Source organism: Rhizobium sp. R711, from assembly GCF_002211365.1.
Lineage (GTDB): Bacteria > Pseudomonadota > Alphaproteobacteria > Rhizobiales > Rhizobiaceae > Rhizobium.
This window is the reverse complement of record NZ_LOKZ01000013.1, coordinates 1-55,159: the sequence shown is the minus strand read 5'-3', so window position 1 is coordinate 55,159 and position 55,159 is coordinate 1. Positions and strand designations below refer to the sequence as shown.

Below are 55,159 nucleotides of genomic sequence, written 5' to 3'. Positions count from 1 at the left end.
CCGACAAGGACCGCACCGACCTTGCAGCGGTTCTCGAAACCGATGACGTTGACTGGGTTGCGCTGTCCTTCGTGCAGCGCCCGGAAGATCTGGCCGAGGTGCGCAAGATCGCGCGCGGTCGCGTCGGCATCATGTCGAAGATCGAGAAGCCGCAGGCGATCGAGCGCATCGAGGAAATCATCGAGCTGTCCGACGCACTCATGGTTGCCCGTGGTGACCTCGGCGTCGAAATGCCGCTCGAATCCGTGCCGGGCATCCAGAAGCAGCTGATCCGTGCCTGCCGCCGTTCGGGCAAGCCGGTTGTCGTTGCAACGCAGATGCTGGAATCGATGATCACCGCGCCGGTTCCGACGCGCGCCGAAGTCTCCGACGTCGCAACCGCTGTCTTTGAAGGCGCCGACGCCGTCATGCTGTCGGCTGAATCCGCATCCGGCGACTACCCGATTGAAGCCGTCGCGACGATGGCTTCCATCGCCAGCGCCATCGAGCGCGAGCCGCACTATCCTGGCATCATCTACGCGCAGCGCGCGCAGCCGGAAGCAACCGGCGCCGACGCGATCTCGCTTGCTGCTCGCCAGATCGCCGAAACGCTGCGCCTCTCGGCTATCGTCTGTTACACGTCGTCGGGCACGACCGGTCTCCGCGCCTCGCGCGAGCGTCCGCAGGTGCCGATCCTGGCGCTGTCGCCTGTCATCCAGACGGCTCGCCGCCTTGCCATCGTCTGGGGCCTGCACTGCGTTGTCACGCATGATGCGACCGACCTCGACGACATGGTCAACCGTGCTTGCCGCATCGTTGCCGACGAAGGCTTCGGCAAGCCTGGCGACCGCATCATCATCTCGGCCGGTGTGCCGCTCGGCACACCGGGTGCCACCAACATGCTGCGCATCGCCTATATCGGCTCCGACGGCCAGAGCGGCGTCTGAGGCGCACTAGCCACCATTCACAGAGCCCGCTGCCTTAACAGGCTGCGGGCTTTTTGCTGTCGTGAACCATGGGCGTCTTGCGGCTGGCGAGCGCACATGCAAGGGTCGACTTCCATGTTCGGGAGGGCATCATGCACATTGTTACACTTCTCGCATTCGTGGCCGTATCCTTTGTCGCGATTGCGACGCCCGGGCCGACGGTGCTTCTGGCGATGACCAACGGCTCGCGCTACGGCGTTCGCCGGGCGATCCCGGGCATGATCGGCGCGGTGCTGTCCGACTTCGTGCTCCTCGGTGCCGTGGCGATCGGTCTCGGCGCGCTCCTCGCGGCGTCGGAATTCTGGTTCTCGATGCTGAAATATGTGGGCGCTGCCTATCTCGCCTTTCTCGGGATCATGATGCTGCGCACGAAGGGCGGCTTCAATGCGGCGCTGAAACCGGAAAACGAGATGACCGGCGGAACCGCATTTTCGATCGGCCTCAAGAGTTTCATGGTCGCCGTCACCAACCCCAAGGGTTACCTGTTCTTCTCGGCCTTTCTGCCGCAGTTCATCAATCCGGCGCTGCCGCAGGCGACGCAGTATGCGGTGCTGGCGGTGGTCTTTGCGTCGCTCGATTTTCTGATCATGCTCGGCTATGCGGTCTTCGGTTCGCAGGCCGTCCGCCTGCTGAAGGCGGCGGGCGCGGTCTGGCTGGAGCGCGCCTGCGGCGGGGCGATGCTGGCGCTGGCGGGGTCGCTTGCGCTCTACCGACGGGCAACGACCTGACGCTCTAGGGCAGGGATACGTGCCCGACACGATAGATCTGACCGGCTCCCGCGATTAGCGGTGCGGAGCGATGCAGGCTGAAGCGTAGTGCCGTCCAGTTCGTCGGCTCGAAGGCCGAGACCGAGGCGACGACGTCAGCCTGTCGTGCTTCCCGTTGCGCTCGTCTGATTTCCTCGTCTCTGATCTCTGCAAGCGAGGAGTAGGGCTCGATGGTGATTGTCTCCTCCGTGGCGAAGCCCGCTTCTGCTGGCGAAGGCGCGGTTTCCGCGTGCCAGACAATCCAGGTCTTCACTTGCGGCCAGCCGAAGGATTGCGTCAGTCCTTCGAAGCCGGGGCTGGTGAGGAAGTCGCTGGCACGCTCCGGCTGCTGCCAGAAATAGAAGGGCGCATAGAGGTTTTCGCGGGATCCGTACTCACCCTTGCGGGCGCTGAGATAGGCCTTGAAGCCGAGACCGGAAAATCCGTCGAGCATCGGTCCCTTGTCGCGGATCCGCCGGTCGATGATCGACATGTCGTAATCGGCCGGCAGGGTAAAGCTGTACTGCATCGCCATCATGAGAGAATCTCCACCGGCTCCAGCCAGTCGACGATGCGGCCGGTCTCGGTTGCCTGGATACTGATGTAGCTGAAGGGGCTGTCGTCCGTCGCGCCATGCCAGTGTTTTTCGCCGGCGGCGAACCAGACGGCATCTCCGGCGCGCAATTCCTCCACCGCGCCGCCCTCGCGTTGCGCCAGACCCTTGCCCGATAGAACATAGAGCAATTGCCCGAGCGGATGCGTGTGCCAGCGCGTGATCGTACCGGGATCGAGGCTCGCCCGCATCGCGGTGTTCTCGCCATCGGCAGCGCCTTCCAGCAGCATCTCGACCCAGAAGGGCGTAGTGGCAATATCGACGGGCGAGCGGACGGCATTGCCCGGACGCTGGACCGTCATTCGTTCAGGGTTGCCTATCATGCGGCGCTCCCGAAGGCGCGGGCTTCCCAGCCGGGTTCGCTCATCTGCGCCTTTCCATCGCCGAACGACCATTCATCCGGTGACGTGGTGGTGACGACGATCATGATGTCTTCCGGCCGGATGCCCGGCGATAGCAGGAGAAGTTCGGCGGCTCGCTTGAAGAAGGCCTGTCGGGTTTCGGTCGAGCGAGGCTTCCCGGCGGTGATGGCGAAAAGCACGAAGTCGTCGGAACGCGGCCCCGCGAGATAGGTCGGGTCGAAGATCAGTTCGCCCGGTTCATGCTGGTGGATGACCTGGAAACGGTCGGCAGGCGGCACATTGAATGTCTCGACCATGGCACGATGGATGCTGTCCGAAACGGCGCGAAGATACTCCGGCGACTTGCCGCGCAGCAGAGAGATACGAACAAAAGGCATGACGGCCTCCTCTGAGTGAATTCTTGACAGGAGGAGCATCGCACGCCACGATAATGCAGAAAATCAGAATTAAATGAACTAATGATCCGTAAAAGCAGGACAATGGTGATGCGACGGACGATCTTCGATCTCGATGTGCTCAGGACCTTCGCGACCGGAATGGAGCTCGGCAATTTCGCGCGGGCGGCCGACCGGCTCGGCCGTTCGACCTCGGCCGTCAGCGCTCAGTTGAAGAAGCTGGAGGAGCAGGCCGGCACGCTGATCTTCCGCAAGGCGGGACGCGGTCTTGCGCTCACCGATGCCGGCGAGACGATGCTGGCTTACGCGCGCCGGCTGCTCGAGCTCAACGACGAGGCGGCCGCAGCCGTGCAGAGCATCGAGCTCGAGGGTTGGGTCAGGCTCGGATTGCAGGAGGATTTCGGCGAAACCCTGTTGCCCGACGTGCTCGGCCGCTTTGCGCGTGCGCATCCGAAGGTCCGCATCGAGGCGCGGGTGGTGCGCAATGTCGAGCTGATCGAGCGCGTCACCTCAGGCAAGCTTGACCTGGCGCTGGCATGGAGCGATGGCACGCTGACGCCGCATTGCGAGAAGATCGCCGGAGTGCCGATGCGCTGGATCGGGCCGGCGGAAGGGGCGGTCGACTGGCGGCTCGGCAGCGAGCCGGTGCCGCTTGCCTCACTCGAGGCTCCGTGCCTGTTGCGAACGGCGGCGACCCAGGCGCTCGATACCGCAGGCATTCCCTGGCGGCTTGCCTTCGTCAGCCCGAGCCTCGGCGGATTGTGGGCGGCGACGGCTGCCGGCCTCGGTATCAGCATCCGCACACCGATTGGCCTGCCGCGGAAGGTGAAGCCGCTTGTCGCGAACGACGCCGGCCTGCCTGACCTTCCCTCGCTCGGCCTCGTCCTGCATCGCGCCGAAGCAGAGCCCGGACCGGCGACGGCGCTGCTTGCGTCCATCATGCTGCAATCGGTCCGGGAGGCTATCACCGACACCGTACCATCGGCCGTCCAGCCGGTTGCGAAAGCCTATGCCTGATATTCGCGCTGGGCGTTTCGGCGGATCGCCTGCGGCGGCTGGCCGAAGGCACGAAGGAAGGCGCGGCGCATCCTCTCGCGATCGGCGAAGCCTGTTTCGGCGGCAACGACGTCGATCGGATGCCGGCCCTGTTCCATCATCAGGCGAGCCGCCTCGAGGCGCAGATTCTCCACTGCCTTGGCCGGTGATTGCCCAGTCTCGGCGCGAAACGTCCGGCTGAACTGGCGGGGGCTGAGCGCGGCTGCCTCTGCCAGCTCTTCGACGGACAACGTGTTCTTCAGGTTGCCGCGCGCATGCGCCAAAGCCTTCTGAATGCGGTCCGATTTCGGCTCCAGCTCCAGCAGGGCGGAGAACTGCGACTGGCCGCCGGCGCGGCGATGATAGACGACAAGCTTGCGGGCGACGGCGCGGGCGATATCGGCGCCGTGATCCTTCTCGACCATGGCAAGCGCCAGATCGACCCCGGCCGTCATCCCCGCCGAGCTCCAGACGGATCCGTCTATGATGAAGATGCGATCCTCCTCGATCCTGACCCTGGGATAGCGCGATTGCAGCTCGCGGGCGAGGAGCCAATGTGTCGTGGCGCGACGGCCGTCGAGGACACCCGCGTCGGCAAGCAGAAAGGCGCCGGTGCAGATGGATGCGACGCGGCGGGAGGCGGCAAGCGCGTTGCGGATGAATTCGCCTTCTCCTGGGGTCGGCAGCTTGATGCCGACGGCGCCCGACACCAGCAGCGTATCGAAAGCGGGCTCGTCGAACCGCGTCGTCTCCATCGTGACGCCGAAGGAACCTCGCACTGGTCCGCCGGTCTCGGAGAGATAGGCGATGTCGTAGACCTGCTCGCCGAGTTCGAGATTGGTGAACTCGAAGGCGGAGATGGCGGCGAGGCTCATCATCTGAAAGCCGGGAAAGAGCAGGACGGCTATGCGCTGCATGGCACAGAACTCCGTTTGTCCTAAAAGGTGGTTTATATGACATTCAAGACATTTGCAATCGGGCGTAAGACTCTCAGCAAGCCGACAGCAGGCGCTGTTGCCCAACACGGAGAACGACAATGACCGAACAGCACAAAGGAACCGCACTCGTTACCGGCGCGTCGTCGGGGATCGGTGCCATCTATGCTCACCGGCTCGCAAAGCGCGGCTATGATCTCATTCTGGTCGCCCGCAATGCAAAGCGGCTTTCGGAGCTTGCGTCCAAGCTGACCCGGGAAACGGGCAGGACGATTGAAACCATTCCGGCCGATCTCGGCAAGAGGGCCGATCTGGCGCGCGTCGAGACGGCGCTGAAGAGCGATCGCAGCATCACGCTTCTGGTCAACAATGCGGGCGTCGGCGGCACCGCGCCGCTGCTTGCCTCCGATGTCGACAAGATGCAGGCGATAGTCGATCTCAACGTGACGGCGTTAATGCGGCTGACCTATGCCGCCGTGCCCGGCTTTGTTGCCCGTGGTGGCGGCGCGATCATCAACATCGCGTCGATCGTGGCGATCGCGCCCGAGGTGCTGAACGGCGTCTATGGGGCGAGCAAGGCTTTCGTTCTTGCGTTCAGCCAATCGCTGAAGCACGAACTGGCGGACAAGAACATCCGCATCCAGGCGGTGCTGCCGGGAGCGACCGCGACCGAATTCTGGAGCATAGCCGGCACGCCGGTCGAGCATCTGCCGACCGAAATCGTCATGCAGGCGGAAGACATGGTGGACGCCGCCCTTGCCGGCTTTGACCAGGGCGAATTCGCAACGATCCCGGCTCTCGAGGATGCCGGATTGCTCAAGGCCTACGAGGATGCTCGCCAGGCGCTGACGCCGAACCTGTCGCGCTCGGCATCAGCGGCGCGCTACAAAGCCGCCTAAGTGAGGGTGAGGCAGCCCTGGCCTGCCTCTATCCGTGCCGGGCCAGTGCCTCGGCGAAAATATCGGCGTCGACGTTGCCTCCCGAGGTAACGACGACGACGTTGTCGTCTTCCAGCTCATCGCCATGGAAGAGCGCTGCGGCCAGTGCCACCGCGCCGCCGGGTTCGACGACAATCTTCAGCCGGACAAAGGCGAGCGCCATCGCGCGAAGCGCCTCTTCGTCCGTCACGACAATGCCGGCGCCCGAGAGACGCTGCAGGATCGGGAAGGTGATGTTGCCGGGCTGCGGCGTGATGATGGCATCGCAGATGGAGCCGGTCATCGTCGCGTTGCGCTCGATCTTGCCGGATGCCAGCGACCGCGTGAAATCGTCGAATCCATCCGGCTCGCAGGGGCGCACGCGGAATGCCGGCGCGCTGGCTTCGAGGGCAAGCGCAATCCCCGATGACAGGCCGCCGCCGCCGCAGGGCACCAGCACCTCTGCTGACTTGACGCCTTCCTCTTCTGCCTGCTCAGCAATCTCGAGACCCGTCGTGCCCTGGCCGGCGATCACCTGCGGCTCGTCGAAAGGCTTGATCAGGGTCAGCCCACGGGCCGACGAAAGCTCGGCGCCGATGGCATCGCGGTCCTGCGTGGCACGGTCGTAGAGCACGACTTCCGCGCCGAGCGCCCGCGTATTGGCGATCTTCAGCTTCGGCGCGTCCGACGGCATGATGATGACGGAAGGTACGCCATGCAGCTTTGCGGCAAGCGCCACGCCTTGAGCGTGATTGCCTGACGAGAAAGCAATGACGCCGCGGCTGCGAACAGTGGGATCAAGCGCGGAAACGGCAGACCAGCCGCCACGGAATTTGAAGGAGCCGGTGTGCTGCAGGCACTCGGCCTTCACGAATACCCGTCGGCCGGCAATTTCGTCGATGAACGGAGAGGAAAGAAGCGGCGTGCGGCGCGCATGTCCGCGCAGGCGGGCGCGGGCGGCAACGATCATTTCAATGCTGGCCATGGAGACTCTTTCGAATGATGGTACACCCCCTGCATAGGGCCACACGTGATGCTTGTGAACGACGACTTTGTCACCGTGACACGAAAAGCGTTGGCCGCATATCACCGGCCTCGGGTTTGTGACGACTGCGCCGCCGAAACTCAGTCGGGTTGGTGCCTGCAACGCGCAGGAACTCGCGATTGAAGTTCGATTTGCTGATGAAGCCGCAATCGAACATCAGCCGTGTGATGGGCTCTTCCGTTGTCACCAGCGCCTCGCAGGCGGCTCGGATACGAAAGTCGTTCACATATTGCGAGACGCTGACGCCGTGGACACGGTTGACCGCCATCGAGACGCGCCGGGCCGGCAGGTTCATCTTGCGGGCAATTCGGCCGAGATTGAGGTCCGGATCACGGTAGAGTTGTCGTGACTGCATTAGGCTTTCCAACGCACGAGCGATGGCATCGTCTTCGTGGCTCGGAGGGGGTGGCGTGGTGACTTCCGATGGCTGTGCTGCGAGCGACTGGCTGCCGCTCGCAATCGACGCTGCCGTGCCGAGGATCAGAAGCGTAATGACATTGCCGACGGCGACGATTGCCCCGGCATGGATGCCACCGCTCTGTTCGAGGTCGAGGCTGATCGCGATATCGGCCGCCGACGAGGCGATCAGCGCCAGTCCGGTGATAACGAGGGAGCGACAGGACAGAAGCGCGCCATCGAGACGCGAGGAGACGAGTGCATCCGGCCCGTTGCGAGCGAGCCAGAGCAGAGCCGCGCCATAGGCGAGGAAGGTCGCGGTCACGAACGGACCAACCGGGTCGCGCCAGAAGACCAGAAGCGCGACGATCACGACGCTTGGCAGGATATGCGGCCAGAAGTGCAGGAGCGATGTCTGGCGTTCCGCGGCGAGGTTGCGAAAGCTGATCCAGGCGAGCGCCGCGATCATGCAGGCGACGACGGGCTGGACCGGCAGGATGTCGATCACGTCATAGCCCCAGCGGATCCCGATGATGATCGACTGCAATGTGTAGGCGCCGATCAGGAGGAGGAATGGACGCTTTTCCTGTTCTGCCCAATCGTTCTGCCTGACCATCCGCACGAGCAGGATGACGAGAAGGAGAGCAACGACGAAAGGAAGCGGAACGAAGATCATGATGGTTGGGCTCGGTGAGACGCGTTCAATAACTGCATGACTATGGCCTTGATCGCAATCGCGGGCGACCCGGATCACGATCGAGGTCTCAAGATCGGTTCCCGGTCTTCACCTTGCACGCAATCGCCAGCTGCCGGCAGGCGCGTCCAAGGAGAAACCGATGACATTGATCCTCTTCATCCCCGCATTCATTCTGGCGCTCGCCTCCGCGTTCGCCGAACCGCGCATGGTGGGAGAGACACTCGATATTTCAGCGGTCCGATCCGTTGTCATCAGCGGCGAGGCAAGTGAGGTCAGGCTAACCGCTGATGACGCAGGACCCTACAGAGCGAATACCAGCGCGCGGCGCCACGGCTGGTTCTCAAGCTTCTATTCGAGTTGGTTCTTCAATGGCTGCCGCGATCGAAGCGCGATGCGCATCGAGGGAACGGTCCTGAAGATCGAGGTGATGCAGACGGCGTGGTCGGATCTTTCCGATTGTACGGCGGAGATTTCGGCGAACGTCGCGCCTGATACCACCGTGCGCATCGACCAGCAGGCGCTGAAGGCGGAACTGGATGGAGACTTCGCCAATGTTGCGATCGCCAGCAAGGCGGCCGATATCACCTTTGACGGCCACGCCGCCGGGGTCGATATCCTTGGCACGGCGGTGCGCGCGCATCTGCGCTACGACACCATCCGGCAGGATGAGACACTCAGCATCACCGCGCAGTCGCTGCAGGCGGATCTCACCTTCGGAAGCGGTGTGCCGCTGGACTATTCGGTGATCGCCAAGGCATCCTATGTCGACAGCCTGGAACCGAGCGTACCCGGCGCCCGGCCGCGCGTGAGCATCAAGGGCGATTATGTCCACGCCCGTATTCGCTGATCAGTAGCCGCCGGCGGATCCCTCGGTGGAGCGGCTGTCCATCGCGCCGTAGTAGCGCGCGCCGCCGCCCTTCTGGATATCGGCGAGGCTCTTCCCGCCAACAAGAATACCAGCGGCCTGTCCCCATTGCGGCGGGCCGCTGCTGCCATCGTCGAGCGCATGGCCCATGCCGATCAATGCTCGGATGGTATCGGGCGACAACGTATAGGGTTCGAAATAGATCTTGTCCGGCTGCCATTGGTGGTGAATGCGCGGCGCATTGACCGCTTGGCTAATGTCCATGCCGAAATCGATGACGTTGAGGATCGCCTCAAGGGTGATGGTGATGATGCGTGAGCCGCCGGGACTGCCAATGACCATGAACGGCTTGCCGTCCTTGGTGACGATCGTCGGGCTCATCGAGGAGAGCGGCGTCTTCTTCGGCGCGATCGCATTGGCCTCGCCCTGCACGAGGCCATAAAGGTTCGGAACGCCGGGCTTCGAGGTGAAGTCGTCCATCTCGTTGTTGAGCAGGATCCCCGTGCCGGGGGCGACGACGCCGGCGCCGAAGCTGCCGTTCAGCGTGTAGGTGACGGCGACGGCATTTCCGTCGTCGTCGATGATCGAGTAATGCGTGGTTTCGACACTTTCCTTGGCGCCGAGGGGCTTCAGATTGGCTGAGGTGCCTGATTTGTAGGGATCGATCTTGGCGCGGATTCCCTTGGCGTAGCCCTTGTCGAGCAAAGTCGAAACGGGATTGTCGACGAAGTCAGGGTCGCCGAGGGCGGCGTTGCGGTCGACGTAGGCGTAACGCATCGCCTCGACCATCAGGTGCACGGTCTCTGCTGAGCCGTAACCGAGGAAGGACAGCGGATAGTCTTCCAGCACGTTGAGGATTTCGCAGATGATGACGCCGCCCGAGGAGGGGGGAGGCGAGGAGATGATGTCGTAGCCGCGGTAGCTGCATTCGATCGGCTTCAGTTCACGTACCGCGTATTGTTCGAAATCTTCCTTGGCGAGGATGCCGCCCTTTGCCTGACTTGCCTTGACGATCGCGTCGGCCGGTATGCCCTTGTAGAATGCGTCGGGTCCCTTGTCGGCGATACTGGAAAGAACGCCAGCAAGGTCGGGTTGTGCGAGCTTCTCGCCCACTGCGAAAGGCTTGCCCTCCGCCTTTAGAAAGATCTTTGCCGCCGCCTCGTCCTTGGCGAGTCGCTTGGCGCTGCCGCCGATGCTGGCGACATCGCCCTGTTCCAGCGTGAAGCCTTCCGTGGCATAGCGGATGGCCGGAGCCAGCAGGTCCTGCCGCGACTTCGTGCCGTATTTCTCGCGCGCCATCTCGAAGCCCATCACGGATCCGGGCACACCGACGGCGAGATAGCCGTCGAGGCTGGCGCGAGGGACGATGTCGCCCTTGGCGTCGAGATACATGGTTTTCGTGGCAGCGAGCGGCGCACGCTCGCGGAAATCGAGAAATGTCGTCCTGCCGTCCTTCAAGCGGATGGTCATGAAGCCGCCACCACCGATGTTACCGGCCGTCGGATAGACGACGGCGAGCGCGTAGCCAACCGCGACCGCTGCATCGACGGCATTGCCGCCTTTCTTCAGTACCTCGACGCCGACATCGGTCGCCAGATGCTGGGCTGTCACGACCATGCCGTGCTCGGCTTCAACCGGCGTGGGCGAGGCGGCGAACGCATGCGGCGCAAGCGAGAGCGACAGCGCTGCGGCAACCGCAAATATTCTGATGTGGGGGTGATCCATGACTTCCCTCAAAGCATGACGGTCCGATGGATATGGGACGCAGTGAGCTCCAGACAATGCACGGTCGTCCGCTACAGCCCGTTTGGTCGCTGAAAGGTTAGTTTCCCGTTACAATCGGAGGCGCCAGGTCTCCGAAGGACGCTGCAATGTCTATCGGTTGAGTGGGTTGTTCGTGCATCAGGCGGCGTTCGGCCTGGTGCCTGGCGGCCTGAAGATCGCGGGCAGCGCCACCGACCTTCTCCATGGCGGCAATGGCGACATCGGTGGCCACATAGTCCGGCTTGTGGCCCAGGCCGCGGATTTTCACCAGTTCGGAACCGACGATATCGCGGGCCAATCCCTGTGAATGGATGTGTTCCCAAACGATGCTGTCGCTGTCACCGGTAATGATGATGGTCGGTGCTGTAATCCTGGAATATTGCGGAGAATGGGCCTTGAGGTAGGCCAGTAGGCGCGTGCAATCGACGGCGTTGTTGTAGAAGGCACGCGGGCGCAGCACCAGGGTGGGGCCCGTCTTCGCGATGTAATCATCCGGGCGCGGATTCGGCCGGAAAACATTCAATGTCGCCTGCTCCAAGCGTCGCAGGCCGAGTGGCACGACGACCGCGTGATTGAACAGCCAGCCAAGGACTGGCATCGCAGCGAGGTGATAATACCAGTCAATGCCGCCTGGCCAGGGGTGCGTCGCGGGAGCGAGAAAGAGCAGGCCTTCAGTCTTATCAGGGTGGCGCACGCCGAAGGCGGCTGCGATCGCGCCGCCGAAGGAATGTCCGACGATAATGGCTCGTTTGATGCCACGCTTTTCCATCAGTTTTGCGATCGCATCCGCCTGTCCCGAAGGCAGGGCATTCTCCGGACCGCCACGCTCCGAATAGCCGTGGCCAGGGCGGTCGACGAAGAGCATCTCGGCACGGCCTTGCAGCGGCTGCAGGAAGGCGCCGACCTGATCAAGCAGGTTGCCGCTTGCACCATGGATGAAGACCAGAGGCGGCAGATCGGCGGTCTCTGGACACGCGATGTGAAGGGCGTTCAGCCGATAGCCGCCGATATCCGTCAACTCACCGATGTTCGGGCATGTCGCCTCGAATCGACGTCCCTTGTAGGAGGAGTAGCCGATCGCGGCGGCGATGGGGGCAAGGAGAGCGGAGGCTACGGCAAGCATGGCTATATCTGTTGACTCACGTGACCAACACGTAAGATTGGGTCTCGCGGTTCACCGTCAAGATCAGGTGCGGCTGCCAGCCAGCTTTTCGGAGAGCGTGTTCATCTGCTCCTGGGCGCTACGATTGGCCGGGTAGATCTCGAGGAAACGTTCCCAGGCTTTCAGGGCCAGCTGGTCGTTGCCCGTCTCGGTGAGGATGGCGGCCATGCCGGAAAGCGCGCCGAAATGGCGTGGCTCAATGTCGAGTACATGCTCGATGTCGGACATCGACTTGCGATAGTTGTCATTGGCGTAGTTGAGCGTTGCCCGGCGGTTCCAGCTTTCGGCGTAGTCAGGCTTGAGGGCGATCGCCTGATCTAGGAAGTCAAGGGCAGCAGCGGTGCGCTTCTCCTCGATCGCCTTGTCGGCCCATTGCATCAGGAGGTTGACGGTCGCGCTGCCGGAGTCGTTCCACTGGGCGCGAATCTCGTTGGCGATACCGCTCGCTTTGTCCGGATCGCGTTCGCGCTTCAGCTGCGCATAGAGCTGATCCAGGTGTTGCTTGGGTGAGAGGTTTGCGTCCGGTTGCTCGACAATGACGTCCTTATCCGCGGCCGTGGCGGGGAAAGCAGGAGCGAGCAGAAAGAGGGACAGCGGCAGCGCCGCACAGGTCATAACAAAAAAGCGCATGGCGGACATGTTAGCCCGCCACCGCTGAAGATCAAAGCAATTTGATTCGATTGCCGAAGCAATCCCCGGACAGGCACGAGCACAAAATAACCGTCCAGGCGCGCTATATCAGCCCTGGCGAGCCTTGAAGCGCGGGTTCAGCTTGTTGATGATGTAGATGCGGCCCTTGCGGCGAACCAGGCGGTTGTCACGGTGACGAGCCTTGAGCGACTTGAGCGAATTCTTGATCTTCATTGTTTTGATCCGCGATGTTTGAGGGGGGAATTCACATTCGCCCGTATCTATTACATTCAAAAGCGCGCTCGGGGCGCGCTCTTCAGGTTGGGCGTGCAGATAACCCGGCGACTTGCCTGTGTCAACCACGTGACGGTGTTTTTCCCATGGCCGGAGCGGCTTTTATCCGGGAAAAACCGGCAATTTCGTGGTCAACGTCGTGACGTGTCCCATCTTCCGGCCGGGACGAGATTCCGTCTTGCCATAGAGATGAACCAGCGTGTCCGCTCGCCGCAGCCAGTCCGGGAGCGCCAGGATATCGTCGCCAATCAGGTTCTGCATCACGCAGTTCGAATGGCGGTCGGCATTGCCGAGTGGCAGGCCGGCAACAGCGCGGGTATGCTGCTCGAACTGCGAGATCACGCAGGCGGCCTCGGTCCAGTGGCCGGAGTTGTGGACACGCGGCGCCATTTCATTGGCGATCAGGCTGCCGTCGGCGAGTACGAAGAATTCGATGCCGATGACGCCGACATAGCCAAGCGCAGCCAATATCTTCTCGGCGCTTTCACGCGCCCCCGCTGCCGTCTCCGCTGAAATCGAGGCAGGTACAGTCGACGTGTGCAAGATGCCGTCGCGGTGAACGTTTTCAGCAGGGTCGTAACAGACGACAGTGCCGTCCGTTGCGCGCGCTGCAATGATGGAGATCTCGCGCTCAAAGGGCACGAAGCTCTCGAGAATCAGGGGGACCTCACCGAGCGCTGCAAAGGCGCCATCCGGCTTGTCGGCACTGGAGCGAAACACTCGTTGTCCTTTGCCATCATAGCCGAGGCGGCGAGTCTTCAGGACGCCGCGGCCGCCGAAATCCTGCAATGCTGCCTCGAGGTCGGCCTGGTTGTCGACGGCATGGAAGCGGGCCGTCGGAACGCCGCATCCATTGATAAAGCGCTTTTCGACAAGCCGATCCTGCGCAGCCTCGAGTGCCTTCGGTGGCGGATAGACGGGTACATGGCTCGCAAGCGCCTCGGCGGCTGTGACCGGGACGTTTTCGAACTCATAGGTGACGATGTCGCAGATATTCGCGAGCTCTGCGAGCGCGGCCGGATCGTCGTATGCCGCCACGATCTGCTGGTTGGCGACCTGCGCGGCCGGACAGTCGGCCTGCGGTTCCAAGATGACGGCTCGGAAGTTCAGCCGTGCAGCGGCCATGGCAAGCATGCGGCCAAGCTGGCCGCCGCCGATGATGCCGATTGTTGTTACAGTCATAGGTCGTCCATCGGATATTCGGCAACGGCTGCGCTCTGGCGCTCACGCCAGTCGTCAAGCCGCTCGGCAATATCCTCGTCCGACAATGCCAGGACTGCAGCTGCCAGAAGGGCGGCGTTGATCGCGCCGGCCTTGCCGATGGCAAGTGTGCCGACCGGAATGCCGCCCGGCATCTGGACGATGGAAAGAAGACTATCCTGACCTGACAGTGCCTTGGATTGAACCGGGACGCCAAACACCGGAAGCGGCGTCATCGCGGCGGCCATGCCTGGCAGGTGGGCCGCGCCACCGGCGCCGGCAATGATCACCTTGAAACCTTCATCGCGGGCGGTCTTGGCGAAGTTTACGAGGCGATCCGGCGTGCGATGGGCCGATATGATGCGCGCGTCATAGGGAATCTCGAGCGCCTCCAGCGTGTCGGCGGCGTTCTTCATGGTCTCCCAATCGGATTGGCTTCCCATGATGATGGCAACGGGTGGTCTGTCTGTCATCGTCACGGCATTCCCTTTAGGCGATGATATCAGGGATGATCTGGTCTTCGAGCTTTGTCAGCTTGTCCTTGATGACCAGTTTCTTCTTTTTCATGCGCTGGATGCGCAATGCGTCACATCCGGTGGCAATCATGGCGTTGATGGCGGCATCGTAATCCTCGTGCTCCTGGCGCAGTCTCGCGACCATGAGCCTGATTTCCGCCTGTTCCTGATCGGCCATATGCATTCCCCATAACCGTCTTCGGACATCGTCCGTTCTGCCGATGATTTCCGCAAGCTCCTATCACCAATTGGAGGTAACGGCTAGCGGCTGTTCGTCATGATTTTGCCATGTGTTCTCCTTGTTTTCACCTTCGACAAGGCTTCAAAAATATGTCACAGTTGGAGGGTTGACGCCTTGGATCTCCGGCGGTGTTGGCCGGGGAGAGGTAAGAGGAAGGAAGGGTCAAATGACTGTTCAAGCTCATCTTGAGTCACTCGAAAAAAAGCATGTTGCTCTTGAGGAGGAGTTGCATTCTCTTATGATATCCCCCTCCCGAAACGATAATGAAGTCGCTGAGTGCAAACGCAGAAAATTGCGGATCAAGGACGAGATTGAGCGCCTAAAATCATCCTTCCATTGAGTGGGATGCAATAAATCAACGAACGCGGCCCTAGGCGAGGAGGGCGAAACCCAATTTCACCAAAAGCTTAGACCAGTTCGTGCTCGACAGGCGATTATGGCGCCGGTTCCGACGGAAAGTCGCGAGCCGGCGTCTTTCATTTGAGCGGTCGGGCTAAGCCCAGAACTGATCGAGCCAAAGATTGAGTCTGTCGAAGCCGCGATTGTTGACCGCGTAGATGCGCCGCGTGCCCTCTGCGGTGACGGAAACCAGGTTGCAATCCAGCAGCGCCTTGAGGTGCTGGGAAACGGCGGGGCGGCTGATGGGGAGGCCCTCGGCAAGCTCGTTCACGGTCTTCGGCGCGCGTCGAAGTTCCTCCAGCAGGAAGCGCCGGTGAGGATCGGCTATCGCGGCGAAGGGATCCGTGTTCGACATGGCGAAAAGCTACGTCAAACGGCGCAATCGGGCAAGGAAATTGTGCGGCGCAACGAAACCCAAAATTGTCAGAAACCCAAGCCCTCCTTCGCGATCAACACGGCGGCAATGAGCGCCATGCCGTACATGAAAGGATAGAAGATCGCGGGCTTCATGCGGCGCACGCACCAGGCGCCGGCAATTGTCGCAAGCGGCGCAAAAGGCAGCAGCGTGGCCGAGGTGGCGAGGTTTTGCGTGTCGAGCTGGCCAAGCGCGAAGTAGGGTATGAGCTTGACGGCATTGAGGATCGCGAAGAAGCGGACGCTGGTGCCGGTATATTCTCGCGGCGGCATCTGCAGCGGCAAAGCATAAATCTGGAAAGGTGCTCCGCCGGCATGCGCGACGAAGCTACCATAGCCGGACAGGCTTCCCCAAATTGTCGCAAGCAGTGGCCGCTGGCCTTGAGGCGGCGTGTGCTTTCCGGCTGCGGGGCCGAAGTTGTTCCAGAAGTAGCGAAGGCAAAAGAGGATGGTGACGACGCCGATGACGACGCGAAGCACATTTCCCGGAACCAGCGCCGAGGTCGCCCAACCGAGCGCGATGCCGAACAGAGCGCCCGGCAGTACGATCTTCAGCGTTGTCCAGTCGCCGTGCTTCCGCCAGATCACGAGCGAGATCATGTCCATGAAGATGAGGATCGGCAGCAGGATCGCGGCCGCCTGAACGGGCGAGACGACGAGAGCGAGAAAGGGCAGCCCGATCAGCGACAGCGCATCGCCCATGCCGCCTTTCGCAAGTCCGACCAGGATGACGGCCGGAACGGCGGCGTAATAAAATGACAGGTCCATCGGCATGCTTTTGAAAATCCTCCCCTTGCCAGCCCCGTCTAACGGAATTACTCACACAGGACGAGTGCAGATCGGCCCTGAAACGGCCTGTTCCGCTGTAAATGGAAAGAGTTCATGACCGAACCGGAAAACCGCTGCCGCCTAGTTTTGATTGCTCCCGACCTTGCCGATGCCGATGAGCAGGCAAAGGTCGTCGGCGATGCCTTGAAGGGCGGTGACGTCGCCTCTGTGATCGTGCCGCAATACGGCCTCAACGATGGCGAGTTTCAAAAGCACGCCGAGAAGCTGGTTCCGATTATTCAGGACTCGGGAGCAGCCGCACTGCTTGCGGGCGACAGTCGCGTCGTTGGGCGCACGAAGGCGGACGGCTTGCATCTGACCGGTCCGGCCAGTGAAATCTCCGACGCTATCGACAAATATGCCGACAAGCTGATCGTCGGTGGCGGCAATGCCGCCGACCGGCACCATGCGCTGGAGATCGGCGAGGAGCGACCGGACTATATCTTCTTCGGCAAGCTCGATGGTGACATCAAGCCGGAAGCACATCCCAAGAACCTGGCGCTCGGGGAATGGTGGGCTTCGATGATCGAGATTCCCTGTATCGTCATGGGCGGTACAGATCCGGCTTCCGCGCTGGCGGTGGCAGAGACTGGCGCGGAGTTCGTCGCGCTGCGGCTTGCGGTTTTCACGGACGCCGGCCGTGCGCCATCCGTCGTCGCCGAGGTCAATGCGCTCTTGGACGAAAAAGCGCCACGGTTTGAGGATTGATATCGCGCTCATGCCGATGCTGTCCTGTACTTTGCGCCTCTCAACTGCCTTTGCCGTCACCGTTCTGGTCGGGCTGACGCATGGCGTTTCTGCCCAGGTGGTCGATAACGTCGTGACACGACCGCTCGCGAGCGCCCCGGAGACGCTGAAAACAGGACGGCCGCAGGCAGATGGCACGGGACCGTCGACGGGCGTCGGGGTCTTCGACCGTATGGGGGCGAAACTGCCGGATCTGCCGCCGGAAAAGGACTACAAGGGGCCGGTCGACGAAGCCTACGGCGCCTATCAGCGCGGCTACTATCTGACCGCGATGGAAAAGGCTCTGCCCCGTGCGCAGCTTGGTGATCCGGCCGCGCAGACGCTGATGGGCGAACTCCTGGCGGACGGGCTGGGCGTCAAGCGCGATATGAAGAACGCCGCCTTCTGGTACAGCAAGGGCGCCGAAGGTGGTGATGCCGCGGCGATGTTCAAATATTCGCTGATGCTGATCGAGGGACGGTCTGTCACGCGCGACAAGGCCAAGGCCGACGAATACATGCACAAGGCGGCTGAGGCTGGAAATCCCTCGGCGCAGTTCAACTGGGGTCAGATCCTGACGGCTGACAATCCGGGCGACAAGGGATTGAAGCTCGCCTTGCCTTACTATGAGAAGGCTGCCGAACAGGGCATCGCCGACGCACAGTATGCGGTGGCGGAAATTTATGCCTCGCTGCCTGACCTGCCGGAGGAAAAGAAGCAGTTGGCGCGCGAATGGATGGCACGCGCTGCGCATGCCGGCTACGACACGGCTCAGGTCGATCTTGGTATCTGGCTCGTCAACGGCCAGAATGGGCCGCGCGATTTCGTCAAGGGTTTCCAGTGGTTGCGGCTCGCCGCCAATCGTGGAAACGTGGTTGCGCAAAACAAGCTCGCACACCTCTACATCAACGCGCTCGGAACCAAGCCAGATCCTGTTGAGGCTGCGAAGTGGTATGTGCTGTCGCGTCGGGCCGGCCTACCTGACCCGGAGCTCGAAGACTTCTATCTCGGCATCGAGGAAGACCAGCAAAAGGCGGGGATCGAGGCGGCCAACAAGTTCCGCCGGCTCCAGTGATTTAGGAGAGTGCGTCGGCGAAGAGATCTTCGTCGTCTCGACGACCGTGTCGCGCCATCGTCCGTCCTGATCATCCAGCGGAGGTTTTGAAGATCCGGCGGCGCAAGCGGCCGGCCTCGTTCTTTGGCGAGATAGCCGCCGTCGATCAATTCCAGACCAATCTGTCCAGAATAATTTCGCCTGCATTTTTCCGGGCAGCCAGTGGTTCTGCTGTCTCCCCTTGAAATTTTCCCGATTTTGTGGTCTTGAGGCCGCCAATCTTATCGAGCGCTGCCTTCTCTGGCGATCAGGGACCTACTTTGCCCTGACAGCGCGTACCGTATTATCGCTCAAGGAAAAGTGCTCACATGGCTCGTTCAGCTCTCCTCAATGTCATGGTTCAGGCCGCCATCAAGGCAGGCAAGTCGCTGGGGCGTGATTTCGGGGAAGTGCAGAACCTGCAGGTTTCGGTGAAGGGCCCCGGCGACTTCGTTTCCAATGCCGACCGCAAGGCCGAAAAGATCGTCAAGGACGAGCTCCTGAAGGCTCGTCCGACGTATGGCTTCCTCGGCGAGGAGAGCGAAGAAATCAAGGGCACGGACGGCGCGCATCGCTGGATCGTCGACCCGCTCGATGGCACAACCAACTTCCTGCATGGCATTCCGATGTTTGCGGTCTCGATCGCGCTCGAGCGCAACAACGAGATCGTCGCCGGTGTCGTCTTCAACCCGGCCACGGATGAACTTTACACCGCGGAACGTGGCGGTGGTGCCTTCCTGAACGACCGCCGTCTGCGTGTTGGTGCGCGCCGGGTGCTTTCGGACTCCGTCGTTGCCTGTGGCGTTCCGCACCTCGGCCGCGGCAATCACGGCAAGTTCCTCGTCGAGCTTCGGCACGTTATGGGTGAAGTTGCCGGCATCCGCCGCATGGGCGCTGCTTCGCTTGACCTCGCCTATGTGGCCGCCGGTCGGTTCGATGGATACTGGGAAACCGGGCTGTCTGCGTGGGATATAGCGGCCGGCATCCTCCTGATCCGCGAAGCCGGCGGCTATGTCTCCGATTGGGATGGCGGTTCGTCCGTTCTCGAGACCGGTTCGGTTGTTGCGGGCAACGAATATATCCAGAAGGCATTGCTTGAGGTTGCCAAGCGTCCCGTCCCAACGCGGTAAATCGCTGTTGTAAAGACACGGTTTTCGTTTCCGCATACTTCAATTCGGCACAATGTTGCTCTAGTCTCCGGATGAAATGAATCCGGAGGCTGCGGAACCTATGGAAAATGTGAATGTGGCGGAGTTCGGCTCGACCGAAAAAACCACGGGCAACTACAGCTATAAACTTTCCAGTCCGATGCCGTTCCTTTGGACGATGGTGCTGTTTCTGATCATCGTCGGGTTCATTGCCGCCATTCTTTTCCGGCAGACACAAACTGCCTTCATGCATAATCCGGGCCTTAACGGTTTGATCCTTGGCGTGCTGGCCGTTGGTATCATCCTCGTGTTCAGCCATGTGCTGTCGCTGCGGCCGGAAGTGCGGTGGTTCAATTCCTTCCGCGCCGCGGGTAGCGCCGACAAGGTTGGCCGCAATCCCAGGTTGCTTGCCCCGATGCGGACGCTGATCGGCAGCCGCAGTGCCACGGCAGGAATTTCGACCGCGGCGTTTCGCTCCATTCTCGACTCGATTGCCAACCGCCTCGATGAATCGCGCGACGTCTCACGCTATCTCATCGGCCTTCTCGTCTTTCTCGGTCTGCTCGGCACTTTCTGGGGCCTTATCGGCACGATCGGCTCGATCAGTTCGGTGATCCAGTCGCTCGATGCGGGATCAAATGGTTCGACGGATGTTCTAGGTGCGCTGAAGGAAGGGCTTTCGACGCCGCTTTCGGGCATGGGCCAGGCCTTCTCGTCGTCGCTGCTCGGTCTGTCCGGCTCGCTCATTCTCGGCTTCCTTGACCTGCAGGCGGGCCGCGCCCAGAATCGGTTCTACATGGAGCTGGAAAACTGGCTTTCGTCGGTGACCGACGTAGGCTCCGATATTGCCATGCCTTCGATCAGCGCAAACTCGGCGGTCTCGCCGGATGACGTTCGGGCGCTCTCGGAATACATGCGGCGGATCTCTGAAGAGGGCAGCGGCGGCACCCAGAGATCGGTCGCGGCGATGGCGAACCTTGCCGAAGGTATTCAGGGTCTGGTCAAGAATATGCGCAACGAGCAGCAGATGCTGCGCGACTGGATCGAGGCGCAACAGGACGAAACGAAGGCAATGCGCCGCACGCTCGATCGTCTTGCTGAACGGATCGGTTCGCAGGAAAAACACAGCCCAAGTGAACGCTCTCAGCGCATGCCGCAAACCGAAAAGACCGAGAAGTAAGCCATGGCTCTCGCCCGCAATCGTCGCCCCCAACGCGCGGTGGACTACTGGCCAGGTTTCGTCGATGCACTGTCGACGCTGCTGATCTCGATCATGTTCGTGCTGACCGTCTTCGTCGTCGGCCAATATATTCTCAGCCGCGAAATCTCCGGCCGGGACGAGGTGCTGAACCGCCTGAACAGCCAGATCAACGAATTGACGCAGTTGCTGGCGCTCGAGAAGGGAAGCAAGCAGGACCTCGAGGATAGTGTTGCCAATCTTCAGGCATCCCTGGCGTCGGCTGAAGGCGAGAGATCACGGCTGAAGGCGTTGCTTGATGCCGGTTCCGGCGGCCAGAGTGCCGCGCAGGCCCGTATCGGCAGCCTTACGAAGGAACTGGACGAGCAAAAGCAGATGAGCGACCGGGCGATGAGCCAGGTCGAACTGCTGAACCAGCAAATTGCCGCGTTGCGCAGTCAGATTGCTGCCGTCGAAGCCGCGCTGCAGGCGTCCGAGCAAAAGGACCAAACCTCGCAGACCAAGATCGCCGATCTTGGCCGTCGCCTCAACGTCGCCCTGGCGCAACGTGTGCAGGAGCTCAACCGCTACCGGTCCGACTTCTTCGGGCGGTTGCGCGAAATCCTGTCGGATCGCGAGAATATCAGGATCGTCGGCGACCGCTTCGTCTTCCAGTCGGAAGTGCTGTTTCCGTCAGGCAGCGCGGATCTCAATCCGGACGGGCAGGTCGAGATGGCAAAGCTTGCGACGGCGCTCCTCGATGTTGCCAAGGAAATTCCACCCGAGATCAACTGGGTTCTGCGCGTCGACGGGCATACGGATAACGTGCCGCTCGCTGGCACTGGACGGTATGTCGATAACTGGCAGCTATCGTCCGCGCGTGCGATCTCGGTCGTCAAATTCCTGATCTCCCGCGGCGTGCCGGCCGACCGTCTCGTCGCCGCTGGCTTCGGCGAGTTCCAGCCGATCGCGCCAGGTGACACGCCGGAGGCGCGCGCCACCAACCGTCGTATCGAACTGAAGCTGACAGAGAAGTAGGTCTACGCAGCGCGCATCCGAAGGTCCGTGAGGCGCCGCATTAGGAAGCTGCGCACGGCAGGGCTGTCGCTCAATCCGATCGCCGATAGATAGGCCGTCTCTGCTGCCGGATAGTCCGCAACCTCCGTCAGCAGATGTGCGCGAACGGCCCAGTATGGCTGGTAGGCTCTGACCTCCTTTGCATCCATAGCGTCGAGGCAGTTCAGCCCGGCTTTTGGGCCTTTCGCGCGGCCGAGGACGGCAGCACGGCCGACGCGGGCGCCGATCGTTGGCTGCATCATCAGCAGCGCGTCATAGAAGGTCACGAGAGCATCCCAGTCCGTCAGGCCCGTCAGCCGGCGGGCGGCATGAACGGATTGAATGGCCGCCATGCATTGGAACGGACCGAAGCGGTCGGCGGCGCCGGCCTTGCGGAGCAGCGCGTCGGCGTCGGCAAGCATGATCGCATTCCAGCGATCCGTCGACTGCTTGTCGAGCGCGATGTAGTCACCCTCGGCATTGCGCCGCGCGGCGCGTCGGCCCTCGCAATAGAGCATCAAGGCAAGCAGTCCGATCACCTCCGGTTCGTCAGGAAGCATCGAAAGCAGCGCACGGCAGAGCCAGACGGCTTCATTGGAAAGCGCACTACGACCGCCATCGGCTCCATCGAGATCATCCCAGCCAAGCCCGTAGGCGGCATAGATTGCGGAGAGAACGGCCGACAGGCGCTCGGGCAGCGAACGTCGATCGGGTATCGCAAATCCAATGCCGCTATCGCGAATGTTCGCCTTGGCCCTGACCAACCTCTGCCCCATTGCCGCAGGAGAAACCACGAAGGCCTGGGCGATTGCTTTTGCGTCAATGCCCAGGACAACCTGCAGCATCAACGGCGTGTGGATGCTCTTGTCGATTTGCGGATGGGTGCAGACGAAAAGCATCTTCAGACGCTCATCGGGAAATGTCTCGGCCGCCGCCTCGTTCATCCTCGCCTCGGCCTCCTCGAAGGCCAGGGCGATGGTGGGGCGCGCATTCTCGCGAACGGATCGGTGGCGTACGCCCTGCATCAGATTGCGTCGCGCGGCGACCAACAGCCAGGCCTCCGGGCTGTCCGGAATGCCGCGCTCCGGCCAGACCCGCAGGGCATCGACGAGCGCCTGCGACAGCGCATCTTCGGCAGCGGGTAGGTCCCGAGAGCGAGCCGTCAGGAAGGCGACTCAGCTTGCCATATGATTGACGCGCCACCCGTTCGGCGGCGCGCTCGGCCTCGACGGTCATGTCCGCCTCACATCTGGAGGCGAGGGCGCACCTCGACTGAACCCTCGGCGGAAACGGGAACCCGGGTCGCCCATTCGAGCGCCGTGTCGAAATCCGGCACGTCGATCAGGTAGAAGCCGCCCAACTGCTCCTTGCCTTCGGGGTAGGGACCATCCTGCACGTCGTGGTCCTCGCCCTTGCGTCGCACCACCGTGCCGGTCTCGGGTGCGGTCAGCCCGGCGCCGCCGGTCATGATACCGGCCTGAATCAGAGCCTGCGTGTAGGCAATCCAGCCGTCGCGATAGGTGGGATCGGCGCGGCGGGCGAAATCCCGTGACGACTCGCGAATGATAAGCGCGTACTGCATGAGGCATTCTCCTCTGTGGTTGCGTTGACCGGCGTGCAGGCATCTAAGAACCAAAAGCAAAAAGCTGCAACGCTCGGGGATCGGCGGTAGACCGTTCCGATAAGATGAGACGCGACACCAGTTCATTTCGACATTCGGCCAAAAAAATATCACGGAGGAAAATGTGGCGTTGTCGCTGAGCGGAGCTCCGCGTAGGTTCGTGGAGATTTGGGGGGAATGCTTTGATTGAATGCGATGTGCTGGTCATCGGCGCAGGACTTGCTGGGCTCGTGGCAACAGCAGAGGCGGCGGATCGCGGGCGGAAGGTCTGCATCGTCGAGCAGGAAGGCGAGCAAAGCCTCGGTGGGCAGGCATTCTGGTCGCTGGGCGGACTGTTCTTCGTAGACAGCCCGGAACAGCGGCTGATGGGCATCCGCGACAACCTTGGCCTGGCGCGGCAGGACTGGATGGGGTCTGCCTCATTCGACCGGCCGGAAGACTACTGGCCGCGTCGCTGGGCAGAGGCGTATCTGGAGTTTGCCGCCGGCGAAAAGCGCTCGTGGCTTCATCAGCAGGGTATGCGCTGGTTCCCGGTGGTCGGCTGGGCCGAGCGGGGAGGCGGCCTAGCGCATGGCCACGGAAATTCCGTGCCACGCTTCCACGTGACGTGGGGAACCGGGCCGGCTGTGCTTGCACCATTTGTTCGTCGCGTGCGTGAAGCGGAAGCGAGGGGCCTTGTGACGCTGCTGTTCCGGCATCAGGTGGATGACCTTCTAATCCAAGACGGGGTCGTCTGCGGCGCTCGTGGCACCATCCTCCAGGCGGACTCCTCGGTTCGCGGTCGAGAGACGAACCGCGTTTTCTCGGCGCTCTTCGAAATAAGAGCCGACGCGACGGTCGTGACGTCAGGGGGCATCGGTGGCAATCACGACGCGGTGCGGCGGAGATGGCCGATCGACCGGCTGGGACGACCGCCGACTGATATGGTCGCTGGTGTGCCTGCCCATGTCGATGGTCGAATGATCGAGATCGCCGAACGCGCAGGTGGTCGCGAGATCAATTCGGATCGGATGTGGCACTATACGGAGGGGCTGAAGAACTGGGACCCGATCTGGCGCAATCACGGCATACGTATCCTGCCGGGTCCATCTTCCTTCTGGTGCGATGCTTGGGGTAACCGCTTTGCAGCGCCTACCATGCCCGGCTTCGATACGCTGGCGACGCTGAAAGCCATCTGCGCGACTGGGCACGACTACAGCTGGTTCATTCTGACCAAGGCAATCATCAAGAAGGAATTTGCCCTTTCCGGTTCCGAGCAGAATCCGGACATCACGGGCAAGGATATCCGCCTGCTTCTCAGGCGTTTGGGCAAGGAGCCGCCAGGGCCGGTCCAGGCGTTCATGGATAAGGGCGAGGATTTCATCGTTCGTGACACGCTGGAAGCGCTTGTCGACGGCATGAACGGATTGATGGGCGAAAGGCGCGTGGATGCAAGCCGCCTCAGGGCGCAGATCGAGGCGCGTGACAGGGAGATCGGCAATGCCTTTGCGAAGGACGCCCAGATCATCGCCCTTCGCGGTGCTCGGCGCTACCTCGGGGATCGGCTGATGCGGACGGCCAAGCCGCATGCACTGCTTGACCCTAGGGCTGGACCATTGATTGCCGTACGGCTGCACATCCTGACACGCAAGTCGCTGGGTGGTCTGGAGACGGATCTATCCGCACGCGCGATCGGCCACAGTGGGGATCCGGTGCCCGGCCTCTATGCCGCGGGTGAAGTGACCGGCTTTGGCGGCGGCGGCATGCATGGCTACAATGCGCTCGAGGGAACCTTCCTCGGCGGCTGCATCTTTTCCGGCAGGGTTGCCGGGCGGGCAGTGTAAAGGCGGCGCCTTTGGCGCCGCCTGATTTGATCAGGCCTCAGCCTTCGTCGTGTCAACGACTTCTGCGCCGGGAGAATTCCTCTTGATGGATTCAATGGCGCTCAGCGCCGATGCCTTGGCCTTATAGCCTTCGGAGCCGAACATGGATTCGCCGTTCGGCGCCTTGAAACGGAAACGGAACTCGCCAGCCTTGTCCTTGTAAACTTCGAATTTATACATCGGTTTTTTCTCCCGGAATCAGGATGTTGTCCAATCTGCAGACGCAGCCTAGAACAAAAAACGCAACTATTCCATCGGGATATTTGCGCGCTTTGCAACCGGCGCGACTGATGGATCTCGCGGAGGAATGCGCCCCCACCCACGGCTGCTACGGCTTGAAGATCGAGAAGACCGACGAGAACTTGTTGATCAGGTAGGGTGCGACAAGCACGAGGCCGGAATAAAAGAAGTTGGCAGCCTTCGTCATGTCCGGGATCTCGTTAACGCTGGCAAAGCGATAGAGGCAGGCAAGGCCGAAGCCGACATAGAGCATCAGTATCGCAACGGTTCCGACAAGGGCGATAAAGCGGCTCGAACTCGCCTTCATCATGGTGATGGTGAGGGGGGCTTGCCCTGCTGCGAGGAGGTTGCCGGCAGCGTCGATGGGGTTGCCGGTTGCATCGGTCTTGGTCAACTCGACCTCTTCCGGCAACGCGTCGGTCAGCGACCAGTCCTGTGCTTCCTGGAGTGAGCGATAGCACAACAGCATCGATATGACGACGGCCACGGCGACGAGTACGATCAGCATGTCTGCAAAATTTATCAAGTCCACCAGCGCCTCCCTCGCAGCGCGGCGACATCGAATGCGCCCATAAACCGAGTGTAATCTTTGCGTGTACTATGTCAATATACACGCAAAGATTATACGTCGATGCAACCGTCGCAAGCTGATCGCTGAGAAGGGAGGTGTAATTCGACGATCACTTCACGGCGGCGAGAAAGTCGCCAGCGCCGGTTTCGAACTGCAGTTTGGCGAGCTTGGCGTAAATGCCACCATCTCGAATGAGGGTCTGATGCGTTCCCTCTTCGACGACACGGCCCTGATCCATAACAAGAATCCGGTCCGCCTTCAGCACGGTGGCGAGGCGGTGGGCGATGACCAGCGTCGTGCGCCCTGTCATGAGCCCATCGAGCGCCTTCTGCACAAGAGTCTCGCTTTCGGCGTCCAATGCCGAGGTCGCCTCATCGAGCAGCAGGACCGGTGCATCCTTCAGGATGGCACGGGCGATGGCGATGCGCTGGCGTTGACCACCGGAGAGCGTGATGCCACGCTCACCGACCTCGGTGTCGTATCCCTTATCCAAACGAGCAATGAATTCGTCGGCCTGCGCGGCCATCGCGGCAGCACGAACCTCTTCGCGGGTGGCTTCGGGGCGACCGAAGGCGATGTTGTCGTGGATGGAAGCCGCAAAGATCGTGACATCCTGCGGCACGATCGCGAGACGCTTGCGCAATCCGTCGGGGTCGGTGCTGCGGGCATCGACGCCATCGATCTTCACCGAGCCTTGCTGCGGATCGTAGAAGCGGAGAAGCAGCGAGAAGACCGTGCTCTTGCCGGCGCCGGAGGGACCGACGATCGCGACGGTCTCCCCGGGAGCGACGCCGAAGCTTAGGCCGTGCAGCGCGGATCTTTCGGGGCGCGAGGGGTAGGCAAAATGCACGTCTGAAAACTGGACACGACCTTGCGCTGGAGCGGGCAGGGCAACCGGTGCTGTGGGCACCGAGATCGGGGAGACTTCGTCGAGCAGTTCTGTTAGCCGGTCGGCCGCACCCGCGGCCTGCGAAAGCTCGCCCCAAACCTCGGAGAGCGCGCCGAGCGAGCCGGCGGCGATGACGGCGTAGAGAAGGAACTGGCCGAGCGTGCCCGGCGAAAGCGTGCCGGCGAGGACGTTGTGGGCGCCGACCCAGAGAACCGCGACGACGCTGCCGAAGATAAGGGTGATGGCGATTCCCGTCAGCAGGGCGCGCGAGCGAATTGCCGCTCGGGCAGCGTCATAGGCGGCTTCGACGGCCGTCCCGTAGCGCGAGGCAGCGGCGTCCTCGCCGCCAAAGGCCTGGACGGTGCGGCTGGCGGCAATCGTCTCGTTGGCGAAGGCGGAGGCGTCCGCAAGCGTATCCTGGGCGGAGCGCGAGCGCTTTCGGACCGAGCGGCCGAAGCCGACAAGCGGAAAGACGATCAAGGGAATCGCGCCGATCACCAGGCTGGACAGCTTTGGCGACGTGACGATCATCATTCCCATCGCGCCGAGACAGAGAATGAGGTTGCGCAAGGCGACGGAGGCGGTCGCGCCGACAGCCGACTTGATCTGCGTGGTATCCGCCGTCAGGCGGGAGACGATCTCACCGGACTGGTTGACGTCGAAGAAGGAAGGCGACAGCCGCGTGACGTGACTGAAGACATCGCGGCGAAGATCGGAAACCACGCGTTCGCCGAGAGTGATGACGAAGTAATAGCGAAGAGCGCTCGCGACGGCGAGCACGATCGCCATGATCATCAGCATCAGAAAATAGCTATTGATGAAACTGCCGTCGGCCTGCGTGAAGCCATGGTCAATCATGCGACGGACGGCGAGCGGCAGGGCAAGCGAGGTAACAGCGGCCAGTGCCAGGGACGCGAGGGCACCCGCGACCATGCCGCGATAGCGCGCGACGTAGGGCGTCAGCCGGCCAAGCGGCTTCAGCGATCGCGACTTCTTTTCCCCTGCTTGCCCTGCGTATGCCAATTCGTCTCCGATCGCCTTCGACACCGCTCATCCGCGGCTGATGGTACTTGTTATCCTGCCGGCCTTCATGTATAGGCAGCCCATCCTAATGGGAAGCCGTAGCCTTTGCGTCTGCGGCTTCATTTATTCAATCGGTCCTCTTGTCGCAACGAATATGCGTCAAATTGGACGTTGCATGGCAGGAAGATTGTTATGAAGGCAGATATCCATCCCGACTATCACACGATCAAGGTAGTCATGACCGACGGCACCGAATACGAAACCCGCTCGACCTGGGGTTCTGAAGGCGCAGTCATGAACCTTGAAATCGACTCCAAGTCGCATCCGGCATGGACTGGTGGCAACCAGCAGCTCATGGACCGTGGCGGTCGCGTTTCCAAGTTCAACAAGCGTTTCGGCGGCCTCGGCCTCTAATCGCTGTCGCTTGGCAGAGTTAAAAAGCCCCGCTTCGGCGGGGTTTTTTTTGAGCTGATTGAACAACGAAAAACCGGCTGCGCGGGTGCAGCCGGTTTCGTGAATTCAGATTGCGCCGTTTCAGTTGTTGCCGAAGGCCGTCTGCAGCAGGCTGAGCTGCGCCTGTACGCTGTTCTGATTATCAGGAACGATCGGGGCTTCCGCCGGACGATAGATTTCGCGGTCGAGTAGGGCGACGCGGTTCTGCAGGCGCAAGGAGCGCTCGATCAGGTCGCGGAAGGATTCCGGCAGATCGCCCCAGCCGGGCGCGTTGCGATCGACGTTGAAGCCGTCGAGGCGAACTTTGTTTTTCTCCGCCAGAACCTGATCACGCGACATCTCGCCGTTGTTGACAGCGCGCTGCAGCAGAAGCCAGGAGGCCATCTGCATCAGGCGGGTGGTCAGGCGCATGGACTCGGCCGCATAGAGAACCGATGCCATGCGCGGCAGAACCTTGGAGGCAGCACGGCCCTGGCCATCGAGGTAGGCAGCGGTTTCTTCAACCAGCGACATGCCTTCCGAATATAGTGTCTTGAACTGCGAGGATGCGGCAGCGCGACCTGCAAAACTGATTGTGTTCAATCCGAGCTCTGACATTTAAATAGTCCCTGTTGCACGCATCTACTTATGGTCAGGTAACGCCAGCCAAAGGGAAAAAGTTTCTTCGGCCGGTCTTTATGCTTTTAAGATGGTAGCTTTAGCGGAATTGCGCAAGGCGTTTCTTAAGAAAGGGTTAACTTCCACAGTTTCATGGAAATGATCCCCAGCGCAATAAAAAAGAAGAGCCGCAAAAGCGGCTCTCAAGGTAAAACAGGGAGAAAAATCAGACCAATTCACCGCATGGAAAACTGTCTGAGATCCAGAGAAGATCTGGATGAGTACAGTAATACCTTATAAAGCTTAATGGCCGCTTAAATCTGTCTCGAATTAACGCTCTTCGGCAGCTTGTTTTCTGCAATAGCCAGCCGACGAATTACGAGCGAAAGAGGCTTTCCGCCGCTGATCTTGTCGATGTCTTGCTGGCGGCCTCTGCCTCAAGTCTTGCGATTTCTGCCTTGAGTAGATCCACGCGCGCCCGCAGCTCGTCGACCGATAGGGTGGAGAGGTCGGCGCCGATCTCGTGGGCAACCTTTTTCTGCGGCCGGTCGTCGTCGATGAAGCTCATTTCAATCCTCCCGTTTCTGCCTCAGCTATATTTTAGGGCAGGATCGCCGGTTTCGGGAGTCTTGCCGGGTCCGGGGTTGGCAAGCGACATGCTTTCGGGGGTGAGCGTTTGCGAGGTCGCCGTCGGAATCGTCGTAAAGGCGTCTCGGTCTTCGACCGGAACCGCGGCGCGCATACGGCTGCGAATGATGGCGTAGGCGGTGATCAGCATGTGGGCGACCGCCGTCACAAGGAAAAGGGCGTGCGGGTTGATCATCGACATCACGGGGCCGCCGATGGTTGGGCCAATGATAGTGCCGATGCCATACAGCAGCAGCAGTCCGCCGGAGACCTTCACGAAATCCTCGGCCGAGGCATAGTCGTTGGCATGGGCAACAGCGATCGGATAGAGCGTATTGGCAACGGCGCCGTAGAGCACGACGAGGCCGATGATGAAAACCGGCGACGACGGATGCAGGACCGCGAGCAGCAGGCCCGCGAAAGCAGCGATAGCTGACATCGCCGCCAGCACGTAGCGCCGGTCGATGCGGTCGGAAAGCCGCCCTGCTGGCAGCTGCATCAGGGCGCCCGCGAAGATGGTGGCACTCATCATGATGGCGATGCTGGTATCGGAGAGGCCGGAGCCCGCGCCGAAGACAGCGCCCAGCGTTCCATAGGCGCCGTTGGCGATGCCGACGAGGAGAATGCCAAGGCAGGAGACCGGAGAATTGCGGTAGAGTGCCGGCAGATCGAGCTTCACGGCCTTCAGCGGCTGCGGCGAAGCTGCGGTCGAGAGCGTCGTCGGCAGCATCGCGATGCAGTAGAAGATGCCGCAGATCATGAACAGGACAGGCGTGCGCACATCCTCGAGAGGGATCATCATCTGGCCCGCCACGACGCCGAAGAGGGTGATGGCAATATAGAGCGAGAAGATCGCGCCGCGGCTCTCGTTCGTGGCGCGCTCGTTCAGCCAGCTCTCGATGATCATCGAGGTGCCGGCGGTAGCAAAGCCGGTGACGGCGCGCAAGAGTACCCACCACACCGGGTGAATGATGATGCCGCTGACAAGCGCGATGATCGCGATAATCGCAATGAAGCCAGAGAAGGCGCGGACGTGGCCGACGCGGCGCACCAGTTTCGGGGCGACGAGGCAGCCGATGACGAAGCCGGCGGCCCAGGATGTGCCGAGCAGGCCGAGGGTCGTTGTCGCGTAGCCTTCCAGGTTGCCGCGCACCGGAAGCAGGATACCCTGCAACCCGTTACCCATGAAGAGAAAGAGCGTCCCGAAGAGAAGCGAGGCGACGGACAGCAGATTTCTTTTCATATAGCAAAACTCTATGCGTTGAACGTCAAAGGACATGGCAACACACAGTGTCGCCCAGCCTCGAGATGATTGATTGTGCCCCCAAATGCCTTTACGGCATGAATAAATGCAGTCGTGACGTGAAAAAATGTCCGTCCTGTGACATTCAGAAGAGATGGAAAAATAAAGACATGACCAAGCTGATCGCTCTGCTGCTCATCCTGGCGATGGCGATTCAGCTGATCAAGCCGCTCGGCGTTCCCGGGCTGCGTCGGCGCATGGATTTCTGGAAGATCGCGCTGATCGCCTTTGCGATCTGGGCGGTGGCCCTGATCGGCCGCGATCTGTTCGTCTAGTACGAGATTTCGCCGCGCATGACCGGCGCGCAGCCGCCCGAGATCGTCACGTCGGTAACAGTGCCGTCCTTCTTGACAACGTCGATACGGATGATGCTGCGGCGCCCCATCTCGACGCCTTGCTCGATCCTCAGTGAGACGTTCAAGTTTGCCTCAGGCTCCAGCGACACGAGGTACGCGCCGAGTGCTGCCGAGGCACTGCCAGTTGCCGGATCTTCCGGCACGTTGTCGAGCGGCGCAAACATCCGTGCGCGGATCACCCATGGCTCTTCCTGGGAGCGGACATAGACGAACAGCGAGAAGTCATGATTGCCTTCGGCGGTCGGGCCGGCGGCATCCTGAAAATAGGCGAGGTTCGGACGAACGCGGCCGAGGGCGGCAAGGTCCGCAAGTTCGGCAAAGACGAAGCTCAGACCTACCGATGCAACAACAGGTCGATGCTTGGCTACACGGATGTCCCCTGGCTCGATCGCGACGCAACGGGCAACGGTCTGCTCGGGTATCGTGTTGCCAATGGTGAGCGGCTTTGGCGCGCGAATGGATGCCGACAGAACGTCATCGCCGTCACGCTTCAAATTGACTTCGACAAGGCCTGCCCTCTCCTCGAAGCGCAGGCTATCGCTAACCGGCCGCCCGAAGACCTGACCCTGTCGGCCGAGCACATAGGCCGTGCCGACGTTCGGATGTCCGGCGAATGGCACTTCCATGGTGGGCGTGAAGATGCGGACACGGGCAGTGTTTGCCGGGTCTTCCGGCGGTAGTACGAAGGTAATCTCCGAATAGCCGAACTCTGCGGCGATGTTCTGCATGTCGGCATCGGTCAATCCGCGCGCATCCGTCATCACGGCCAGCGGGTTGCCTTCGAAGCGGGTGGTGGTGAAGACATCGACGGTCGTGAAGGCTACGGTTTTCATGACGGCTCCGAGAGGGCGTGTGTCATGATCTCTACTGGCGATCCGCTGGCTGCTGAAGCCTGAAACTTGTCGCGGTTACAATGCAAAAACCGGCCGCCTAGGACGACCGGTTTCTTCTGTCTCATCGGTCGAGAAGAGGCTTACGCCGCCTTCTCGAGATCCTTCTTCCAGCTTCCCTTGGCGGCGAGGCTGTTCATCTCGGCGCGATGGGCAAAGGCGCGTTGGCCAGCGGCGATGTTCTCGGGCTTGCCGCCCCAGGCCTTCAGGGCCGTATCCTGCAGGGCGCGGCCGTAAGAGAAGGTGACAGCCCAAGGCAGGTCGTAACCCGAGTTGATCGCGGAAAGATGCGCAGTTGCTTCTTCGGTGGACTGGCCGCCGGAGAGGAAGGCGATGCCCGGAACAGCCGACGGAACGGTGCGCTTCAGCACCTCGACGGTGCGCTCGGCGACTTCAGCCACGGAAGCCTTGCGAGCATTCTTGCCGTCGATAACCATGTTCGGCTTCAGGATCATGCCTTCCAGGCTGACGCGGGCATCGGCCAGTTCTTCGAAGACGGTGCGCAGCGTCCATTCGGTGACTTCGGCGCAACGATCGATGTTGTGGTCGCCCGGCTTGCCGTCCATCAGGCATTCCGGCTCAACGATCGGTACGATGTTAGCCTGCTGGCAGAGCGCGGCATAGCGGGCAAGCGCGTGCGCATTGGCCTTCATGGAGCCCCAGGTCGGAAGCGTGGAGGAGATTGCGATCACGCCGCGCCACTTGGCAAAGCGGGCGCCGGCTTCATAATACTTCGCCAGGCGGTCTGCGAGACCGTCGAGGCCTTCGGTGATGGTTTCGCCGGGATAGGCAGCCATCGGCTTCGCGCCGATATCCACCTTGATGCCCGGGATGCTGTCGGCAGCGCGAATGATGTCCACGAAGGGCGTGCCGTCTGCCGCCTTCTGATGAAGGGTCTCTTCGTAGAGGATGACGCCGGAAATATACTGACGCATCGCGTCGTCCGTGCGGAACAGCATTTCGCGGTAGTCGCGGCGGCTCGTTTCCGTCGATTCGAGTCCGATCGTATCGAACCGCTTACCGATCGTGGCTGTCGATTCATCCGCTGCAAGCAGCCCGCGGCCACCAGCTACCATACGCACGGCAATGTCTTCCAAACGTTCGCTCATATCGTTCTCTCCACAGCAAAAAAATCGTCAACCAGTAGATATAGGTCGCGGATAACAGAAGTTTATGGGCGGGAAAACGGCAGCAAAATTGTTTGAAACGTTTGAATTTCTTTTAATCGTTTGAAAGTCTGGGCTTTTGCATTCGCTGCGAGCAAAAGACCGCGGCACTTTCGCACCGCGGTCTATCTACATGTAAAATTTGTTGAATTCGGTTGGCCGAATTATTTGGCCTTGCTGAGCACAGCGACGCCGGGAAGGACTTTACCCTCCATCCACTCCAGGAAAGCGCCGCCGGCCGTTGAGACATAGCTGAAATCATCCGCAACCCCGGCATGGTTCAGCGCCGCGACCGTGTCGCCACCACCGGCAACAGAGGTGAGCTTGCCGGCCTTGGTGCGCTCGGCCGCAAATTTCGCGGCCGCGACCGTTGCCTTGTCGAACGGTTCGATCTCAAAAGCGCCAAGCGGCCCGTTCCAGACCAGCGTATTGGCGCGCTCGATCCAGGCCTTGATCGCCTCGACCGATTTCGGGCCGACGTCCAGCACCATCGCGTCGCTGGGGATCGCATCGATTGCGACCGTTTCATTAGCGGCGTTCGCCTTGAATTCGCGGGCGACAACGCCGTCTTCCGGGAGAATGATGGCGCAGCCGGCGGTGGCTGCTTCGATCATGATCTGCTTTGCGGTGTCAGCAAGATCGTGCTCACAGAGCGACTTGCCAACATTGGTGCCGCGCGCGGCGATGAAGGTGTTGGCCATCCCGCCGCCGATTACCAGCGCATCGACCTTCTTCACGAGGTTCATCAGAAGATCGATCTTGGTCGAAACCTTGGCGCCGCCGACGATGGCGACGACAGGCCGGGCCGGGTTGCCAAGGCCGCTCTCCAGTGCCTCAAGCTCGGCCTGCATTGTGCGGCCGGCGTGGGCGGGAAGATGGTGAGCGAGACCTTCCGTCGAAGCGTGTGCGCGGTGAGCAGCGGAGAAGGCGTCGTTGACATAGATGTCACCGTTGGCGGCCAGCGCCTTGACGAAATCCGGGTCGTTCTTCTCTTCGCCCTTGTGGAAACGGGTGTTTTCCAGGAGCAGGATGTCGCCGTTCTTCATCGCCCCAACTGCGGCGGCAGCTGCGGCGCCGATGCAGTCGCCAGCGGTCGCCACGGGATGGTCCAGCACCTCCTCGACGGACGGAGCGATCAGCGACAGCGAAAGGTCCGGCGACGGGCCGTCCTTGGGGCGGCCGAAATGCGCCAGCAGGATCACCTTGGCACCATTCTTGGAGAGCTCCAGGATCGTCGGGGCAACACGCTCGATGCGCGTGGTGTCGGTTACTTTGCCGTCTTTGACCGGAACATTGAGGTCAACGCGAACGAGAACGCGCTTGCCGGCAACATTGTTGAGGTCGTCGAGGGTCTTGAAGGAAGGCATGGAAAAATCCGTTCGTTATTGCCCAAAAGATGCGGCGACCATAGCAAGGATGATCGCAGACGCAAGGCAGTCATTGCGGGTTTTGATCGGCCTTGGCCGAGGCCGCGGCGGCGGCTGCTTCCCGGTTCCTGCGGCCTTTGATGCGGTCGCGGATGCGGTCGATGATATCGTGCAGATTGAGGAAGATCGGCAGCGCGGTGGCGGGCTCGACTGCCTCTAGCGACATGCCGACCGAGGTGATGTGGTCCTGATCATCGAGGTCGCGGACGATGAGAATGATCGAGCCTAGACGTACTCGGTCCGCATAGTCCGCCTTGCCACCCAGGCGATGCTTCATCAGTTCCGCGATCGTCAGTCCTTTCTCGGATTCGTTCAGCAGGCCGGGGCCATAGGCGGCATCAAGGTCGGCAGCAGGTCGGGCCGGCGAGAGCGCGAATGCGCCGAAGAAATCCGCGTCGTCCTCCTCCACCGGCGCGCGGCTGGCAAAGAGCTTGTCGAGCAGCCGCGAATAGGAGGGAACGACGAAGAGATAGACAAGATCGTTTTCGCGCAATCGGCCGGCGTATTGATAACGCATCGACTTGCCGTCACGGATGACGAGCGACGGCGTTGCCCAGCGTGGGATGCGTTCGCCGCGCAGCACCGGGCTATCCTTGATCACGCGGTAGGAGAGAAGCTCATGGTTTGCCGCGCCAGGCAGATCAACTTCGACCTTGTCGACCGCGCCCATACGCGGCGGGATGATGAGCCCGAGTTTCTTGGCGACCGGCTTGATCGTCCACCCCTGTACGAGCAGCGAGACGAGCACGATGATGAAGGCGCAGTTGAAATAGATCTGGCCATTCTCCAGGCCGCCGAGAATGGGCATGATGGCGAGCAGGATCGAAACTGCGCCGCGCAAGCCGACCCAGGCAACAAAGCCGATCTCCTGCTGCGTATAGTCGAAGGGGAGCAGCGATAGCCATATGGCGAGGGGGCGCGCAATGAAGATCAGGAACAGGGCGAGCAGAACGGCGGGAATGGCGATTGCCGGAAATTGCGACGGCGTCGCAAGGAGCCCGAGCACCAGGAACATGATGATCTGGGCGAGCCAGGTCATGCCATCCTGGAAGCGCTTGATGGAGGCATAGCCCTGCAGCTTGCGATTACCCGCGTAAATTCCCGCGACATAGACGGCGAGGAACCCGCTGCCGCCGACTGCTCCAGTCGCGGAGAAGACTAGCAACGCCAGCGCCAGCACGAAGATCGGAGTGAGGCCGCGATCGGTTTCCAGTTGGCTGACGATCAGCGAGATCATCATGCCGCCGAGTAGGCCGAGGATGACACCGAGGCCCATCTGCTGCACGAACATGGCGAGCATGCCGATGTTGATGCCGTGGTAGCGTTCGCCGCTGGCGAGAATCTCGACGAGAGCGATGGTCAGGAAGATCGCCATCGGGTCGTTGGTTCCGGATTCCACTTCCAGCGTCGAGCGGACCTTGTCGCGGATATTGATGCCGCCAATGCGCAGCAGGAAGAAGACGGCGGCGGCGTCGGTCGAGGCGACGATGGAGCCGAGCAGCAGGCCTTCCAACCACGTGAAGTTCAGGAGCCACATGGCAGCGACGCCAACGAGCGACGCCGTCATGAGGACGCCGACAGAGGCGAGCGTCAGCGAGGGCACCGCGGCAAGCTTGAAGGCTTGCACCGGCGTTCCGAAGCCTGAGTCGAACAGGATGACCGCAAGCGCAATCGAGCCGAGGATATAGGCGAGGTAGTTGTTGGTGAACTCGATCCCGAGACCGTCAGTCCCCGCTAGCAGGCCGATCGCCAAAAAAAGCAGGAGCAGGGGGGCGCCGAAGCGGAAGGCGAGCAGGCTGGAGAATGCGGCGAGAAGCACGAGCGTCGTCGACACCAGCACGACGATGTAGAACGCTTCCATGCCTGTCCCCTTACCCGCAATTCAATGCAGACCGCCCCCGGTCCCGCAGCCCATTCCAGATCGCCCTTTCGTGGTCACTCAAGCCAGCTATGAGTAAACGGCAAAACAAGCAGGATGGGTAGGCCTTGCGGTCCAACCCGTGCTGTTTTGCGGCTTCATGCTGCTGTTTTGGCGTGCCGGATGGCAAAGCCGGATGAGCGCTCACGAAGAGCATGAATCGAGTGTATGAGCAAATCGGGCGATAGCAGGGCAGAAGCCGCGCTCTTGCGCTTTTCCTCTCGTTCAATGAATGCCGCGTGGGACAGGGCAACGCCCCCAGGCTTCCGCTCTCTCTCAGGCGTCGTCGTCCTCATCATCCTCGCCATCGGCGAGGTCAGAAATCGGGACCAGAAAGACAACAAACTCATCGTCGATCGTGCGTTCTGGATCGTCGTCGAATTCGTAGGCGTGCTCGACTTCACTCGCCTCTTCGGCGGTCGCCTTGCGCAGCGTGAGCGCCGTGACCCCATTCCAAACCGGCTTGCCCTGCGATTGCAGGACCGTCAGGTCCTCGCGGAAATCCTCGGCCTCGAAGAAATTCTTGGCGTCGTCGGCATTCTCGGAGCGGAAACTTGCGATCGCCTGGCCGCCGATTTCGATCGTAAAGTAGTCCATCAAAATTCTCTTTCGCTTCTGTGCCGTCTTAGCTTCGATCGACAGTACGGCGATCGGCGGCGCAGCGCCAGTCCCTATCCTTCCCCGGGAACGGACTATCGAGGGCCCATGATGCGGGTGGAGGCCATCAGCGGCTGCCCCTCGGCGATCTGCTTCGAACTGCGCCCGCCAACGACGCTCAAGCTCAAAACGCTCGCAATCATAAGGAAAACGATGATCGTCATGAGAATTTTCATGGGTGAATCCGCCAGCCATTCATCCGGCATTCTCTGTTGGCTTTGACGCTAGTCAGTTCGACGCCAAAAGAAAAGCGGCCCGGTTGCCCGAGCCGCTTTCCACGATCTATGTCGCGACGCTCTTAGATGAGCTTTGCGAAAGCAACGGCCGTGTCGGACATGCGGCTGGAGAAGCCCCACTCGTTGTCGTACCAGGACAGGACGCGCACGAAGTTGCCTTCCATGACCTTCGTCTGGTCGGTCGCGAAGATCGAGGAGTGGCTGTCATGGTTGAAGTCGCGGGAAACGAGCGGCTCGTCGGTGTAGCCGAGGATGCCCTTGAGCTTGCCGTTTGCAGCAGCCTTGATCGCTTCGTTGATCTCGCCGACGGTCGTGGCCTTCTTGGCAACGAACTTGAAATCGACCACCGAGACGTTCGGGGTCGGCACGCGGATCGACGTACCGTCGAGCTTGCCCTTCAGATGCGGCAGAACGAGGCCAACAGCCTTGGCAGCGCCCGTGGAGGTCGGGATCATGGAGAGGGCTGCGGCGCGGGCGCGGTACAGATCCTTGTGCATGGTGTCGAGCGTCGGCTGGTCACCCGTGTAGGAGTGAATGGTGGTCATGAAGCCGTGGTCGATGCCGACGGCGTCATCGAGAACCTTCACGACCGGCACGAGGCAGTTCGTCGTGCAGGACGCGTTGGAGATGACCAGGTGCTCCTTGGTGAGCTGGTCGTGGTTGACGCCGAAAACGACGGTCAGGTCGGCACCGTCGGCAGGAGCCGAAACGATAACGCGCTTTGCGCCGGCCGTCAGGTGTGCGGCAGCCTTTTCGCGAGCGGTGAAGATGCCGGTGCACTCCATCGCGATGTCGACGCCGAGTTCCTTGTGCGGCAGCGTTGCCGGGTCCTTGATCGCGGTCACCTTGATCGGCTTGCCGCCAGCAACCGTGATGGTGTCGCCTTCAACCTTCACTTCGGCCGGGAACTTGCCGTGGATGGAATCGTAGCGCAGCAGGTGGGCGTTGGTCTCGACCGGACCGAGGTCGTTGATCGCAACGACTTCGATGTCGGTGCGGCCGGATTCGACGATGGCGCGGAGAACGTTACGGCCGATGCGGCCGAAGCCGTTGATGGCAACCTTTACAGTCATGTGCATTCACTCCCTAGAGATGGGGCTTGCGGATTGAATTGGAGAGCGCCTGGGCGCTCCCTCTATAGCGCCGCACGTCATATGACGCGCAAAGACGCTATAGCATTTAGAAACTGCGCATAATCCTTTCTTCAAATCGGAACCGATTTGAAGGGCTATGCGCGGAGTTTTGCTTCTGCGGCAGCGACCACGGCGTCCGCGGTGATGCCAAAATGCTTGAAGACTTCCTTCGCCGGACCGGACGCGCCGAACCCCTTCATGCCAACGAAAGTGCCTTCAGGCCCGATGAAGGCATCCCAGCCTTCGCGGACAGCGGCTTCCACGGCGATCTTCACCGGTGAGTTGCCGATGACTTCCTTGCGGTAGGCGTCCGGCTGCTCGAAGAACAGCTCGGTGCAGGGAACGGATACAACGCGAACGCTGACGCCCTTGGCTTCCAGTGTTGCGCGGGCGGCAACGGCAAGCTCAACTTCCGAGCCCGACGCGAAGATCGTCGCCTTCGCGTCGGCATTGCCGGCGAGCGTGTACGCGCCCTGTTCGCAGAGGTTCCTCTCGCTGTACTCGGTGCGCACCGTCGTCAGGTTCTGGCGGGTGAGCGCGAGGGCGGAAGGGCGGTTTTTGGTCTTGGCGGCAATCTGCCAGCACTCAGCGGTTTCCGTGGCGTCGGCCGGACGGAAGACCTGCAGGTTCGGAACGGCGCGCAGGCCAGCGATCTGCTCGACCGGCTGGTGCGTCGGGCCGTCTTCGCCGACGCCGATCGAGTCATGCGTCAGAACGTGCACCACACGGATACCCATGAGGGCTGCCAGACGGATCGGCGGGCGGCAATAATCCGAGAAGATCAGGAAGCCGCCGCCATAAGGAATAAGACCGCCATGCAGCGCGATGCCGTTCATGGCCGAAGCCATGCCATGCTCGCGGATCCCCCAGTGCATGTAGCGGCCGGCGAAATCCGTCGGCGTGATGGAATGCATCTGGCTGGTCTTGGTGTTGTTCGACGGCGTCAGGTCGGCCGAGCCGCCGAGCGTTTCCGGCAGGAAGCCATTGATGACCTCGAGCGCATCTTCCGATGCCTTGCGGGTTGCTATTGTCGGCTTGGTTTCGACGAGCTTCTTCTTGTATGCGCTGATCGCCGCATCGAAACCTTCCGGCAGGTTTCCGGCAAAGCGGCGGGTGAACTCAGCCTTGTGCGATGACTTGGCGAGTCCGTCTTCCCAGGTCTTGACGAGGTCAACCGAGCGGCTACCAGCTGCACGCCATGCGTCGAGAACGTCGGAGGGAACGACGAAGGGCTCGTATTCCCAGTTGAGCGCCTCGCGGGTCGCGGCGATTTCATCGGCGCCGAGCGGGTTGCCGTGAACCTTGTGGGTGCCCTGCTTGTTCGGAGCGCCGAAGCCGATGATCGTCTTGCAGGCGATGAAAGTCGGGCGATCGGACTTATGAGCAGCTTCGATGGCGGCGGCGATGGCAGCCTGGTCGTGACCGTCGATCTCGATCGTGTTCCAATGAACGGCCTTGAAGCGGGCGATCTGGTCGGTCGAGTCGGACAGCGAGACGGCGCCGTCGATGGTGATCGAGTTGTTGTCCCAGAAGAGGACGAGCTTGTTGAGCTTCAGGTGGCCCGCAAGCGCGATCGCCTCATGGCTGATGCCTTCCATCAGGCAGCCGTCGCCGCAGATGGCATAGGTGTAATGGTCCTGAAGCTCGGGACCGAACTCGTCGCGCAGCTTGCGCTCGGCGATCGCCATGCCGACGGCATTGGCAATGCCCTGTCCGAGCGGGCCGGTCGTCGTTTCAATGCCGGTCGCGTGACCATATTCAGGATGGCCGGCGGTCTTCGAGCCGATTTGACGGAACTGCTTCAAGTCCTCGACCGTCATGTCGGGGTAGCCGGTCAAATAGAGCAGCGAGTAGAGCAGCATCGAGCCGTGGCCGGCCGACAATACGAAGCGGTCACGGTTCGGCCAATGCGGCTTCTTCGGGTCAAACCGCAGATATTTCGTGAAGAGAATCGTCGCTACGTCGGCCATGCCCATTGGCATGCCGGGATGTCCCGAATTCGCCTTTTCGACTGCATCCATGGCGAGGAAACGGATCGCATTTGCCATCCGGTCGTTTTGTTCAGGAGAGGTCATGGCTATTCCACGGGTTCCGGGTGTCGGGGGGATGGCCTCAAGCCTGTGGAGACCATCAATGAGAGCGGGTGACACATAGCAGTTGGCACGGCCAAGTCAATAAATTGAAGGGCCTCCAGAAGCCACTCCAATCGATTTTAGACATTTGACCATCAATTTTTACAAAAGTTGACCAGCGATCGAGGTGACGATTGATTTTCGTCATCCACAGAATAGGTCGGTAGCCGCGGTGCCGGCTTTATTGACGTGCCCTTGGCGAGGCGCGTATCCTTTTGGAAATACTGGATCGGTCTCGGGCGCCGATTCGCGGGTCTTGTGCGGGGAACCGGAAGAGACATGACGCCTACAGGCAAAATCATGGAAGCAGCACTCAACGAGCTGCGGCAAGCGATCTCAGGGCTTGAGAACGCGGTCGAGATGCGTATCGAGCACCAGCGGGAGCAGGGTGAGATCGAAGGCGAAGTTCGCCGTATTCATGCCGATCGCTCGAAGCTTGCCCAGGAACTGGACCAGGCCGAATTCCGCGCGAACCGGCTGGAAGAAGTCAATCGCGAGGTCTCGCGACGGCTGGTGACGGCCATGGAGACGATCCGCGCGGTTCTGGACCGATAGAAGGGCGCAGCACATGGCGCAGGTAACTGTAACGATCGACGGCAAGGCCTATCGCATGGCCTGCGAGGAAGGACAGGAAGACCACCTGACCGATCTCGCGACGCGCTTCGACAATTATGTCGGTCATCTCAAGGGCCAGTTCGGCGAAATCGGCGACCTCCGGATCACCGTCATGGCAGGCATCATGGTCATGGACGAGATTTCGGAACTAACCCGCCGCGTCGCCGGTCTCGAATCCGAGCTCGATACGCTGCGGAACACCAGCGACACGGTTCTCGCAGCGAACGCCCGCACTGAGGAAAGCCTTGCGGCGGCCCTTAGCGAGGTAACCAGCCGTATCCGCGGCATCACCGACAAGCTGAATGGCCGCGCGCCCGCCGAACTCAATTAAATAGGAGCGGCGTCGCCAGCCCTCTGGCGTGTCGCTGAAATCAGCCTTATATAGCGGAGTGCGGTCTGCGCCTCTCGACAGGAACCACAATCCCTGGGGCCATACTCGATCCAAAGGGAGCTGTCCCTGACCAGGCTCGTGGGCCTGGACACACGGTGCCCACCTACGTTTGTAGGCGCCCAGGATCGTAAACATCCATCGGTTGTCGTGGATCGCACTTTCCTTTCTATCCACTTTCACGCTGTGCTGCTGGTGCAATGCAGATGTGAGGCACACTTCACTTGCTTGCAGCAATGCGAATGCTAGTTTCCGGAATTATATCGATTTAATTTCCAGGAGATTTCAGATGCAGCTTGGCATGGTGGGTTTGGGCCGCATGGGCAACTACATGGTTCAGCGATTGATGCGCGGTGGCCATGAATGCGTCGTCTACGACGCCAAGCCGGAAAGCGTTGCCGATCTCGTTGGCAAAGGGGCGGTTGGCAGCGCCTCTATCGAGGAGTTCGTCTCGAAGCTGTCGCGGCCGCGCGCCGTCTGGCTGATGTTGCCGGCGGCCATCACCGATAAGGTCATTGCGCAGCTTCTGCCGTTGCTGCACGACGACGACATCATCATTGACGGTGGCAACTCCTATTACCACGACGACATCAGGCGCGGCGCGGAACTCATCACCAAAGGCATCCACTATGTCGATGTCGGCACCAGCGGCGGCGTCTTCGGCCTGGAGCGCGGCTATTGCCTGATGATCGGTGGTGAGAAAGGGGTCGTTCAGTCGCTGTCGCCGATTTTTGCATCGCTGGCACCGGGGCAGGGAGATATCGCTCCTTCCGCGGGTCGCAGCGCGCATCCGGAAAGCACGGCGGAGCAGGGCTATCTTCATTGCGGTCCCCACGGCGCAGGCCACTTCGTCAAGATGGTGCACAACGGCATCGAGTATGGCCTGATGGCGGCCTATGCCGAAGGGTTGAACATTCTAAAGCATGCCAACGTCGGTGCGGCCACGCACGAGGTCGATGCCGAAACCGCACCTTTGGCGCACCCCGAATACTATCGTTACGACCTCAACCTGCCGGATATTGCCGAAGTATGGCGCCGCGGCAGCGTTATCACCTCCTGGCTGCTCGATCTAACGGCCGACGCGCTGCACGCCGATCCGGTCCTCACCAAGTATGCCGGCCGCGTTTCCGACTCCGGCGAAGGCCGGTGGACGATCATGGCGGCGATCGATGAAAGTGTGCCGACGCCGGTGCTGAGCGCGGCGCTTCATGGCCGCTTCGCATCGCGCGACAAGGATGAGTTCGCCAACAAGGTGCTCTCGGCCATGCGCGCAGGCTTCGGCGGTCACGTTGAAAAGCCGAAGGACTAAGCTGCAAACCTTTCGTTTTCCAAGCCCGCGCAGCGCCATCTGTGCGGGCTTTCCTTTTGTACGGCGCGATATATTGTCGACAGATCGCTTGGGGGGAAAGGGATGACGGGTCTGGCAATGGGCGCGCGTGGCATGATGCAACTGCTGATATCGATGACGTTCGCCCTTGCCGTTGCTTGGGGTGCCGCCGCTCAGACCGCCAACCTACCGTCACCGCCTCCCACGCCCACGACCGCGGCTGCTCAACCGCCGGCAGAAGTTCGGCAGATGCTCGAGCTGATGCAAACGCCGCAGGTGAAAGAGTGGATGGCGACGCAAATGAAAGCCGCGCCGGCTGCCACCCAGGCAGAGGCTGGCGAAATGTCGGCCCTGTCCGAGCTCGTCGATCATGCTCGCCGCCATGTCGAGATGGTCTCCGATGCCGCGATGGAGCTTCCGGGCGAAGTCGAGTCCGCTTCCGGCATCGTAGAACGCGAGGTCGCGCCAAGCGGTTGGGTGCTAATAACAACGAAAGTCATTGCACTTTTCCTGTCCGGAGCGGTTGTCGAGCTGCTGTTTCGTCTCCTCGTGCCGAAACCGCGAATCCGACGGACTGATGACGAGGTCGTCACCGTTGCCCATCACGCTACGGCAAACCTGCTTTATCGCATTGTTCCGGCAATCGTCTTTTCCATGGCGACACTGGTGCCCCTGCTTGCTTTCAACTGGCCACCGATCACACGATCCATGGCCATCGCCATCGCGATCGCGCTCATCGTTGCTCGTTTTACCGTTGCGCTGGGGCGGCTCCTGGTCGTCGTTGCCACCTTGCAGCGCGCGGATGGCGAGCGCCAGATTTCACGAGCGCGGGCCCTTTTTTGGTTCCGCCGCTGCGCGACCTTCGCGATCTACTTCGCGTTCGGATGGGCGGCGATCCAACTGATGGTGCCGCTCGGCTTTTCCGAAGGCGCGCGCTACTTCGTCGGCTATATTCTTGGTATCGGGCTGTTTGCTATCGCGGTGGAGGCGGTCTGGCACCGCCCCGTCGAGGAGGGCGAGCATCGTAGCGTCACCGTTTCCTGGGGACTGACGCTCTATTTCGCTGTGCTTTGGCTTCTTTGGGTGTCAGGCTTCAATCTGCTGCTGTGGCTCGGGATCTATGCCGTGCTCCTGCCGCGCGCACTTTCCGTCGCAACGCTGGCCGTTCGCTCCTTGCATCAGGCGGAGGCAGGCTTTCTCGCCGGGCGCCGGATCGCGACCGTGCTGCTTGATCGCGGCGTTCGCGCGCTCATCATCGCAGCCGCTGCCTTCTGGTTCGGACGTATGATCGGGCTCGTGGCAGACCGCATGGCGGCGGGAGAGACCATGATCGACCGCATTGCTCGCGGCGCGATCGGCGGCATCGTCATCTTGCTCGCTGCCGATCTGTTGTGGCACCTGGCGCGCGCTTACATCAACGGCAAGCTCGATGACTCTCGGATCGAAGGCGCGATGACAGACGAGGAAAAAGCCAGCCGTGCCCGCCTGCAGACCCTGTTGCCGATCTTCCGCAATATTCTCGCCGTTGTTATCGCGGTTATTGCTGTCCTGATGGTGCTGTCGGGCCTGGGGGTGGAGATCGGGCCTCTGATCGCAGGCGCCGGGGTGGTCGGCGTTGCCGTCGGTTTCGGAGCGCAGACCATCGTGAAGGACGTCATCAGCGGCATGTTCTATCTCTGGGACGATGCCTTTCGCGTCGGCGAATATATCGAGAGCGGCAGCCACAAGGGCGTGGTCGAGGCGTTCAGCTTGCGCTCCGTCCGGCTGCGGCACCATCGCGGGCCGCTGACGACAGTGCCGTTCGGCGAACTCGGCGCGGTCAAGAATCTCAACCGCGACTGGACCATCGACAAGATCACGCTGAACGTGACCTACGATACCGACCTCGTGAAGGCGAAGAAGGTGATCAAGCAGATCGGACAGCAGTTGCTTGATAATCCCGATTACAGTCCGCACATCATCGAAACGCTGAAGATGAAGGGCGTCGAGCAGTTCGGCGAGTTCGCAATTGTCATCCGGCTGGCAATGATGACCAAGCCCGGCGAGCAGTTCGTCATCCGGCGCAATGCGCTGGCGATGATCCGCAACGCCTTCAAGGAGAACGGCATCGAGTTTGCTGTCCCGACGGTTCAGGTTTCGAGCGAAGTGCACGAGGCTGAAGCGCATGCCGCTGCCGCCCGCCAACTCTCGCAACGCCCGAGCTCGGATGAGCCTGCGGCATAGCGTCCGAGTGCTTGCAGTCGCTCGAGCGGTCCTGCCGCCGCCCCCCCCAAACGCTGCTAACGTTACGAAATTGCAATGTGCGTAGGTGCGCCCTGCGCCAAATTTGCCCCAATTGGGGATGAAGCAGGCGACAACGGCGGGTCAGGGGTGGGCAGGCTACGCATTCATAGAGCTTGCGTGCCGCGCGTGTTACGTGTTTCGAACATGATTCCCACCAAACTGGAATATTGCGACGGTACGAGATGTCGGGACACGGCAAGTTGGAAGAAATAGAAGAGGCCGAGGAATCTTCGGTGCGTGGATTGTTCAGACGCTATCGCGCGCTCCTGACGGCATTGGCGACGCTCGCGCTCTTCTGTCTTGTCGGCTTTGCGATTGTGCAGCTCACCAACGAAGTGCGTTACGACGACGTTGTGCAGGCGCTGGCGGATACGAAGGTCAGCTCAATCCTGCTGGCGCTGGTCTTTACGGGCCTGAGCTTCCTGGCCCTTGTTTTCTATGACGTCAACGCCATTGAATATGTCGGCCGCAAGCTGCCGTTTCCGCAGGTGGCGCTGACTGCCTTTAGCGCCTATGCCGTTGGCAACACAGCCGGCTTCGGTGCGCTCAGCGGCGGGGCAATTCGTTATCGCGCCTATTCACGGCTCGGCTTGACGCCCGAGGAGATTGGCCGGGTCATTGCCTTCGTAACGCTGTCGTTCGGGCTCGGGCTTGCAGGTGTCGCGGCGATCGCGCTCCTGATCATTTCCGATGAGATTGCGCCGTTGATTGATGTTGGCAGCGTTACCCTGCGGCTGTTGGCCGGTGCGGTCATCGCCGGCCTGGGCGTCATCATGTTCATGGGGCGGGACGAGCGCGCGATCAACCTGGGTCCGGTCGAAATCCGTCTGCCGGACTCGCGCACATGGTCGCGGCAGTTCCTGGTGACCGCTTTCGACATCGCCGCCTCGGCGACGGTCCTCTACGTCCTGCTGCCGCAGGCGGCGATCAGCTGGCCGGTATTCTTGGCGGTCTATGCGATCGCTGTTGGTCTTGGTGTCCTGAGCCACGTTCCGGCCGGTCTCGGCGTGTTCGAGACCGTAATTATCGCTTCGCTTGGCAGTGCGGTGAACATCGACGCGGTGCTTGGCTCGCTGGTGCTCTATCGCCTGATCTACCACGTTCTGCCGCTGCTGATCGCCGTCCTTGCCGTATCGGCGACCGAGCTTCGCCGGTTCGCTGATCACCCGGTCGCGTCGGGCATCCGGCGGATCGGCATCCGGTTGATGCCGCAGTTGCTCTCGACGCTGTCGCTGCTTCTCGGCGTCATGCTTGTCTTTTCGAGCGTGACGCCGACGCCGGACCAGAACCTCGAGTTTCTCGCGAACTACCTGCCGCTGCCGATTGTCGAAGGCGCGCACTTCCTATCGAGCCTGCTTGGGCTGGCGTTGGTCGTTGCCGCACGCGGCCTAGGCCAGAAGCTCGACGGTGCCTGGTGGGTGTCGATCCTGTCTGCCGCGGCGGCGCTGACCTTGTCGCTGCTGAAGGCGATCGCGCTGGTCGAGGCATGTTTCCTGGGCTTCCTGATTTTCGGCCTCTTCGTTAGCCGCCGGTTGTTCCGCAGACATGCTTCCCTTCTCAACCAGACGCTGACGGCCTCGTGGCTGATGGCGATAGCCGTCATCTGCGTCGGTGCGATCGTGATCTTGCTCTTCGTATATCGCGACGTGGAGTACAGCAGAGAGCTCTGGTGGCAGTTCGAATTCGCCGGCGAAGCGCCGCGTGGTCTTCGCGCCGTGCTTGGCATCTCCATCATTTCCTCGGCGATTGCGATCTTCAGCCTGCTTCGTCCGGTGGCAGTCAAACCGGAGCCGGCGTCAACAGATGCGTTGGAGCGGGCAGTCAATATCGTCGAGAAGCAGCGCTATGCCGACGCCAATCTTGTGCGGATGGGCGACAAGAGCATCATGTTCTCCGAGAAGGGTGACGCCTTCATCATGTACGGAAGGCAGGGACGCTCATGGATCGCCCTCTTCGATCCGATCGGTGAGCGCAGCGCCATTCCAGAGCTGGTGTGGCGCTTCGTGGAGTCGGCTCGCGCTGCCGGCTGCCGCGCGGTCTTTTATCAGATCTCGCCGGCGCTCCTTTCCCACTGTGCCGATGCGGGGTTGAGGGCATTCAAACTGGGTGAACTTGCTGTCGCCGATCTCAAGACGTTCGAAATGAAGGGCGGCAAGTGGGCCAACCTGCGGCAAACCGCGAGCCGCGCCCAGCGTGACGGCCTTGAATTCGAGGTTATCGCGCCGGAAGACGTTCCCGCCGCGATGGATGAGCTTGCCGCGGTTTCAAATGCCTGGCTCGAGGACCATAATGCCAAGGAGAAGGGCTTCTCGCTCGGCGCGTTCGATCCTGACTATATCGTTGCCCAGCCGGTTGGCATCCTGAAGCGTGAAGGCAAGATTGTCGCCTTCGCCAACATGTTGATAACGGCCGCGAAGGACGAGGGGACCATCGACTTGATGCGTTTCTCGCCGGATGCCCCAAAGGGGTCGATGGACTTCCTCTTCGTCCAGATCATGGAATACCTGCGCGACCAAGGCTTCTCGCATTTCAATCTCGGCATGGCGCCGCTCTCGGGCATGTCGAAGCGCGAGATGGCGCCGGTATGGGATCGTATCGGCAGCACCGTCTTCGAGCATGGCGAGCGATTTTATAATTTCAAAGGCCTCAGGGCCTTCAAATCAAAGTTCCATCCGCAATGGCATCCGCGATATCTTGCGGTTTCGGGTGGAGGCAATCCGATGCTTGCTCTGATGGACGCAACATTCCTGATCGGCGGCGGATTGAGAGGGGTAGTGAGGAAATGATGAAAAGACACCTTCTTGCGACCGTCTGCGCCCTGTCACTGTCCGTTCCGGCGGCAATGGCGGCGACCGAGGCGACACAGAGCTTTGAGACCGGGCTTATCCCGTCACCGCACATCTTCCTGCCCGAAGGAGACGTGAAGGGGGCAGTCGTGCTGATATCGGATGGCGCCGGCTGGGGCGACAGCGAGAAGGCGGAGGCAGGCCGTCTCGTCGATCAGGGAGCCGTCGTCATCGGTATCGACTTCCCGTCCTATATGAATGCACTCAGAAACTATGACGTTAGCCAGAACGACGGCTGTATCTACATGGTGTCCGATATTGAATCGCTGAGCCAGCAGGTCCAGCGCGCGGCCGGCAACAGTGCATATCATCTACCGATTGTTGCCGGTGTCGGCGAGGGCGGCGCGCTAGCATTGGCGATTGCTGCGCAGACCCCGGATGCGACGATCAGCCAGACGCTGGCGATCGATCCCGTTGCCGGCATTCCGCTTACCAAGGAACTGTGCACGCCGGCGAAGAAGCAGACGGTCGGCGATCGCATGATCTACGAGCTCAGCGACACATCGCTGCCGGACCCGATCATCGCATCGTTCACGGCCTCCGCCAACAAAGACGGCCGCGCGCATGTCGAGGAACTCAAGAAACAGCATTCCGCCATCGATATCCGCGACTCCGAGGACGATGCCCAAACGACGCTCGGCGACACACTCTCCGACCTTATCGACGCCTCCGGCAGTGCCGACAATCCGCTCGGCCTGCCGCTCACCATTCTGGATGCCAAGCCGGCCTTCGACACCATGGCGATCATCTATTCCGGCGACGGCGGCTGGCGTGACATCGACAAGGAGGTCGGTGCGGCGTTGCAGAAACAGGGTGTCCCTGTCGTCGGCATCGACTCGCTGCATTATTTCTGGTCGGAACGGGAGCCGCAGCAGACTGCGGACGATCTCGGCAAGATCATCGAGCTCTATCGCAAGCAGTGGAAGGTGAAGCACGTATTGCTCATCGGCTATTCCTTCGGAGCCGATGTCGTGCCCGCCGCCTTTTCTCGGCTGAAACCGGCTGCCAAGGGAGCCGTTGCCCAGATGTCGCTCCTTTCTCTCTCGCATGAGGTCGATTACCAGATATCCGTCATGGGCTGGTTGGGCCAGAAGACCGAGGGTGCCGGTGGCGATCCCGTTGATGACCTGAAGAAGGTCGATCCGAAAATCGTCCAGTGCATCTACGGAAAGGAAGATGACGACGAAGTCGCTTGTCCTGATCTCAAGGACAGCGGTGTCGATGTGATCGCCCTTGCCGGGGACCACCACTTCGATGAAAACTATGAGCTCCTGAGCAAGACGATCATCGACGGGCTGAAGGCGCGACTGCAGGACTAGAGCGCATCGTTCCGTCAGAGGTTAGCGCATCAGATAGTCTTCACTCCAGCCGAGAGCGGCGATATCGCCGCTCCGGAAGCGGCTGTCGTCCGCGACGATGAATTCGTCGAGCTGTGGCGGCGGCACGCTCGTTCCCGCCAGCATCGCGTGAACCTGGCCGCGATGATGTGTCTGATGCTGGAACAGATGGTTCAAGACGTCCTCCATCCGCTCGCGCTGGATGCGCTCCGCACGATGAATCTCGGTCGTTGACGCCAATTTTTCTGGGGTGGCGGCTTCGCACAATGCCACCAACCGACGATCGACTTTGGCCTGCTCTGCAGCAAGCGCAGCGATGTCGTCGAACGGCTCCTCAATGTCCCAGGCGGCTGGCCCGAGCGTGCCGCCTTCCAGCGCATCGACGTAAAACCAGTCGACCGTCAGAATGTGGTTGAGCGTTGCCTTGATCGACGTAAAGAAGCTTACCCGAACAGCCTCGAACTCCCCCGGCATCAGCCGGCCGCAAGCTTCATGGAGCCGGTGGTTCGCAAGCGCATTGTTGTATGCGAGCTTGCGGGCGGTCCTGCAAGGGTCGAACGTCGGCATCAGATAACTCCCTTCCTTGACGGTGTTACCCGCAAGCGTCAGTCGTCGTCTTCCTGAAACAAACGAAACTGTGCGGCCTCGAGATCCTTGGGGGGCTGCATCCCGAGATGCTTCCAGGCCGTTGCGGTCAGGACGCGGCCGCGCGGCGTCCGCTGGATGAAGCCCTGCTGGATCATATAGGGCTCGATAATGTCCTCGATCGCATCGCGCGGCTCAGAAAGCCCTGCAGCGATGGTTTCGATACCGACGGGGCCACCGCCGAAATTGATGGCGATCATGTTGAGATAGCGCTTATCGAGCTGGTCGAGGCCCATGTTGTCGACGAGCAGGCGGGTCAGTGCCTCATCGGCAATCTCTCGGGTGACGGCTTCGGCCTTGGCCACTTCGGCGAAATCGCGCACGCGGCGCAGCAGGCGGCCAGCTATACGCGGCGTGCCGCGGGCGCGTCGGGCGATCTCCCGGGCACCCTCATCGGTCATGGGAAGGTTCATCAGGCGCGCGCCGCGACGAACGATCAGTTCCAGTTCCTCGACGGTGTAGAAGCTCAGACGGACAGGAATGCCGAAACGGTCGCGCAGCGGCGTGGTCAGAAGGCCAAGGCGCGTCGTTGCGGCGACAAGCGTGAACTTCGACAGGTCGATCTTGACCGAGCGTGCGGCGGGGCCTTCGCCGATGATGAGGTCGAGCTGGAAGTCCTCCATCGCGGGGTAGAGGATTTCCTCGACGGCGGGATTGAGCCGATGGATTTCATCGATGAAGAGGACGTCGCGCTCTTCGAGATTGGTCAACAGGGCGGCGAGATCGCCCGCCTTGGCGATGACCGGGCCTGATGTCGAACGGAAATTGACGCCGAGTTCCTTCGCCATGATCTGCGCCAGTGTGGTCTTGCCGAGGCCGGGTGGGCCAACGAAAAGGACATGGTCGAGCGCCTCGCCGCGGTTCTTCGCCGCCTCGATGAAAACCTTCAGGTTTGCGCGCGCTTCCGCCTGGCCGGTGAACTCGTCCAGCGATTGCGGCCGCAGCGTCACATCCAGGTCTTCGCCTCGTTTCTCTGCCGATATCAGGCGCGCGGCTTCACTCATGCTGGCATTTCCCAATCTTCAAACGCTCGTGACCAATACACCAAGCCAGAGGCTTTTGGCACCCGCTCGGGCAATTGGATCAGCGAGCCAGTTCCTTCAACCCGAGGCGGATGAGCTTGGCGCTGTCAGCGCCTTCACCGGCAGTCTTCATTGCGGCGGCAACGGCATTGGCCGCTTGGTCGCGGGAGTAGCCGAGGTTCGTCAGCGCGGAGACCGCATCCGCGACCGGGGCTGCGGCAACACCTTCGCCGAGTTCCTGCTTGAGGCCGATGGTGCCCGACGCTTCTCCGGCAAAGGCCGGCGCCTTGTTCTTCAGTTCGGTGACGATGCGCACGGCGACCTTGGGTCCGACGCCCTGAGCGCGGGCGACCGCCGTGCGATCCTGCAGCGCAATGGCGTTCGCCAGTTCGCTCGGAGGCAGTGTCGAAAGGACTGCGAGCGCCACCTTCGCGCCGACGCCCTGAACACTCTGCAGGAGGATGAACCATTCTCTTTCGAGCGCGGTCATGAAGCCGAAGAGCTTCAACTGGTCTTCGCGAACATAGGTTTCGATGAAGAGCACGCAGGCTTCCCCCACCGAGCCGAGGCGAGACAGGGTGCGCGCCGAGCAGAAGGCGACGTAGCAGACGCCGTGGACATCGACGAGGACGTAGTCGTCGCCGATTTCTTCGATGGTGCCTTTAAGCTTGCCGATCATGCAAATGGTCCGTTCGGTGGATTGTCAGTGAAGATTAGCCGGCAAGTGCCGCCTGCCGCATGCGGTTGCTGCCGCGGTTGTGCGCATGGCAGATGGCGATCGCCAGCGCGTCGGCGGCGTCATTGCCTTTGAATTCGACCTTCGGCATCAGGATTTTCAGCATCATGTGGATTTGCTGCTTCTCGCCGTGGCCGACTCCAATGACCGCCTTCTTGACGGCGTTCGGCGCGTATTCTGCGACCGGCAATCCGGCGCGGGCGGGGACCAGCATGGCAATACCACGGGCCTGGCCGAGCTTCAGGGTTGCCACGGCATCCTTGTTGACGAAGGTCTGTTCGACCGCGGCCTCATCCGGCTTGTAGCTATGGACGACATCCGCCAGACCGTCATGCAGTTGGCAGAGGCGCGAGGCCAGGTCCATGTCGCCGTCCGAGGTTACCGTGCCTGATGCGACGAAGCGCAAGGAATTGCCGAGCGTGTCGATAATTCCCCAGCCGGTGCGGCGCAGGCCCGGGTCAACGCCGATGATGCGAATCGTATTTTGCATGGTTCACCCTATTGCACTCGCAAAATAACTGCCATCGATAAGTGAACAAAACAAAAACATTCCTTGTTTTCAGGGAGGCTGTTTACGGCAATTTAAGCTCCGTAGCCGACTTTTGACCGATAAAATGTGAGAGGAGCTCCCTTCCCGCGAAGGCAAGGCTCCCGTGTTCTGTTTGCAGGTCAGCCGGCAGGGCGTTCCCGTTCTGCCGGTATGAGCCGTTCCGGAAGGGTTCATCGTTCATGGTTCAGAGATTTCAGTCCCTGTCCTTCAAGGTCATTGCCACATTCATCCTGCTGACCGCACTGTCGATCGCGGTCATCAATGTCCTCGCCTACTTCGCCAGCAGCCGCATTTCCGGCGAGCAGGCGCTCAAGGCGAAGGAGAGCGTCCTGATCTTCCGCGGCGACATGCTGCAGGATCAGCTTGAGCAGCTTGAAAACCAGGCGAATTCGATCGCGCGCATCGAAGCGCTGCAGATGTCGATCACGAGCCTGAAAAGTGGCTGGAAGACAATCGAGAAGACGTCAGGCGATGCGCGCGCCGAATTGAAGAAGGTGTTCATCACCAACAACCCGAACCCGGCCGACCAGCGCGAGAAGCTAATGAAGCCGCAGGCGCCAAGCGGCTTCTACTATTCCAACCATGAGACAACGCAGAGCGAGGTTGGCCGTGACCTCGAGAACACCGCCTTCAGCGATCTGCTGATTGCCGATCTCGATGGTAACGTCCTCTACTCCTACAAGAAGAACGACGATTTCGCCGAAAACCTGAAGGCCGACGCGTGGAAGTCGACCGGCGCCGGTCTCGCCTTCGCCAAGGCGATCGCAAACACCGCCAAGGCGACGGACGATTCCGCACCGACGGGCTTTTCCGGTCTTCGCGTCGATGCCGCAAGCGGCAGGTCGGCAATCTTCTACGCCGTGCCGATCGTCAAGCTGGGTGCGGCGAAGGGCGTGATGCTCTTCAAGGTGCGCGACAACATGATCACCAGCATTCTCGCCAAGGGCATTGTGGCCGGCAGCACGGCGCAGGCGGCAATCATCTCGGATGACGGCTCGGCGATCGGCGTGAACGCGACCGGCCAGCTCGTCACGCTCGATACCGCGCCTTTCACCTTCGTAAAGGACGCGCTTTCGGCAAAGGGGATGACGGTCGACGACTTCGATCGCGCCGATGGCGCGGCGCGAGCCTATGTCCGTGGCATCGACTACCAGGGCTCCCGCTTCCTCGTCGTGGAAAGCGTGCGAATCAGCGAGCTCAACGCTGGTTCTCTCGAAATCGCCACCCTGCTGACGATGATTGCGCTTGGCGTTCTGATCGTCATGGCAGCGGCAACCTGGGCAATCACCAAGCTGCTTTTCTCGCCGCTTGCCCGTCTTGCCGGCGTTACCCGCGATGTTGCCGATGGCAAGCTGGAGGTCGAGATCGGCAGCCAGAACCGCGGTGACGAAATCGGCACGATGGCCAAGGCATTGGCACGGTTCAAGCAGTCGCTGGTCGAAAGCCGCGAGCTGGAAGCCGCCAGCAACGAAACGCGGGCGCGCGCGGAACGGGATCGCCAGCAGCATATGGCCGAGCGCGAGGCGGAGGCCCGGACCCTGCAGGAGGTCGTTCAGGCGATCGACGAGGGTCTGCACCATCTGGCCAACGGCGATCTTGCCTATCAGATCGAGACCCGTTTCCCGAGCGAACTCGAAGGCCTTCGCATCAACTTCAACGAAGCGCTGGCGGCTCTCAGCGAAACGATGACGGCGATCGGCGGCAACTCTATGGCGGTGCGTGCGGGCTCCGAGGAAATGCGCACCGGTGCCGACGAGCTCGCCGGTCGCACCGAGCGTCAGGCCGCTTCGATCACCGAGACTGCAAATGCGATCGATGCGATTACCCAGTCGATTCGTCTTCAGATCGAGCGCGCAGAACATGCAGAACGCATCGCCCGCGACGCCAAGCGTGACACGACAGGCTCCAGCCAGATCATGCGCGAGACGATTGCTGCAATGGAAGCGATCCAGGCATCATCTCGCCAGATCAACTCGATCATCACCGTGATCGACTCGATTGCCTTCCAGACCAACCTGCTGGCGCTCAATGCCGGCGTCGAGGCAGCGCGCGCTGGCGAATCCGGCAAGGGCTTTGCCGTCGTCGCCATGGAAGTGCGTGAACTGGCGCAGCGTTCATCGAGTGCCGCAAAGGAGATCGCGAGCCTGCTGCAGAAGTCCACGCATGAGGTCGAAATGGGCGTCTCACTTGTCGAGCGCGCCGGCGATGCGCTGACCGGGATCGGCAGCCACGTCGAGGCCATTAACGGCCAGATCACCGAGATCATGGAAACCACCCGCGAGGAGGCGGACACGCTGCGCCAGATCAACTCGGCCGTTTCCGAACTCGATGCGATGACACAGCAGAACGCGGCCATGGTCGAGGAAACCACCGCGGCGATCCACCGGCTTGCCACCGAAGCCGTCGAAATGGACCGCCAGCTAGCGAATTTCACGCTGACACAGGAGCATCGGAGTGCCGAAGTGCACGTCCTGCGCCGTCGAGCTTGACCAAGCGACCAAACGATGAACGAAGGGCCGGGAGACCGGCGCCTCAGACCGCTGACAAACCCGTCGATATTTTCGGCGGCTCGCGCTCTTCTTCCTTCAACGGCTTCTGACCATGCAGCGTCCGCTCGGTCTCGATCGCCCGGTCGAGATCGGCCCAGTAGTCGGAGCGTGACTTCGCGATCATCGCAAGATCGTATTTGCC

Annotated in this window: 55 protein-coding genes, 1 other RNA gene and 1 pseudogene (1 of these 57 cut by a window edge); 22 read left to right on the top strand and 35 right to left on the bottom strand. The window is 61.3% G+C overall.

Features of this window, described 5'->3' with window-relative positions:
- Both pyk and ATY80_RS15640 read left to right on the top strand, forming a co-directional pair.
- Positions 1 to 926 carry the 3' portion of a pyruvate kinase gene (pyk, locus tag ATY80_RS15645; protein WP_088693295.1) on the top strand. It extends 514 nt beyond the left edge of the window, so only the last 926 of its 1,440 coding nucleotides appear in the window; its start codon lies off the left edge, out of view; the stop codon is at positions 924 to 926.
- 131 nt (positions 927 to 1,057) lie between these two features.
- Positions 1,058 to 1,693, top strand: coding sequence for a LysE family translocator (locus tag ATY80_RS15640; protein WP_088693329.1), 636 nt, complete (start codon positions 1,058 to 1,060; stop codon positions 1,691 to 1,693).
- Between the two features lie 4 nt (positions 1,694 to 1,697).
- On the opposite strand, the gene ATY80_RS15635 is transcribed toward ATY80_RS15640, so the two are convergent.
- The 3 genes from ATY80_RS15635 to ATY80_RS15625 are packed head-to-tail and all read right to left on the bottom strand — an operon-like array spanning position 1,698 to position 3,063.
- Positions 1,698 to 2,249: a DUF4865 family protein gene (locus ATY80_RS15635; protein ID WP_088693294.1), complete on the bottom strand. Its 552-nt coding sequence runs from the start codon at positions 2,247 to 2,249 to the stop codon at positions 1,698 to 1,700.
- Positions 2,246 to 2,647 (bottom strand): cupin domain-containing protein, encoded by a 402-nt coding sequence (locus tag ATY80_RS15630; RefSeq protein ID WP_088693293.1) that lies wholly within the window; start codon positions 2,645 to 2,647, stop codon positions 2,246 to 2,248. Before ATY80_RS15630 ends, ATY80_RS15635 begins: the two co-directional genes overlap by 4 nt.
- A complete protein-coding gene (locus ATY80_RS15625) occupies positions 2,644 to 3,063 on the bottom strand; it encodes a tautomerase family protein (RefSeq protein ID WP_088693292.1) in 420 nt (139 codons plus the stop codon). The genes ATY80_RS15630 and ATY80_RS15625 overlap by 4 nt, the downstream gene beginning before the upstream one ends.
- A gap of 108 nt (positions 3,064 to 3,171) precedes the next feature.
- Here ATY80_RS15625 and ATY80_RS15620 point away from each other — a divergent pair, with 108 nt between their 5' ends.
- Entirely contained in the window at positions 3,172 to 4,098 is a 927-nt protein-coding gene (locus tag ATY80_RS15620) for a LysR substrate-binding domain-containing protein (protein WP_088693328.1), read from the top strand.
- Here ATY80_RS15620 and ATY80_RS15615 read toward each other — a convergent pair.
- The gene (locus ATY80_RS15615) at positions 4,089 to 5,033 is read right to left on the bottom strand and encodes a GlxA family transcriptional regulator (protein ID WP_088693291.1); all 945 of its coding nucleotides are present in this window, start codon (positions 5,031 to 5,033) and stop codon (positions 4,089 to 4,091) included. The genes ATY80_RS15620 and ATY80_RS15615 overlap by 10 nt on opposite strands.
- 119 nt (positions 5,034 to 5,152) lie before the next feature.
- Between ATY80_RS15615 and ATY80_RS15610 the strand changes: the two genes are divergently transcribed.
- Positions 5,153 to 5,950 (top strand): SDR family oxidoreductase, encoded by a 798-nt coding sequence (locus tag ATY80_RS15610; RefSeq protein WP_088693290.1) that lies wholly within the window; start codon positions 5,153 to 5,155, stop codon positions 5,948 to 5,950.
- A gap of 28 nt (positions 5,951 to 5,978) precedes the next feature.
- On the opposite strand, the gene ATY80_RS15605 is transcribed toward ATY80_RS15610, so the two are convergent.
- Together ATY80_RS15605 and ATY80_RS15600 are read right to left on the bottom strand one after the other, a co-directional pair.
- On the bottom strand, positions 5,979 to 6,953 hold the full coding sequence (locus ATY80_RS15605) for a threonine/serine dehydratase (protein ID WP_088693289.1): 975 nt from the start codon (positions 6,951 to 6,953) through the stop codon (positions 5,979 to 5,981).
- 70 nt (positions 6,954 to 7,023) lie between these two features.
- Positions 7,024 to 8,085, bottom strand: coding sequence for an AraC family transcriptional regulator (locus ATY80_RS15600; RefSeq protein WP_088693288.1), 1,062 nt, complete (start codon positions 8,083 to 8,085; stop codon positions 7,024 to 7,026).
- Between the two features lie 160 nt (positions 8,086 to 8,245).
- Between ATY80_RS15600 and ATY80_RS15595 the strand changes: the two genes are divergently transcribed.
- Positions 8,246 to 8,953: a hypothetical protein gene (locus tag ATY80_RS15595; RefSeq protein WP_088693287.1), complete on the top strand. Its 708-nt coding sequence runs from the start codon at positions 8,246 to 8,248 to the stop codon at positions 8,951 to 8,953.
- Here ATY80_RS15595 and ggt read toward each other — a convergent pair whose 3' ends face one another.
- The 7 genes from ggt to ATY80_RS15560 form a co-directional block, all read right to left on the bottom strand.
- Entirely contained in the window at positions 8,954 to 10,696 is a 1,743-nt protein-coding gene (ggt, locus tag ATY80_RS15590) for a gamma-glutamyltransferase (protein ID WP_088693286.1), read from the bottom strand. It lies immediately after the preceding gene.
- A gap of 97 nt (positions 10,697 to 10,793) precedes the next feature.
- Positions 10,794 to 11,858 carry an alpha/beta hydrolase gene (locus ATY80_RS15585; protein WP_088693285.1) on the bottom strand — a complete coding sequence of 355 codons (1,065 nt, stop codon included), beginning with the start codon at positions 11,856 to 11,858 and terminating at the stop codon, positions 10,794 to 10,796.
- A gap of 63 nt (positions 11,859 to 11,921) precedes the next feature.
- A complete protein-coding gene (locus ATY80_RS15580) occupies positions 11,922 to 12,536 on the bottom strand; it encodes a hypothetical protein (protein WP_088693284.1) in 615 nt (204 codons plus the stop codon).
- A 99-nt stretch (positions 12,537 to 12,635) separates the two neighbouring features.
- Positions 12,636 to 12,761 (bottom strand): type B 50S ribosomal protein L36, encoded by a 126-nt coding sequence (gene ykgO / locus ATY80_RS15575; RefSeq protein ID WP_003566454.1) that lies wholly within the window; start codon positions 12,759 to 12,761, stop codon positions 12,636 to 12,638.
- 162 nt (positions 12,762 to 12,923) lie between these two features.
- On the bottom strand, positions 12,924 to 14,003 hold the full coding sequence (locus tag ATY80_RS15570; RefSeq protein ID WP_088693283.1) for a 5-(carboxyamino)imidazole ribonucleotide synthase: 1,080 nt from the start codon (positions 14,001 to 14,003) through the stop codon (positions 12,924 to 12,926).
- On the bottom strand, positions 14,000 to 14,494 hold the full coding sequence (gene purE / locus ATY80_RS15565; protein WP_007802503.1) for a 5-(carboxyamino)imidazole ribonucleotide mutase: 495 nt from the start codon (positions 14,492 to 14,494) through the stop codon (positions 14,000 to 14,002). The genes ATY80_RS15570 and purE overlap by 4 nt, the downstream gene beginning before the upstream one ends.
- A 16-nt stretch (positions 14,495 to 14,510) precedes the next feature.
- Positions 14,511 to 14,714 (bottom strand): DUF465 domain-containing protein, encoded by a 204-nt coding sequence (locus ATY80_RS15560; RefSeq protein ID WP_007527435.1) that lies wholly within the window; start codon positions 14,712 to 14,714, stop codon positions 14,511 to 14,513.
- 229 nt (positions 14,715 to 14,943) lie between these two features.
- On the opposite strand from ATY80_RS15560, the gene ATY80_RS15555 reads away from it, so the two are divergent.
- The gene (locus ATY80_RS15555; protein WP_088693282.1) at positions 14,944 to 15,117 is read left to right on the top strand and encodes a DUF465 domain-containing protein; all 174 of its coding nucleotides are present in this window, start codon (positions 14,944 to 14,946) and stop codon (positions 15,115 to 15,117) included.
- 153 nt (positions 15,118 to 15,270) lie between these two features.
- On the opposite strand, the gene ATY80_RS15550 is transcribed toward ATY80_RS15555, so the two are convergent.
- Both ATY80_RS15550 and ATY80_RS15545 read right to left on the bottom strand, forming a co-directional pair.
- Complete coding sequence (locus ATY80_RS15550) at positions 15,271 to 15,531, bottom strand: metalloregulator ArsR/SmtB family transcription factor (RefSeq protein WP_088693281.1); 261 nt, start codon at positions 15,529 to 15,531, stop codon at positions 15,271 to 15,273.
- Between the two features lie 68 nt (positions 15,532 to 15,599).
- Complete coding sequence (locus tag ATY80_RS15545; protein WP_088693280.1) at positions 15,600 to 16,364, bottom strand: sulfite exporter TauE/SafE family protein; 765 nt, start codon at positions 16,362 to 16,364, stop codon at positions 15,600 to 15,602.
- 108 nt (positions 16,365 to 16,472) lie between these two features.
- On the opposite strand from ATY80_RS15545, the gene ATY80_RS15540 reads away from it, so the two are divergent.
- The 5 genes from ATY80_RS15540 (at position 16,473) to ATY80_RS15520 (ending at position 21,600) form a co-directional block, all read left to right on the top strand.
- A complete protein-coding gene (locus tag ATY80_RS15540) occupies positions 16,473 to 17,126 on the top strand; it encodes a thiamine phosphate synthase (protein ID WP_088693279.1) in 654 nt (217 codons plus the stop codon).
- Between the two features lie 10 nt (positions 17,127 to 17,136).
- Positions 17,137 to 18,219: a tetratricopeptide repeat protein gene (locus ATY80_RS15535; protein WP_088693278.1), complete on the top strand. Its 1,083-nt coding sequence runs from the start codon at positions 17,137 to 17,139 to the stop codon at positions 18,217 to 18,219.
- A 347-nt stretch (positions 18,220 to 18,566) separates the two neighbouring features.
- Positions 18,567 to 19,367, top strand: a complete 801-nt coding sequence (locus ATY80_RS15530; protein ID WP_088693277.1) for an inositol monophosphatase family protein — start codon at positions 18,567 to 18,569, stop codon at positions 19,365 to 19,367.
- 100 nt (positions 19,368 to 19,467) lie between these two features.
- The gene (locus tag ATY80_RS15525; protein WP_088693276.1) at positions 19,468 to 20,565 is read left to right on the top strand and encodes a flagellar motor protein MotA; all 1,098 of its coding nucleotides are present in this window, start codon (positions 19,468 to 19,470) and stop codon (positions 20,563 to 20,565) included.
- A gap of 3 nt (positions 20,566 to 20,568) precedes the next feature.
- Positions 20,569 to 21,600: a peptidoglycan -binding protein gene (locus tag ATY80_RS15520; protein ID WP_088693275.1), complete on the top strand. Its 1,032-nt coding sequence runs from the start codon at positions 20,569 to 20,571 to the stop codon at positions 21,598 to 21,600.
- 2 nt (positions 21,601 to 21,602) lie between these two features.
- Here the strand turns inward: ATY80_RS15520 and ATY80_RS15515 are convergent.
- Positions 21,603 to 22,854: pseudogene (locus ATY80_RS15515) on the bottom strand (DUF6596 domain-containing protein).
- Positions 22,855 to 22,861: 7 nt separating this feature from the next.
- A complete protein-coding gene (locus ATY80_RS15510; RefSeq protein ID WP_088693274.1) occupies positions 22,862 to 23,200 on the bottom strand; it encodes a YciI family protein in 339 nt (112 codons plus the stop codon).
- Positions 23,201 to 23,421: 221 nt separating this feature from the next.
- On the opposite strand from ATY80_RS15510, the gene ATY80_RS15505 reads away from it, so the two are divergent.
- Positions 23,422 to 25,062, top strand: coding sequence for an FAD-binding dehydrogenase (locus tag ATY80_RS15505; RefSeq protein WP_189637169.1), 1,641 nt, complete (start codon positions 23,422 to 23,424; stop codon positions 25,060 to 25,062).
- Between the two features lie 30 nt (positions 25,063 to 25,092).
- Here ATY80_RS15505 and ATY80_RS15500 read toward each other — a convergent pair whose 3' ends face one another.
- From ATY80_RS15500 to ATY80_RS15490, 3 genes are all read right to left on the bottom strand, one after another.
- Positions 25,093 to 25,281 (bottom strand): YegP family protein, encoded by a 189-nt coding sequence (locus tag ATY80_RS15500; protein ID WP_088693273.1) that lies wholly within the window; start codon positions 25,279 to 25,281, stop codon positions 25,093 to 25,095.
- 148 nt (positions 25,282 to 25,429) lie between these two features.
- Positions 25,430 to 25,873, bottom strand: coding sequence for a hypothetical protein (locus ATY80_RS15495; RefSeq protein WP_088693272.1), 444 nt, complete (start codon positions 25,871 to 25,873; stop codon positions 25,430 to 25,432).
- 148 nt (positions 25,874 to 26,021) lie between these two features.
- Entirely contained in the window at positions 26,022 to 27,824 is a 1,803-nt protein-coding gene (locus ATY80_RS15490) for an ABC transporter transmembrane domain-containing protein (RefSeq protein WP_088693326.1), read from the bottom strand.
- A 192-nt stretch (positions 27,825 to 28,016) separates the two neighbouring features.
- Between ATY80_RS15490 and rpmE the strand changes: the two genes are divergently transcribed.
- Complete coding sequence (gene rpmE, locus ATY80_RS15485; RefSeq protein ID WP_007527409.1) at positions 28,017 to 28,238, top strand: 50S ribosomal protein L31; 222 nt, start codon at positions 28,017 to 28,019, stop codon at positions 28,236 to 28,238.
- 120 nt (positions 28,239 to 28,358) lie between these two features.
- On the opposite strand, the gene ATY80_RS15480 is transcribed toward rpmE, so the two are convergent.
- The 3 genes from ATY80_RS15480 to ATY80_RS15470 form a co-directional block, all read right to left on the bottom strand.
- Positions 28,359 to 28,874, bottom strand: a complete 516-nt coding sequence (locus tag ATY80_RS15480; protein WP_018858873.1) for a DUF1465 family protein — start codon at positions 28,872 to 28,874, stop codon at positions 28,359 to 28,361.
- 376 nt (positions 28,875 to 29,250) lie between these two features.
- Positions 29,251 to 29,442 carry a DUF1192 domain-containing protein gene (locus ATY80_RS15475; protein ID WP_088693271.1) on the bottom strand — a complete coding sequence of 64 codons (192 nt, stop codon included), beginning with the start codon at positions 29,440 to 29,442 and terminating at the stop codon, positions 29,251 to 29,253.
- 21 nt (positions 29,443 to 29,463) lie between these two features.
- Positions 29,464 to 30,744, bottom strand: a complete 1,281-nt coding sequence (locus tag ATY80_RS15470) for an MFS transporter (protein WP_088693325.1) — start codon at positions 30,742 to 30,744, stop codon at positions 29,464 to 29,466.
- A 170-nt stretch (positions 30,745 to 30,914) separates the two neighbouring features.
- On the opposite strand from ATY80_RS15470, the gene ATY80_RS28975 reads away from it, so the two are divergent.
- The gene (locus ATY80_RS28975) at positions 30,915 to 31,079 is read left to right on the top strand and encodes a hypothetical protein (protein ID WP_007802544.1); all 165 of its coding nucleotides are present in this window, start codon (positions 30,915 to 30,917) and stop codon (positions 31,077 to 31,079) included.
- On the opposite strand, the gene ATY80_RS15460 is transcribed toward ATY80_RS28975, so the two are convergent.
- The 8 genes from ATY80_RS15460 to tkt all read right to left on the bottom strand — a co-directional run bounded on the left by ATY80_RS15460 (position 31,076) and on the right by tkt (position 40,662).
- Complete coding sequence (locus ATY80_RS15460; RefSeq protein WP_088693270.1) at positions 31,076 to 31,993, bottom strand: PhzF family phenazine biosynthesis protein; 918 nt, start codon at positions 31,991 to 31,993, stop codon at positions 31,076 to 31,078. The two genes, ATY80_RS28975 and ATY80_RS15460, sit on opposite strands and share 4 nt — an antisense overlap.
- A gap of 140 nt (positions 31,994 to 32,133) precedes the next feature.
- Positions 32,134 to 33,159, bottom strand: a complete 1,026-nt coding sequence (locus ATY80_RS15455; RefSeq protein WP_088693269.1) for a class I fructose-bisphosphate aldolase — start codon at positions 33,157 to 33,159, stop codon at positions 32,134 to 32,136.
- 221 nt (positions 33,160 to 33,380) lie between these two features.
- On the bottom strand, positions 33,381 to 34,583 hold the full coding sequence (locus tag ATY80_RS15450; protein WP_088693268.1) for a phosphoglycerate kinase: 1,203 nt from the start codon (positions 34,581 to 34,583) through the stop codon (positions 33,381 to 33,383).
- 70 nt (positions 34,584 to 34,653) lie between these two features.
- Positions 34,654 to 36,504: a potassium/proton antiporter gene (locus ATY80_RS15445; protein WP_088693267.1), complete on the bottom strand. Its 1,851-nt coding sequence runs from the start codon at positions 36,502 to 36,504 to the stop codon at positions 34,654 to 34,656.
- A 333-nt stretch (positions 36,505 to 36,837) separates the two neighbouring features.
- Positions 36,838 to 37,158, bottom strand: coding sequence for a hypothetical protein (locus ATY80_RS15440; RefSeq protein WP_088693266.1), 321 nt, complete (start codon positions 37,156 to 37,158; stop codon positions 36,838 to 36,840).
- A 95-nt stretch (positions 37,159 to 37,253) separates the two neighbouring features.
- Positions 37,254 to 37,394 carry a hypothetical protein gene (locus ATY80_RS28970; RefSeq protein ID WP_189637170.1) on the bottom strand — a complete coding sequence of 47 codons (141 nt, stop codon included), beginning with the start codon at positions 37,392 to 37,394 and terminating at the stop codon, positions 37,254 to 37,256.
- A 122-nt stretch (positions 37,395 to 37,516) separates the two neighbouring features.
- The gene (gap, locus tag ATY80_RS15435; protein WP_007527381.1) at positions 37,517 to 38,527 is read right to left on the bottom strand and encodes a type I glyceraldehyde-3-phosphate dehydrogenase; all 1,011 of its coding nucleotides are present in this window, start codon (positions 38,525 to 38,527) and stop codon (positions 37,517 to 37,519) included.
- 155 nt (positions 38,528 to 38,682) lie between these two features.
- Positions 38,683 to 40,662 carry a transketolase gene (gene tkt, locus ATY80_RS15430; RefSeq protein ID WP_088693265.1) on the bottom strand — a complete coding sequence of 660 codons (1,980 nt, stop codon included), beginning with the start codon at positions 40,660 to 40,662 and terminating at the stop codon, positions 38,683 to 38,685.
- Between the two features lie 336 nt (positions 40,663 to 40,998).
- On the opposite strand from tkt, the gene ATY80_RS15425 reads away from it, so the two are divergent.
- The 7 genes from ATY80_RS15425 (at position 40,999) to ATY80_RS15395 (ending at position 49,497) form a co-directional block, all read left to right on the top strand.
- Entirely contained in the window at positions 40,999 to 41,274 is a 276-nt protein-coding gene (locus ATY80_RS15425) for a DUF4164 domain-containing protein (protein ID WP_024315384.1), read from the top strand.
- Between the two features lie 13 nt (positions 41,275 to 41,287).
- On the top strand, positions 41,288 to 41,665 hold the full coding sequence (locus ATY80_RS15420; protein ID WP_088693264.1) for a cell division protein ZapA: 378 nt from the start codon (positions 41,288 to 41,290) through the stop codon (positions 41,663 to 41,665).
- A gap of 59 nt (positions 41,666 to 41,724) precedes the next feature.
- Positions 41,725 to 41,883: non-coding RNA, 6S RNA (gene ssrS, locus ATY80_RS15415), on the top strand.
- Between the two features lie 128 nt (positions 41,884 to 42,011).
- The gene (gnd, locus tag ATY80_RS15410) at positions 42,012 to 43,031 is read left to right on the top strand and encodes a phosphogluconate dehydrogenase (NAD(+)-dependent, decarboxylating) (RefSeq protein ID WP_088693263.1); all 1,020 of its coding nucleotides are present in this window, start codon (positions 42,012 to 42,014) and stop codon (positions 43,029 to 43,031) included.
- A gap of 102 nt (positions 43,032 to 43,133) precedes the next feature.
- A complete protein-coding gene (locus tag ATY80_RS15405; RefSeq protein WP_088693262.1) occupies positions 43,134 to 45,272 on the top strand; it encodes a mechanosensitive ion channel family protein in 2,139 nt (712 codons plus the stop codon).
- A 242-nt stretch (positions 45,273 to 45,514) separates the two neighbouring features.
- A complete protein-coding gene (mprF, locus tag ATY80_RS15400) occupies positions 45,515 to 48,118 on the top strand; it encodes a bifunctional lysylphosphatidylglycerol flippase/synthetase MprF (RefSeq protein WP_088693261.1) in 2,604 nt (867 codons plus the stop codon).
- On the top strand, positions 48,115 to 49,497 hold the full coding sequence (locus tag ATY80_RS15395) for an AcvB/VirJ family lysyl-phosphatidylglycerol hydrolase (RefSeq protein ID WP_189637168.1): 1,383 nt from the start codon (positions 48,115 to 48,117) through the stop codon (positions 49,495 to 49,497). The genes mprF and ATY80_RS15395 overlap by 4 nt, the downstream gene beginning before the upstream one ends.
- Before the next feature lie 21 nt (positions 49,498 to 49,518).
- On the opposite strand, the gene ATY80_RS15390 is transcribed toward ATY80_RS15395, so the two are convergent.
- The 4 genes from ATY80_RS15390 to ruvC form a co-directional block, all read right to left on the bottom strand.
- Positions 49,519 to 50,082, bottom strand: a complete 564-nt coding sequence (locus ATY80_RS15390) for a DinB family protein (RefSeq protein WP_088693259.1) — start codon at positions 50,080 to 50,082, stop codon at positions 49,519 to 49,521.
- A gap of 38 nt (positions 50,083 to 50,120) precedes the next feature.
- A complete protein-coding gene (gene ruvB / locus ATY80_RS15385; protein ID WP_088693258.1) occupies positions 50,121 to 51,164 on the bottom strand; it encodes a Holliday junction branch migration DNA helicase RuvB in 1,044 nt (347 codons plus the stop codon).
- Positions 51,165 to 51,243: 79 nt separating this feature from the next.
- Positions 51,244 to 51,861 (bottom strand): Holliday junction branch migration protein RuvA, encoded by a 618-nt coding sequence (gene ruvA, locus ATY80_RS15380; RefSeq protein WP_062371768.1) that lies wholly within the window; start codon positions 51,859 to 51,861, stop codon positions 51,244 to 51,246.
- A gap of 34 nt (positions 51,862 to 51,895) precedes the next feature.
- Positions 51,896 to 52,408 carry a crossover junction endodeoxyribonuclease RuvC gene (ruvC, locus tag ATY80_RS15375; protein WP_088693257.1) on the bottom strand — a complete coding sequence of 171 codons (513 nt, stop codon included), beginning with the start codon at positions 52,406 to 52,408 and terminating at the stop codon, positions 51,896 to 51,898.
- A 239-nt stretch (positions 52,409 to 52,647) separates the two neighbouring features.
- Between ruvC and ATY80_RS15370 the strand changes: the two genes are divergently transcribed.
- A complete protein-coding gene (locus ATY80_RS15370; RefSeq protein WP_088693256.1) occupies positions 52,648 to 54,957 on the top strand; it encodes a methyl-accepting chemotaxis protein in 2,310 nt (769 codons plus the stop codon).
- The last annotated feature ends 202 nt before the right edge of the window (positions 54,958 to 55,159 follow it).

Excerpts from the sequence above, each read along its gene's own strand:
- ATY80_RS15480 (WP_018858873.1), bottom strand. The coding sequence starts at position 28,874 with ATGTCAGAGCTCGGATTGAACACAATCAGTTTTGCAGGTCGCGCTGCC.
- ATY80_RS15640 (WP_088693329.1), top strand. The coding sequence starts at position 1,058 with ATGCACATTGTTACACTTCTCGCATTCGTGGCCGTATCCTTTGTCGCG.
- ATY80_RS15605 (WP_088693289.1), bottom strand. The coding sequence starts at position 6,953 with ATGGCCAGCATTGAAATGATCGTTGCCGCCCGCGCCCGCCTGCGCGGA.
- ATY80_RS15460 (WP_088693270.1), bottom strand. The coding sequence starts at position 31,993 with ATGAAAACCGTAGCCTTCACGACCGTCGATGTCTTCACCACCACCCGC.
- ATY80_RS15595 (WP_088693287.1), top strand. The coding sequence starts at position 8,246 with ATGACATTGATCCTCTTCATCCCCGCATTCATTCTGGCGCTCGCCTCC.
- ATY80_RS15610 (WP_088693290.1), top strand. The coding sequence starts at position 5,153 with ATGACCGAACAGCACAAAGGAACCGCACTCGTTACCGGCGCGTCGTCG.
- ATY80_RS15570 (WP_088693283.1), bottom strand. The coding sequence starts at position 14,003 with ATGACTGTAACAACAATCGGCATCATCGGCGGCGGCCAGCTTGGCCGC.
- ATY80_RS15440 (WP_088693266.1), bottom strand. The coding sequence starts at position 37,158 with ATGGACTACTTTACGATCGAAATCGGCGGCCAGGCGATCGCAAGTTTC.
- ATY80_RS15450 (WP_088693268.1), bottom strand. The coding sequence starts at position 34,583 with ATGCCTTCCTTCAAGACCCTCGACGACCTCAACAATGTTGCCGGCAAG.
- ATY80_RS15405 (WP_088693262.1), top strand. The coding sequence starts at position 43,134 with ATGACGGGTCTGGCAATGGGCGCGCGTGGCATGATGCAACTGCTGATA.
- ATY80_RS15600 (WP_088693288.1), bottom strand. The coding sequence starts at position 8,085 with ATGATCTTCGTTCCGCTTCCTTTCGTCGTTGCTCTCCTTCTCGTCATC.
- ATY80_RS15420 (WP_088693264.1), top strand. The coding sequence starts at position 41,288 with ATGGCGCAGGTAACTGTAACGATCGACGGCAAGGCCTATCGCATGGCC.
- ykgO (WP_003566454.1), bottom strand. The coding sequence starts at position 12,761 with ATGAAGATCAAGAATTCGCTCAAGTCGCTCAAGGCTCGTCACCGTGAC.
- ATY80_RS15580 (WP_088693284.1), bottom strand. The coding sequence starts at position 12,536 with ATGTCCGCCATGCGCTTTTTTGTTATGACCTGTGCGGCGCTGCCGCTG.
- ruvA (WP_062371768.1), bottom strand. The coding sequence starts at position 51,861 with ATGATCGGCAAGCTTAAAGGCACCATCGAAGAAATCGGCGACGACTAC.
- ATY80_RS15585 (WP_088693285.1), bottom strand. The coding sequence starts at position 11,858 with ATGCTTGCCGTAGCCTCCGCTCTCCTTGCCCCCATCGCCGCCGCGATC.
- ATY80_RS15545 (WP_088693280.1), bottom strand. The coding sequence starts at position 16,364 with ATGCCGATGGACCTGTCATTTTATTACGCCGCCGTTCCGGCCGTCATC.
- ATY80_RS15520 (WP_088693275.1), top strand. The coding sequence starts at position 20,569 with ATGGCTCTCGCCCGCAATCGTCGCCCCCAACGCGCGGTGGACTACTGG.
- ATY80_RS15500 (WP_088693273.1), bottom strand. The coding sequence starts at position 25,281 with ATGTATAAATTCGAAGTTTACAAGGACAAGGCTGGCGAGTTCCGTTTC.
- ATY80_RS15525 (WP_088693276.1), top strand. The coding sequence starts at position 19,468 with ATGGAAAATGTGAATGTGGCGGAGTTCGGCTCGACCGAAAAAACCACG.
- ATY80_RS15530 (WP_088693277.1), top strand. The coding sequence starts at position 18,567 with ATGGCTCGTTCAGCTCTCCTCAATGTCATGGTTCAGGCCGCCATCAAG.
- ATY80_RS28970 (WP_189637170.1), bottom strand. The coding sequence starts at position 37,394 with ATGAAAATTCTCATGACGATCATCGTTTTCCTTATGATTGCGAGCGTT.
- ATY80_RS15625 (WP_088693292.1), bottom strand. The coding sequence starts at position 3,063 with ATGCCTTTTGTTCGTATCTCTCTGCTGCGCGGCAAGTCGCCGGAGTAT.
- ATY80_RS15470 (WP_088693325.1), bottom strand. The coding sequence starts at position 30,744 with ATGAAAAGAAATCTGCTGTCCGTCGCCTCGCTTCTCTTCGGGACGCTC.
- tkt (WP_088693265.1), bottom strand. The coding sequence starts at position 40,662 with ATGACCTCTCCTGAACAAAACGACCGGATGGCAAATGCGATCCGTTTC.
- rpmE (WP_007527409.1), top strand. The coding sequence starts at position 28,017 with ATGAAGGCAGATATCCATCCCGACTATCACACGATCAAGGTAGTCATG.
- ATY80_RS15395 (WP_189637168.1), top strand. The coding sequence starts at position 48,115 with ATGATGAAAAGACACCTTCTTGCGACCGTCTGCGCCCTGTCACTGTCC.
- mprF (WP_088693261.1), top strand. The coding sequence starts at position 45,515 with ATGTCGGGACACGGCAAGTTGGAAGAAATAGAAGAGGCCGAGGAATCT.
- ATY80_RS15475 (WP_088693271.1), bottom strand. The coding sequence starts at position 29,442 with ATGAGCTTCATCGACGACGACCGGCCGCAGAAAAAGGTTGCCCACGAG.
- purE (WP_007802503.1), bottom strand. The coding sequence starts at position 14,494 with ATGACAGACAGACCACCCGTTGCCATCATCATGGGAAGCCAATCCGAT.
- ATY80_RS15540 (WP_088693279.1), top strand. The coding sequence starts at position 16,473 with ATGACCGAACCGGAAAACCGCTGCCGCCTAGTTTTGATTGCTCCCGAC.
- ATY80_RS15455 (WP_088693269.1), bottom strand. The coding sequence starts at position 33,159 with ATGAGCGAACGTTTGGAAGACATTGCCGTGCGTATGGTAGCTGGTGGC.
- ATY80_RS15615 (WP_088693291.1), bottom strand. The coding sequence starts at position 5,033 with ATGCAGCGCATAGCCGTCCTGCTCTTTCCCGGCTTTCAGATGATGAGC.
- ATY80_RS28975 (WP_007802544.1), top strand. The coding sequence starts at position 30,915 with ATGACCAAGCTGATCGCTCTGCTGCTCATCCTGGCGATGGCGATTCAG.
- gnd (WP_088693263.1), top strand. The coding sequence starts at position 42,012 with ATGCAGCTTGGCATGGTGGGTTTGGGCCGCATGGGCAACTACATGGTT.
- gap (WP_007527381.1), bottom strand. The coding sequence starts at position 38,527 with ATGACTGTAAAGGTTGCCATCAACGGCTTCGGCCGCATCGGCCGTAAC.
- ATY80_RS15550 (WP_088693281.1), bottom strand. The coding sequence starts at position 15,531 with ATGTCGAACACGGATCCCTTCGCCGCGATAGCCGATCCTCACCGGCGC.
- ruvB (WP_088693258.1), bottom strand. The coding sequence starts at position 51,164 with ATGAGTGAAGCCGCGCGCCTGATATCGGCAGAGAAACGAGGCGAAGAC.
- ggt (WP_088693286.1), bottom strand. The coding sequence starts at position 10,696 with ATGGATCACCCCCACATCAGAATATTTGCGGTTGCCGCAGCGCTGTCG.
- ATY80_RS15555 (WP_088693282.1), top strand. The coding sequence starts at position 14,944 with ATGACTGTTCAAGCTCATCTTGAGTCACTCGAAAAAAAGCATGTTGCT.
- ATY80_RS15635 (WP_088693294.1), bottom strand. The coding sequence starts at position 2,249 with ATGATGGCGATGCAGTACAGCTTTACCCTGCCGGCCGATTACGACATG.
- ATY80_RS15445 (WP_088693267.1), bottom strand. The coding sequence starts at position 36,504 with ATGGAAGCGTTCTACATCGTCGTGCTGGTGTCGACGACGCTCGTGCTT.
- ATY80_RS15510 (WP_088693274.1), bottom strand. The coding sequence starts at position 23,200 with ATGCAGTACGCGCTTATCATTCGCGAGTCGTCACGGGATTTCGCCCGC.
- ATY80_RS15620 (WP_088693328.1), top strand. The coding sequence starts at position 3,172 with ATGCGACGGACGATCTTCGATCTCGATGTGCTCAGGACCTTCGCGACC.
- ATY80_RS15425 (WP_024315384.1), top strand. The coding sequence starts at position 40,999 with ATGACGCCTACAGGCAAAATCATGGAAGCAGCACTCAACGAGCTGCGG.
- ATY80_RS15390 (WP_088693259.1), bottom strand. The coding sequence starts at position 50,082 with ATGCCGACGTTCGACCCTTGCAGGACCGCCCGCAAGCTCGCATACAAC.
- ATY80_RS15535 (WP_088693278.1), top strand. The coding sequence starts at position 17,137 with ATGCCGATGCTGTCCTGTACTTTGCGCCTCTCAACTGCCTTTGCCGTC.
- ruvC (WP_088693257.1), bottom strand. The coding sequence starts at position 52,408 with ATGCAAAATACGATTCGCATCATCGGCGTTGACCCGGGCCTGCGCCGC.
- ATY80_RS15560 (WP_007527435.1), bottom strand. The coding sequence starts at position 14,714 with ATGGCCGATCAGGAACAGGCGGAAATCAGGCTCATGGTCGCGAGACTG.
- ATY80_RS15630 (WP_088693293.1), bottom strand. The coding sequence starts at position 2,647 with ATGATAGGCAACCCTGAACGAATGACGGTCCAGCGTCCGGGCAATGCC.
- ATY80_RS15370 (WP_088693256.1), top strand. The coding sequence starts at position 52,648 with ATGGTTCAGAGATTTCAGTCCCTGTCCTTCAAGGTCATTGCCACATTC.